The 57,671-nt window shown below is 37.5% G+C and carries 52 protein-coding genes, 1 tRNA gene and 1 pseudogene (1 of these 54 only partly in view); 36 read left to right on the top strand and 18 right to left on the bottom strand.

Annotated features, from left to right (window positions below; all coding sequences use genetic code 11):
- Together BUA60_RS06350 and BUA60_RS06345 are read left to right on the top strand one after the other, a co-directional pair.
- A protein-coding gene (locus BUA60_RS06350) for a SusD/RagB family nutrient-binding outer membrane lipoprotein (RefSeq protein ID WP_072860941.1) crosses the window boundary here: on the top strand, nt 1–1,119 show its 3' portion. The gene continues 483 nt to the left of window position 1, outside the view; 1,119 of the gene's 1,602 nt are visible here — the last part of the coding sequence; the start codon falls outside the window, past its left edge; it ends in the stop codon at nt 1,117–1,119.
- A gap of 91 nt (nt 1,120–1,210) precedes the next feature.
- On the top strand, nt 1,211–4,555 hold the full coding sequence (locus BUA60_RS06345; RefSeq protein ID WP_072860940.1) for a VCBS repeat-containing protein: 3,345 nt from the start codon (nt 1,211–1,213) through the stop codon (nt 4,553–4,555).
- 177 nt (nt 4,556–4,732) lie between these two features.
- Here the strand turns inward: BUA60_RS06345 and BUA60_RS06340 are convergent, their stop codons facing one another.
- On the bottom strand, nt 4,733–5,578 hold the full coding sequence (locus BUA60_RS06340; RefSeq protein ID WP_072860939.1) for a DUF2911 domain-containing protein: 846 nt from the start codon (nt 5,576–5,578) through the stop codon (nt 4,733–4,735).
- A 108-nt stretch (nt 5,579–5,686) separates the two neighbouring features.
- On the opposite strand from BUA60_RS06340, the gene BUA60_RS06335 reads away from it, so the two are divergent.
- The 11 genes from BUA60_RS06335 (at nt 5,687) to BUA60_RS06285 (ending at nt 11,937) form a co-directional block, all read left to right on the top strand.
- Nucleotides 5,687–6,172: a DUF1801 domain-containing protein gene (locus tag BUA60_RS06335; RefSeq protein WP_245802502.1), complete on the top strand. Its 486-nt coding sequence runs from the start codon at nt 5,687–5,689 to the stop codon at nt 6,170–6,172.
- Nucleotides 6,173–6,180: 8 nt separating this feature from the next.
- Nucleotides 6,181–6,771: a Crp/Fnr family transcriptional regulator gene (locus tag BUA60_RS06330; protein WP_072860937.1), complete on the top strand. Its 591-nt coding sequence runs from the start codon at nt 6,181–6,183 to the stop codon at nt 6,769–6,771.
- An 81-nt stretch (nt 6,772–6,852) separates the two neighbouring features.
- A complete protein-coding gene (locus BUA60_RS06325) occupies nt 6,853–7,731 on the top strand; it encodes a pirin family protein (protein WP_072860936.1) in 879 nt (292 codons plus the stop codon).
- A gap of 47 nt (nt 7,732–7,778) precedes the next feature.
- Nucleotides 7,779–8,072 carry a GNAT family N-acetyltransferase gene (locus BUA60_RS06320; RefSeq protein WP_072860935.1) on the top strand — a complete coding sequence of 98 codons (294 nt, stop codon included), beginning with the start codon at nt 7,779–7,781 and terminating at the stop codon, nt 8,070–8,072.
- 2 nt (nt 8,073–8,074) lie between these two features.
- Nucleotides 8,075–8,305, top strand: a complete 231-nt coding sequence (locus tag BUA60_RS06315; RefSeq protein WP_072860934.1) for a (4Fe-4S)-binding protein — start codon at nt 8,075–8,077, stop codon at nt 8,303–8,305.
- A gap of 135 nt (nt 8,306–8,440) precedes the next feature.
- Entirely contained in the window at nt 8,441–8,983 is a 543-nt protein-coding gene (locus BUA60_RS06310) for a DUF3124 domain-containing protein (protein WP_084532515.1), read from the top strand.
- Nucleotides 8,984–9,125: 142 nt separating this feature from the next.
- Nucleotides 9,126–9,785 (top strand): hydrolase, encoded by a 660-nt coding sequence (locus tag BUA60_RS06305; RefSeq protein ID WP_072860932.1) that lies wholly within the window; start codon nt 9,126–9,128, stop codon nt 9,783–9,785.
- Nucleotides 9,786–9,833: 48 nt separating this feature from the next.
- Complete coding sequence (locus tag BUA60_RS06300) at nt 9,834–10,133, top strand: hypothetical protein (RefSeq protein WP_072860931.1); 300 nt, start codon at nt 9,834–9,836, stop codon at nt 10,131–10,133.
- Between the two features lie 20 nt (nt 10,134–10,153).
- Complete coding sequence (locus BUA60_RS06295; protein ID WP_072860930.1) at nt 10,154–10,834, top strand: lysoplasmalogenase; 681 nt, start codon at nt 10,154–10,156, stop codon at nt 10,832–10,834.
- Between the two features lie 112 nt (nt 10,835–10,946).
- Complete coding sequence (locus BUA60_RS06290; RefSeq protein WP_072860929.1) at nt 10,947–11,393, top strand: VOC family protein; 447 nt, start codon at nt 10,947–10,949, stop codon at nt 11,391–11,393.
- 67 nt (nt 11,394–11,460) lie between these two features.
- Nucleotides 11,461–11,937: a GAF domain-containing protein gene (locus BUA60_RS06285; protein WP_072860928.1), complete on the top strand. Its 477-nt coding sequence runs from the start codon at nt 11,461–11,463 to the stop codon at nt 11,935–11,937.
- A gap of 121 nt (nt 11,938–12,058) precedes the next feature.
- Here the strand turns inward: BUA60_RS06285 and murA are convergent, their stop codons facing one another.
- The 3 genes from murA to BUA60_RS06270 form a co-directional block, all read right to left on the bottom strand.
- Nucleotides 12,059–13,366: a UDP-N-acetylglucosamine 1-carboxyvinyltransferase gene (gene murA / locus BUA60_RS06280; RefSeq protein WP_072860927.1), complete on the bottom strand. Its 1,308-nt coding sequence runs from the start codon at nt 13,364–13,366 to the stop codon at nt 12,059–12,061.
- 15 nt (nt 13,367–13,381) lie between these two features.
- Complete coding sequence (locus tag BUA60_RS06275; protein ID WP_072860926.1) at nt 13,382–14,035, bottom strand: DUF4290 domain-containing protein; 654 nt, start codon at nt 14,033–14,035, stop codon at nt 13,382–13,384.
- Nucleotides 14,036–14,122: 87 nt separating this feature from the next.
- Nucleotides 14,123–14,410, bottom strand: a complete 288-nt coding sequence (locus BUA60_RS06270) for a DUF493 family protein (RefSeq protein WP_072860925.1) — start codon at nt 14,408–14,410, stop codon at nt 14,123–14,125.
- A gap of 116 nt (nt 14,411–14,526) precedes the next feature.
- Here BUA60_RS06270 and BUA60_RS06265 point away from each other — a divergent pair, with 116 nt between their 5' ends.
- From BUA60_RS06265 to BUA60_RS06245, 5 genes are all read left to right on the top strand, one after another.
- Nucleotides 14,527–15,069 (top strand): AAA family ATPase, encoded by a 543-nt coding sequence (locus BUA60_RS06265; RefSeq protein WP_072861580.1) that lies wholly within the window; start codon nt 14,527–14,529, stop codon nt 15,067–15,069.
- A complete protein-coding gene (locus BUA60_RS06260; protein WP_072860924.1) occupies nt 15,069–16,973 on the top strand; it encodes a RecQ family ATP-dependent DNA helicase in 1,905 nt (634 codons plus the stop codon). Before BUA60_RS06265 ends, BUA60_RS06260 begins: the two co-directional genes overlap by 1 nt.
- Entirely contained in the window at nt 16,970–17,917 is a 948-nt protein-coding gene (gene fmt, locus BUA60_RS06255; protein ID WP_072860923.1) for a methionyl-tRNA formyltransferase, read from the top strand. Before BUA60_RS06260 ends, fmt begins: the two co-directional genes overlap by 4 nt.
- A 178-nt stretch (nt 17,918–18,095) precedes the next feature.
- Nucleotides 18,096–18,368, top strand: a complete 273-nt coding sequence (locus BUA60_RS06250) for an HU family DNA-binding protein (RefSeq protein WP_031443811.1) — start codon at nt 18,096–18,098, stop codon at nt 18,366–18,368.
- Between the two features lie 114 nt (nt 18,369–18,482).
- The gene (locus BUA60_RS06245; RefSeq protein ID WP_072860922.1) at nt 18,483–19,043 is read left to right on the top strand and encodes a YqgE/AlgH family protein; all 561 of its coding nucleotides are present in this window, start codon (nt 18,483–18,485) and stop codon (nt 19,041–19,043) included.
- 10 nt (nt 19,044–19,053) lie between these two features.
- Here BUA60_RS06245 and BUA60_RS06240 read toward each other — a convergent pair whose 3' ends face one another.
- Entirely contained in the window at nt 19,054–19,899 is an 846-nt protein-coding gene (locus BUA60_RS06240; protein ID WP_072860921.1) for an aminotransferase class IV, read from the bottom strand.
- Between the two features lie 54 nt (nt 19,900–19,953).
- A complete protein-coding gene (locus tag BUA60_RS06235; RefSeq protein WP_072860920.1) occupies nt 19,954–20,337 on the bottom strand; it encodes an START-like domain-containing protein in 384 nt (127 codons plus the stop codon).
- Nucleotides 20,338–20,472: 135 nt separating this feature from the next.
- Here BUA60_RS06235 and BUA60_RS06230 point away from each other — a divergent pair.
- The 7 genes and pseudogenes from BUA60_RS06230 to BUA60_RS23425 all read left to right on the top strand — a co-directional run.
- Nucleotides 20,473–20,546, top strand: a tRNA-Met gene (locus BUA60_RS06230).
- A 653-nt stretch (nt 20,547–21,199) separates the two neighbouring features.
- Nucleotides 21,200–22,069: a helix-turn-helix domain-containing protein gene (locus BUA60_RS06225; RefSeq protein WP_072860919.1), complete on the top strand. Its 870-nt coding sequence runs from the start codon at nt 21,200–21,202 to the stop codon at nt 22,067–22,069.
- Nucleotides 22,070–22,394: 325 nt separating this feature from the next.
- Nucleotides 22,395–22,952 carry an OsmC family protein gene (locus BUA60_RS06220; protein WP_072860918.1) on the top strand — a complete coding sequence of 186 codons (558 nt, stop codon included), beginning with the start codon at nt 22,395–22,397 and terminating at the stop codon, nt 22,950–22,952.
- Nucleotides 22,953–23,036: 84 nt separating this feature from the next.
- Nucleotides 23,037–26,426, top strand: a complete 3,390-nt coding sequence (locus BUA60_RS06215) for a thiamine pyrophosphate-dependent enzyme (RefSeq protein ID WP_072860917.1) — start codon at nt 23,037–23,039, stop codon at nt 26,424–26,426.
- A 1,022-nt stretch (nt 26,427–27,448) separates the two neighbouring features.
- A complete protein-coding gene (locus tag BUA60_RS06205; protein WP_072860915.1) occupies nt 27,449–29,443 on the top strand; it encodes a YjhG/YagF family D-xylonate dehydratase in 1,995 nt (664 codons plus the stop codon).
- A 603-nt stretch (nt 29,444–30,046) separates the two neighbouring features.
- Complete coding sequence (locus tag BUA60_RS06200; RefSeq protein WP_072860914.1) at nt 30,047–30,844, top strand: class I SAM-dependent methyltransferase; 798 nt, start codon at nt 30,047–30,049, stop codon at nt 30,842–30,844.
- Between the two features lie 124 nt (nt 30,845–30,968).
- A pseudogene (locus BUA60_RS23425) lies at nt 30,969–31,133 on the top strand (SCO family protein); the annotation flags it as partial.
- Nucleotides 31,134–31,358: 225 nt separating this feature from the next.
- Here BUA60_RS23425 and BUA60_RS06195 read toward each other — a convergent pair.
- The 4 genes from BUA60_RS06195 to BUA60_RS06180 form a co-directional block, all read right to left on the bottom strand.
- Complete coding sequence (locus tag BUA60_RS06195; RefSeq protein ID WP_072860913.1) at nt 31,359–32,075, bottom strand: 3-ketoacyl-ACP reductase; 717 nt, start codon at nt 32,073–32,075, stop codon at nt 31,359–31,361.
- 76 nt (nt 32,076–32,151) lie between these two features.
- The gene (locus BUA60_RS06190; protein ID WP_072860912.1) at nt 32,152–33,675 is read right to left on the bottom strand and encodes a Dabb family protein; all 1,524 of its coding nucleotides are present in this window, start codon (nt 33,673–33,675) and stop codon (nt 32,152–32,154) included.
- A 33-nt stretch (nt 33,676–33,708) separates the two neighbouring features.
- The gene (locus BUA60_RS06185) at nt 33,709–34,203 is read right to left on the bottom strand and encodes a GlcG/HbpS family heme-binding protein (RefSeq protein WP_072860911.1); all 495 of its coding nucleotides are present in this window, start codon (nt 34,201–34,203) and stop codon (nt 33,709–33,711) included.
- A gap of 77 nt (nt 34,204–34,280) precedes the next feature.
- On the bottom strand, nt 34,281–34,856 hold the full coding sequence (locus BUA60_RS06180; RefSeq protein ID WP_072860910.1) for a Crp/Fnr family transcriptional regulator: 576 nt from the start codon (nt 34,854–34,856) through the stop codon (nt 34,281–34,283).
- Between the two features lie 673 nt (nt 34,857–35,529).
- Between BUA60_RS06180 and BUA60_RS06175 the strand changes: the two genes are divergently transcribed.
- The 9 genes from BUA60_RS06175 (at nt 35,530) to BUA60_RS06130 (ending at nt 46,248) form a co-directional block, all read left to right on the top strand.
- Nucleotides 35,530–36,795 carry a WG repeat-containing protein gene (locus BUA60_RS06175; protein WP_072860909.1) on the top strand — a complete coding sequence of 422 codons (1,266 nt, stop codon included), beginning with the start codon at nt 35,530–35,532 and terminating at the stop codon, nt 36,793–36,795.
- Nucleotides 36,796–37,316: 521 nt separating this feature from the next.
- Complete coding sequence (locus tag BUA60_RS06170) at nt 37,317–38,381, top strand: nuclease-related domain-containing protein (protein WP_072860908.1); 1,065 nt, start codon at nt 37,317–37,319, stop codon at nt 38,379–38,381.
- Nucleotides 38,382–38,820: 439 nt separating this feature from the next.
- Nucleotides 38,821–39,633 (top strand): hypothetical protein, encoded by an 813-nt coding sequence (locus BUA60_RS06160; RefSeq protein WP_072860906.1) that lies wholly within the window; start codon nt 38,821–38,823, stop codon nt 39,631–39,633.
- 180 nt (nt 39,634–39,813) lie between these two features.
- Complete coding sequence (locus BUA60_RS06155; RefSeq protein ID WP_072860905.1) at nt 39,814–42,210, top strand: AAA family ATPase; 2,397 nt, start codon at nt 39,814–39,816, stop codon at nt 42,208–42,210.
- A 167-nt stretch (nt 42,211–42,377) separates the two neighbouring features.
- Complete coding sequence (locus BUA60_RS06150; RefSeq protein WP_072860904.1) at nt 42,378–42,758, top strand: hypothetical protein; 381 nt, start codon at nt 42,378–42,380, stop codon at nt 42,756–42,758.
- Nucleotides 42,759–42,973: 215 nt separating this feature from the next.
- Nucleotides 42,974–44,257: a DUF2130 domain-containing protein gene (locus BUA60_RS06145; protein ID WP_072860903.1), complete on the top strand. Its 1,284-nt coding sequence runs from the start codon at nt 42,974–42,976 to the stop codon at nt 44,255–44,257.
- Nucleotides 44,258–44,572: 315 nt separating this feature from the next.
- On the top strand, nt 44,573–45,085 hold the full coding sequence (locus BUA60_RS06140; RefSeq protein WP_143153137.1) for a hypothetical protein: 513 nt from the start codon (nt 44,573–44,575) through the stop codon (nt 45,083–45,085).
- A gap of 174 nt (nt 45,086–45,259) precedes the next feature.
- Entirely contained in the window at nt 45,260–45,838 is a 579-nt protein-coding gene (locus BUA60_RS06135; RefSeq protein WP_143153136.1) for a hypothetical protein, read from the top strand.
- 107 nt (nt 45,839–45,945) lie between these two features.
- Nucleotides 45,946–46,248, top strand: coding sequence for a DUF1330 domain-containing protein (locus tag BUA60_RS06130; RefSeq protein WP_072860900.1), 303 nt, complete (start codon nt 45,946–45,948; stop codon nt 46,246–46,248).
- Between the two features lie 7 nt (nt 46,249–46,255).
- On the opposite strand, the gene BUA60_RS06125 is transcribed toward BUA60_RS06130, so the two are convergent.
- On the bottom strand, nt 46,256–47,575 hold the full coding sequence (locus BUA60_RS06125) for a prolyl oligopeptidase family serine peptidase (protein ID WP_178346972.1): 1,320 nt from the start codon (nt 47,573–47,575) through the stop codon (nt 46,256–46,258).
- 360 nt (nt 47,576–47,935) lie between these two features.
- A complete protein-coding gene (locus tag BUA60_RS06120; RefSeq protein WP_072860899.1) occupies nt 47,936–48,370 on the bottom strand; it encodes a cupin domain-containing protein in 435 nt (144 codons plus the stop codon).
- A 71-nt stretch (nt 48,371–48,441) separates the two neighbouring features.
- On the opposite strand from BUA60_RS06120, the gene BUA60_RS06115 reads away from it, so the two are divergent.
- Together BUA60_RS06115 and BUA60_RS06110 are read left to right on the top strand one after the other, a co-directional pair.
- Nucleotides 48,442–49,038, top strand: a complete 597-nt coding sequence (locus tag BUA60_RS06115) for a TetR/AcrR family transcriptional regulator (protein WP_072860898.1) — start codon at nt 48,442–48,444, stop codon at nt 49,036–49,038.
- A gap of 348 nt (nt 49,039–49,386) precedes the next feature.
- The gene (locus BUA60_RS06110) at nt 49,387–50,727 is read left to right on the top strand and encodes a sensor histidine kinase (RefSeq protein ID WP_178346971.1); all 1,341 of its coding nucleotides are present in this window, start codon (nt 49,387–49,389) and stop codon (nt 50,725–50,727) included.
- Nucleotides 50,728–50,998: 271 nt separating this feature from the next.
- Here the strand turns inward: BUA60_RS06110 and BUA60_RS06105 are convergent, their stop codons facing one another.
- The 6 genes from BUA60_RS06105 to BUA60_RS23185 form a co-directional block, all read right to left on the bottom strand.
- Nucleotides 50,999–51,574 carry a helix-turn-helix domain-containing protein gene (locus BUA60_RS06105; RefSeq protein WP_072860896.1) on the bottom strand — a complete coding sequence of 192 codons (576 nt, stop codon included), beginning with the start codon at nt 51,572–51,574 and terminating at the stop codon, nt 50,999–51,001.
- A 41-nt stretch (nt 51,575–51,615) separates the two neighbouring features.
- On the bottom strand, nt 51,616–52,263 hold the full coding sequence (locus tag BUA60_RS06100; RefSeq protein ID WP_143153135.1) for an adenylate/guanylate cyclase domain-containing protein: 648 nt from the start codon (nt 52,261–52,263) through the stop codon (nt 51,616–51,618).
- A 375-nt stretch (nt 52,264–52,638) separates the two neighbouring features.
- On the bottom strand, nt 52,639–54,123 hold the full coding sequence (locus tag BUA60_RS06095) for a mannitol dehydrogenase family protein (RefSeq protein ID WP_072860894.1): 1,485 nt from the start codon (nt 54,121–54,123) through the stop codon (nt 52,639–52,641).
- Nucleotides 54,123–55,844, bottom strand: a complete 1,722-nt coding sequence (locus BUA60_RS06090) for a purine-cytosine permease family protein (protein WP_072860893.1) — start codon at nt 55,842–55,844, stop codon at nt 54,123–54,125. The genes BUA60_RS06095 and BUA60_RS06090 overlap by 1 nt, the downstream gene beginning before the upstream one ends.
- 281 nt (nt 55,845–56,125) lie before the next feature.
- Nucleotides 56,126–57,319, bottom strand: a complete 1,194-nt coding sequence (locus BUA60_RS06085; RefSeq protein WP_072860892.1) for a Tm-1-like ATP-binding domain-containing protein — start codon at nt 57,317–57,319, stop codon at nt 56,126–56,128.
- Nucleotides 57,320–57,352: 33 nt separating this feature from the next.
- The coding region (locus tag BUA60_RS23185) for a Dabb family protein (protein WP_218587907.1) at nt 57,353–57,671 on the bottom strand (319 nt) is incomplete at its 5' end.

Raw genomic sequence — 57,671 nt, 5'->3', positions numbered from 1 at the left:
GGTATTACACAACCGGTATATGATAAGCAGGAGGTACTATATCCGGCAATGCTTCAAGATTTGGAATCGGCTTTAAATGCTATGGACGCATCTCAAAGGTCACCTACCAATGATCCTCTTTATGCTGGTGACATAAGCAAATGGCGAAAATTTGGTTATTCATTGATGCTTAAACTTGCAATGAGAATGGTGAATTCCAATCCCACTGAGGCTCAGTCCTATTTGGCCAAAGCCTTGGCTGGCGGAATTTTCGCAAGTACAGCAGATGAAGCCGTGCTTCCAATGGATGCTGATAATTTTCCTAACACCAATGCTAATTCCTTAAGAACTGTTGATGATACTTATGAAGTTCGTTGGAGCAAACCACTGATAGATTACCTAGTTGCAAACGATGACCCCCGATTAAGTATATCTGCAGAAGTACCTCCTGCTGGGCTAGCAGCTAACTTTGACCCAAATTCTGTTGGAAATTCAGATCCAGCTATTCAAATAGGGTTGCCAAACGGTTACGACACCAGTGGTGGTGCTACGGATATAAGTAATCACCCTGATTTTCCTGGGCCATCTGGAACTGGAGATGACGAAGCCAAAATTGGTAACTATTCCAGACCCACAGGTATCTATAGGGAAAGAAGTGCACCTATTTTTATTCTCACCTATGGAGAAATTCAATTGCTATTGGCCGATGCTGCCGCGAGAGGTTATACTACTCCTGGAAGCGCCGCCCAACATTATAGCAATGGAATAGTAGGGGTTATGCTTTCAATGAATTCCTTTGGTTCAGCTACTCAATTAACCGAGGCAGATGCCCTTGCCTTTGCTGCTGCCAATCCTTTGGATGTAAGTTCCACTGAAGCATCTTTGCAGATGATTAATGAACAAATTTGGGCTTCAACTGGGCTTATGGGTAATTTTGTAGAAACCTGGAACAACTGGAAAAGAACAGGTTACCCTGTATTGACACCTGTTAATTTCTCAGGAAATTTCTCAAATGGTCAAATTCCTTTACGACAGGTTTATCCTTCTTCAGAAAGCAGTAACAACCCGGATAATTTTAATGCTGCTGTATCCAATATGGGTGGAGATACATGGACCACTAAAATGTGGTGGGCAAAATAACAGATTTGTATTGTTTTGAATCACAATTTTATTTAAGTTAGTAAGAAAAGGAGAGGAAACTCTCCTTTTCTATTCTAAATACTTTTACAATATGGAAAATAGAATATTAAAGTTCCTGCATTTTTGGTTCCTTTTCTTTATTTTATATTTGATCTCCTATGTTGCATCGGCCCAAGATTCAAATAGGTTTACCCTCATGAAATCTTCACAGACCAAGATAGATTTCAATAATAAAATTAAGGACAGAAAAGATGCCAATATCTTAATTTATTCCAATTTTTATGGAGGAGCTGGTGTCGGAGTAGGTGATTTTAATAATGATGGGTTACAAGATTTGTATTTCGCGGGCAATATGGTTCCCGACAAGTTATATTTTAATCAAGGAAATTTTGAATTTAAAGATGTAACTCAAAATTCAGGAATCAATGACGATGGCGGATGGTCCACAGGGGTAACCATCGCAGATGTGAACAATGATGGTTATTTGGATATATACGTTAGCAGGGAACTTTATGACGACAAGCCCGAGTGGAGAACCAATCTTTTATATATAAATAATGGGGACGGAAAATTTGTGGAGTCTGCCTCAAAATATGGGGTGGCTGATTCCCAAAGGACAAGGCACGCCACTTTTTTAGATTATGACAAAGATGGATTGTTAGATTTATTTTTATTGACCCAGCCACCAAACCCTGGAAGTTATTCCCAATTTTCTGGCACAACTTTGCTTAAAGAGGAATATCATATAAAACTATTTAATAACACAGGTAAGGATTTTTTTATTGAAACAACTAAGGAAGCCGGACTACTACTTACCGGATTCCCCAATGGGGTTTCTGCAAGTGATATCAATAACGATGGTTGGACAGATATCTACGTTGCAAATGATTTTAATGCACCGGATTTTCTTCTTTTGAACAATAAGGATGGTACATTCACCAATGTTGCCGACAAGGCACTCAACCACATGTCCTACTATAGTATGGGTGTGGATGTTGCTGATATTAACAATGACGCCCTCTTGGATATTTTTGTGGTAGACATGGTTGCCGAGGACAATTTCAGATTAAAATCGAACATGAGTGGAATGAATCCCGATTCGTTTTGGAAAGTTGTGGATGAAGGTGGTCATTATCAGTATATGTATAATGCCTTACAGTTAAATAATGGAAACGGAACCTTAAGTGATGTTGCACAAATTACTGGGATGGCTGCAACCGATTGGAGTTGGTCCAACCTAATTGCTGATTTTGATAATGATGGTTTAAAGGACACCTATATTACCAATGGCCTTCTTCATGATATTAGAAACACGGATGCAGATAAAAAAGTAGGAAGCCTAATTAACGAAGCAACTTTTAAGTATTTGGAAGAAAATCCGCAAGGTGGTAACATTACAAGTGTTTTCGATATTTTAGATCTAGATAAGATTCTATCCGTTCTTCCTTCACAGCCATTACAAAATTATGCTTATAAGAACATGGGAGATCTTAATTTTAAAAAGGTTATCGAGGATTGGGGACTAAAGGAAGAATCATTTTCCAATGGTTCCGCCTACGCCGATTTGGACAATGATGGAGATCTGGATCTAATAGTCAATAATATTAATGAAAAAGCCTACTTATATAAAAACAACTCGGAAAAATTTGACTCAACTAATTATTTACGGTTAAGATTAAATGATTCAAGTAATAGAGCTCTTTTTGGAACAAAAATTACATTATACGATAATGGGAACATGCAATTTTTGGAACATACTAATGTAAGGGGTATATATTCAACAAGTGAGCCCAATCTGCATTTTGGGTTAAATACGACCATGGTTATTGACAGTATTGTGGTTCAATGGCCTAACGATACTTATGAAGTTTTAAAGAACGTTAAAACCAATCAAATATTAGATTTAAACATGACCAATGGTATACATAAGTCTAACTCTGATATAAAGGTTACTCCATCAATATTCATAGAGGCACTAGATGATTTGCCATTTATTTATACCCATAAAGACAACGAATTCAACGATTATGATCATCAAGTTTTGTTACCACATAAAATGTCCCAGTTTGGACCTGCTATGGCAAAAGGAGATGTTAATAATGATGGTTTGGAAGATATTTTTATCGGCGGGGCATTTGGTATAGAGGCATCACTATATATCGCTGATAAAAATGGCGGCTTTTCAAAAATGCAAGATGAAATTTGGAAAAAGGACATAGATTACGAAGATGTAGACGCCTTGTTTGTTGATATTAATGGGGATGGATTTCAAGATTTATATGTGGTAAGTGGAGGAAATGAATATGGAGCTAATGACCCTCATTATTTAGATCGACTATATTTGAACACTGGTAAAGGTGGTTTCGCAAAAGATACCATCCTGAATATTTATGTTAATAGTGGTTCCAAAGTTATCGCAGAGGATTTTGACAATGATGGGGATTTGGATCTTTTTGTTGGAGGAAGACATGTACCCCATAATTACCCCAGACCGGCAACCAGTATGATCTTAAAAAATGAAAACGGACAATTAGTAAACCGTACCATGGAAATTGCTCCAGAATTAAAAAATTTGGGAATGGTAACGGATGCCGTGTGGAGTGATTATGACAATGACGGCCATATAGACCTTATTGTTGTCGGAGAATGGATGCCCATAACAATATTTAAAAATAGCCAAGGAATTTTGAATAAAATAACAAATCCGGTATTGGATGGAACATCGGGTTGGTGGTTCAGCCTCGATAAAGGGGATTTTGACCAAGATGGAGATATTGATTTTATAGCTGGAAACATCGGTTTAAATTATAAATATAAAACTTCTCCAGAAAAACCCTTTGATATTTACTATAATGATTTTGATAATAATGGCAGTTATGATATTGTGCTGGGGTATTACAATGGCGAAAAGCATTATCCATTAAGAGGGTTTTCGTGTTCGTCGGAACAAATACCAGGACTCAAAGACAAAATTAAAAAGTATGATCTATTCGCGTCTATGGAACTAGATCAAGTTTATGGCAAAGAAAATTTGGAAAGATCGCTACATTATAAAGCCGATACTTTTGCTTCATCCTATATAGAGAATTTGGGCAATGGTAATTTCAAGGTTTCCGCATTACCCAATATGGCTCAATTATCCAATATCAATGATATGTTATTGGAAGATTTTAATAACGATGGCAAACTTGATGTATTGGCCGTAGGGAATTTGTTTGTTTCAGAAATCGAAACGCCACGGAACGACGCCGGAACCGGAGTATTATTATTAGGAAATGGGAAAGGTGGTTTTGACCCACTGAGCGTTAAGGAAAGTGGTTTTTTTGCTAACAAGGATGCTAAAAGAATTATTTCAGTTTTTAACGGAGATAAAAAATGGGTTATTGTAGCAAACAATAACGAAAAGACCCATTTTTATGAGCAAATAAATAAATAATTGTTTTAAACCATAAAGGAAGTCCCATCAATAATAGAATTGTTATAGATTAATAAAACTGAAAAAGACAATAATTCTTATTTAGTATATTATTTAATAACCTAACAAATAATACCATCAAATTAACCAAAAAAAAAGCTCACTAATAAGTGAGCTTTTTAAATCGGTACAAAGATATTACTTAGCCCCCCACTCTTTTAGGGAGTCTTTGTTCATCTTAATATAGTCATCATTACCCGCAGCTTCAGCAGCGGCCAACGATTTTTTAGCAGTTTCAATGGCTTGTTTTTTGTCTCCGGCCTTAGCGTAGATCAAGGATTGTTGTCTCAACTGCCAAAAAGCGGGTTCGTAGGTCATACTCATAGCCTTTTCCATCCATTCCTTGGCCTTATTGATATCCTTATCAGCATTCATATAATATACGGCAGCGGCATAATAATCGTTGGCATCAGGACCTTTCATTACCTTTTCTATAGCACTGGTCACCGCTTTGTCCGTAGGAACATCAAACTTTACCCCTACATATACGTCTGACCAATACATGCCCAAGGTGGCACCGTTATCAGAAAGGCCGTCTATAGATATCGTAAATGTTTCAACCTGAAATGGCAGATTTTGAACTTGAGCCGTTGTTTTAGCGGCAACTTTGCTTTCGTCCCAAGTAGCGGGAGTTCCTCCTCCGTCGGCTTCGGTATAAAACATTACCTCCCAGGAAGTTGCTCCGGGCTTGGTATATATGGCGTAGGAACCAGCTTTAAGTTCTTGATTATCAATTTTTACATTTTCACTAAAGGTTATTTTGGTCCTGGCATTGGCCCCTGTTCTCCATAATTTATCATAAGGCACCAAATCCCCAAAAATGGTTCTTCCACGCATGGATGGCCTGGAATATTCCAACTTTACGTCGGTCAATCCAACCTTTTGGATCAAGGTAGAGGACGGGCTCGCGGCCGGTGTCGAAATCTGTGACTGTACTCCAAAGGATACAGCAATCATAAATACAAAAAGTGCTATTTTTTTCATGTTGATAAGTGTTTAGAATGTTTATGCTAAATTACATATTAAAAGCCTAATCTGGAAGTGGGTCTGTCGTATTATACCCAACTAATAATAATATCTTCAAAAGCGATAATGATATTTAAGCTGTACTGCATTACTCCTTTTTTAGTAAATTTATGGAACTCCAATGTTGAAGTGATGACCGAGAACAAAACCAAAGCGAACAATAAATCCGTTATAGCTTTTCTAGACTCCATGGAGGACGAAGAAAAGCGTAAGGACGCATATGTATTAATGGAATTGTTTAAAAACATTACCCATGAACCGGCAGTAATGTGGGGCGAAAGTATAGTCGGCTTTGGTAGTTATCATTATAAATACGATTCAGGTCGGGAAGGAGATATGTGCATCACGGGATTTTCCCCTAGAAAAGCCAATTTCTCCATCTACATTATGTCAGGATTTTCCAATCAACAAGAGCTTTTGAAACAATTGGGTCCCCACAAAACAGGCAAAGCCTGTCTGTATATAAAACGCCTATCGGATATTGATATGGACGTTCTTTCCGAAATGATAAGATCATCCTACCTTCATTATAAAATCGAACATTCCCAATAAATATTTACATGCAAAACTTCACTAAATACCTAAAGACCAAGGCGAATATAGCGGAACCTGAATTTGAACTGCTTATCAAAAAAGTAGAATTCAGAAATGTTGAAAAAGGCGAAGTACTCCTGCGTCCGGGAGAAGTGTGTAGACATTCCTTCTTTGTTGAAAACGGCCTCTTACGCTCCTATACGGTAGATGATGCTGGCAAGGAACATATAATACAATTCGGTTCCGAAAATTGGATCGTTTCCGATCGTAGCTCTGCATTTTTTAATGAACCTTCAGATTTGTTCATCGATGCCGTAGAGGATACCAGGGTAGTTTTAATAAGTTCGGACTTCATAAATGAAGCCAGTGAAATAAGTTCTTCCTTTAGGAACTACAATCAAATAGCCCTTCAAAACCATATTCGACACCAACAAAAACGAATAAACCTTTTATTGAGCGCCAGTGCGGAATTGAGATATATGAATTTTATAAAATTATACCCCGATCTAACGCTAAGGGTGCCACAATGGATGATCGCTTCCTATTTGGGTATTACCCCGGAAAGTCTGAGCAGGGTACGTAAGGAATTGGCACATAAGAACTTTAAACCCAACTAAGGTCTATATTACTTATCATACATCAATGCACAGGACCCTATATCCTTGTATTATTGCTATATAATTATTAAATAGATATTGATGAATACAAAGAATATAGAAATAGTAGTGGCTCCAAGAGAACCGCACTATGTGGGAGATGGGTTTAGGGTACATAATTTTATCCCCAGGGGATATAGGTTGGATATGGAAAGAATGGATCCCTTTATCCTTCTGGATTATAATTCACCGTTCTACTTCCCTCCTACCGATAAGCCTAGAGGAGTAAGTGTGCATCCTCACCGAGGTTTTGAAACGGTTACCATAGCCTATCAAGGGAAAGTGGCCCATCATGATAGTTCGGGCAACAGTGGCGTTATTGGCGAGGGGGACGTACAATGGATGACCGCAGCCTCTGGAATACTCCATAAAGAATATCACGAAGAGAAATTTAGTAAAGAAGGTGGTTATTTCCAAATGGCCCAACTTTGGGTAAACCTTCCTGCCAAGTACAAAATGTCCACTCCAAAATATCAGGGAATAACCAATGACCGGATAAATAAATATCAGTTGGAATATAATAAAGGGGTCATTGAAGTCATAGCCGGTAACTACAAAAATATTGAAGGTGCAGCCTCTACATTTTCCCCTGTCAACATGTACAATGCGAGGATTGAAGACGGCGGTAGAGCGGATTTTAGCTTTCCTGCAAACTATAACACTGCCATGTTGGTAGTTGCCGGGGAAATAAATGTGAACGGAACACAGACGGTATCCGAAAATCATTTTGTGCTCTTTGAAAATAAGGGGGAAGATTTTAGTGTAGAGGCCACGAAGAAGTCAGTTGTTTTAATTTTAAGTGGAGAACCCCTTAACGAACCTATCGCCGCACAAGGGCCTTTTGTAATGAATACCCGTGAGGAAATAGCCCAGGCCATCAGAGATTATAATCTGGGTAAATTTGGCTATTTGGAAGAATAAAATGTACCTTGAAATAGGATAATACAGAACGAATAAAAACAATAGGGATGGACTACAAACTAATAGATAATACGGAAGGAAAGCAATATGAGTACCATATTGATGGCGTTATTGCCAAAATTGAATATATACGGGCTAAGGATAAAATTTATCTAACCCATACAGAGGTTCCCAAGGAATTGGAAGGGCAAGGAGTAGCATCCGCACTAGTTAAAGATGTGCTGAACGATATAGAAAAAAAAGAATTGACCTTGATCCCCATGTGCCCATTTGTAGCTTCCTACATAAAGAGGCACCCTGATTGGAAAAAGTTAGTGCTAAAAGGAATTAATATAGCGTAAAAATGGAACAGAAAGAAAATTCAAAGGAATACACCAATGGTGAAATTACAGTCGTCTGGAAACCTTCAAAATGTATACATTCAGGTATTTGCGTCAGAACCTTGCCCGAAGTTTACGATCCAAAAGGGAAACCGTGGATAAAGCCGGAAATGGCCACGACCGAACAATTGAAATCGCAGATCATGAAATGTCCGTCCGGTGCCCTATCGTTTTACATGAACGGCAAAAGTTAAAAACTTACATCTATCCTTAATTTGCCATGCACGATTTTCCAATTAAAGAGTATCTTTATGCAGGACTAAGCGATCGTAAAGTGCGTGTTGGTTTCAAGTTTTAATGATGTAATGTTTAAAACGAAGTCTAAAAGAATGATTAATATATTTCTCAAAAATTTTCATTTAACAGGAATAAGAATATGTCTTGGCCTTTGTTTCTTGCTCATGATCCTTAGTTGTTCCGAGGAAAAGACAGTTAGTCATATAGATCCTGTTAATTGGGAAAAGAGATACATGGCCCTACCCGAACAGGACTCACTTATAAAAGGTAGTTCCTATTTGTCCATATACTCATCCATATACGATGGAACGGAAAGAACGCTGCATCATTTAACGGCTACGGCAAGTATGAGGAATGTAAGCAATACAGATTCCATTTATATTTTAAAAGCTGAATATTACAATACCCAGGGAGAACTTATCCGTACCTATTTCAACAAACCAATATTTCTTAAACCATTGGAAACCATTGAAATTGTTATTGATCAGGATGATGAATACGGGGGTACAGGCGCAAATTTTGTTTTCGATTGGGCAGTGGAATCACATAATCACGAGCCAATTTTTGAAGCTGTTATGATCTCCACTACTGGACAACAGGGAATTTCCTTTACTACTCGGGGTATAAAATTGTAGGGGTTGTCTCGGGCCTAAACTGATATTACACCAATTTTTCCTGTCTGTACCAATTAAAAAAAGACTATATTTAATAAGGTCAAGTTTAAGGCAAATTAACCATCCTTCTTGTTATTGCTATTAACCTAATTCATGCTGCATTATGATCAAGGTACCTTCTTTTGGTAGTAAACTGAGAAAAAATATCGTGGAGGTGCCGGAGATAATCAACTCCTGTTCCGGAATACGGGTTTTTGGACAATTGTTAAAATCGTTCCTGTTCAGTACAGATGTTGCCATTATTAGAAACACCAATGCCAATGCCATTATTGCGGTCTATCCCTTTACTCCCCAGCCCTTAATTAGCCATGCCTTGATTTTAGCTGCCGACAAGCCTATATTCTGTGGGGTTGGCGGTGGAATTACCACAGGTAAGAGATCTGTGGAACTGGCTATGCATGCAGAGTTTCAAGGTGCCTTAGGGGTTGTCCTGAACAAACCGACTCCCAATGAGCTCATAGAGAGATTAAAGCTTAAAATAGATATTCCGGTAACCATTACCATTGTTTCTGAAAAAGATGATATAAAGGGTAGAATAGCCGCTGGAGTGGATATTTTTAACGTATCAGGGGCCGGTAAAACTGCCGATATTGTTAAGCGAATTAGGGATATTGACAGCTATATAGCAATTTTGGCCACTGGAGGCCATATAGAAGAGGACATTATAAAAACAATAGAGGCCGGTGCCAATGCCATTAGCTATACCCCTCCTTCCACCAGTGAGTTGTTCAAGGACATCATGTTAAAATATAGAAGTGAATAATTACCAACCAATAAACAATCAATACTTAAAACCCTAAGCCCGCATTTTATGAATATCATTCACAGTATCCCAGAAAAAATTTTTGAAAGCATTGGTATTGCAGCTGGTCTAAGCGCCTGTCTGGTTATTGCCATACAGGTGTATAAAGAATACCGCTATAAGGGCCCCAGCAGCCTCTCCAACGGCTTTATTTTTGGCTGGGTATTTATATATCTATTTTGGTGTTTTTACGGTATTCGTTTTAATACCATTGCCCTTTGGCTAACCAACGCGGTTGCAGTGGTCCTTCAATTGGCCCTCTGTTTTATTGTGGTAAGAAAAAGAAAACTGTATACTTCAAAAACATAACATTACATTATTTTTTCATCATGAAGGTAAGGCAGAATGCCTTTTTAGGCCTATTTATTCTTGTGGTGCTTTTAGACCTGTTTACTGGATACTTTCACTTTCAGGGCATGAGGCAATTTACCAAGCCTTTTATTCTTCTAACGCTAATATTGTTTTTTTGGATATGCGGAAAGCGGTTGGACAAAAAGTTATACCGTTACACCTTATTGGCTCTATTATTTTCCTTAATGGGAGACATACTTTTGCTCTATGATCACCTCTCCCCTTTATATTTTATGCTTGGACTAATAGCTTTTCTCTTGGCCCATATAAGTTATTCCGTAGTATTTCTCATCCAGGGCAAAATCATTTTAAAGAAAAAAATGCGCACTGTGGCGGTATTGCTTCTGGTCTACGGCACTGCCCTTTTCATGATGCTAAAGGACAATTTGGGTACGTTAAAAGTCCCTGTAATTATATATATCCTAGGCATTTTGGCCATGGCCATTACGGCTTTTGGTAGAAAAGACTTGGTAGATCACACAAGTTTCAAATTGGTATTTATTGGGGCACTGTTCTTTATCTTGTCCGATAGTATCCTGGCCGTCAATAAGTTTCTTGTGGCAATACCAGGGTCACACTTTCTGGTAATGGGCACCTATGCCGCAGCACAATATTTAATTGTACGCGGATTATTGACTGGTGATCAAAAACTAAATTGAACATGGAATAAATAACAATTTCCTAAAAATTAGCATAAAAGTAAATTAGCCTCATTGAATTGATTCATTTTTATTTACCTTTCTTTCCTGCTAAAATTAATATCAAACACCTATGTACAAGCCCTTATTTCTTCTTCTCAGTTTTTTTATACTACAAACCAATGCGCAAGACTTTGATTTTAAGATAGACCATTCTTCCTTGATCGTCAACAATCTTGATACTACTGCGGATTTCTACTCCAATATTCTTAAGTTAAAGGAAATCCCACATCCGGACAAGGCACCGGGATTTCGTTGGTTTCAAGTCCAGGGCAATTCACAGTTACATCTCATTTATAAGGATACCGTGGTCATGAAAAAGCATAAGTCCATGCACCTCTGTTTATCAACGCCCAACTTGGAGACCTTTATTAAACATTTGGAAGATAACGATATTGAATATGAGGATTGGCCGGGGACAAAAGGAGCGGTTACCTTGCGCACCGATGGAGTTCGACAAATATACCTTACTGATCCGGAAGGCTATTGGATTGAAGTCAATAATGCCAAACACGATTAAAAAACCTAGGCAATAGTTTGGATGGAATTATTAAATTTGGGTACTAATGTAAAAATAAATTAAGTATATGAACAAGGACAATGCGCAAAGGAACACGGTCATAGATGCCCTACTTAAAAATGAAAACATAAATTGGCAGGAAGTCCTTTCCACTGTAATTTCCGCTTTTGACTGTACTACCGGTACCATACATTTTTTGGATGAAAATTCGGGATTGTTAAAGGTCCAGGCCCATCAAGGCATACCTCCCTTTCTAATTCCCAAACTTTCGGAGATTCCTATAGGTAAGGGAATGGCCGGAATAGCGGCAGAGCGTCGTGAAGCTGTGGAAATGTGCAATCTACAAACCGATGATTCCGGTGTGGCACGTCCTGCGGCCAAAGAAACAAAGGTAGAAGGGTCTATTGCGGCTCCTATGATGTTAAATGGAACCTTGTATGGAACTTTGGGAATTGCCAAGCCCGTTCCCTATGATTTTACCAAGGAAGAAGTGAGTGATCTTTTAACTATTGGCGAAAAAATTAGTGCTGTCATAAGTAGATAGGCAATATTTAAATAATATAGAGTATTCTTTGGTACCAATTAAGAACATTGAATGCTGTATATAATAAAACAAGGACTTTCAATTCGAAAGTCCTTGTTTTATTATAAAGTTATATTCTTGACTATACTCTAGTGATCTTGGCACCAATAGCCCTTAGTCTCGTATCTATATTCTCGTAACCCCTATCTATCTGCTCAATATTATGAATGGTAGAAGTGCCCTTGGCAGACAAGGCTGCTATCAGCAAAGAAACACCGGCCCTAATGTCCGGAGACACCATGGTGGTGGCTTTTAGACTGGATTCAAAGTTATGTCCAATAACGGTAGCCCTATGTGGATCGCAAAGAATAATCTTGGCTCCCATGTCTATTAATTTATCTACAAAGAATAAACGGCTTTCAAACATCTTTTGATGGATCAAGACCTCGCCTTTAGCTTGTGTAGCCATCACTAGAATAATGCTCAACAAATCTGGTGTAAGTCCAGGCCATGGTGCATCTGCCACCGTTAAAATGGAACCGTCTATATAGTTCTGGATCTCATAGCCATCTTTATGCTCAGGAATGATGATGTCGTCCCCTTTGCGCTCCAGCTGTATCCCCAACTTTCTAAAAACAGTGGGAATTTGTCCTAAGTCGTCCCAACTTACATCTTTAATGGTCAGGTTGCTCCTCGTCATAGCGGCCAAACCTATCCAACTACCGATCTCTATCATATCCGGTAGCATTCTGTGGTCTGTTCCTCCCAGGCTTTCTACACCTTCTATTTCCAATAGATTGGAGCCGATTCCCGTAATTTTAGCTCCCATCCTATTCAGCATTTTGCACAATTGCTGTAAATATGGTTCACAGGCTGCATTGTAAATGGTGGTTTTTCCATCCGCCAATACTGCGGCCATAACAATGTTAGCCGTTCCTGTTACCGAAGCCTCATCCAAGAGCATATAGGTGCCCTTTAGTTTTTTGGCTTCAACACCATAAAAGTGCTCTTCCTTGTTATATCTAAATTTGGCCCCCAATTTTATAAAACCTTCAAAGTGGGTATCCAATCGCCTACGTCCAATTTTATCACCCCCCGGTTTGGGAATATATCCCTTACCAAAACGTGCCAATAAAGGACCTACCAGCATAATGGATCCCCTAAGGCCCCTGCCGTCCTCTTTAAATTGGGAAGATTGCAGGTAGTCCAAATTAATATCATCAGCCATAAATGTATATGACCCCTGACCTTTCTTTTGGATCTTAACCCCCAAATCCTCCAACAAGGAAATTAGTTTGTTGACATCTACAATATCTGGGATATTGGTAATCGATACTTTTTCTGAGGTAAGCAATACGGCACATAGAATTTGTAATGCTTCATTCTTGGCCCCTTGCGGCGTAATTTCACCATGTAATTGATGACCGCCTTCTATTTTAAATGTTCCCATTAAGGTTTGAGAAGATTAATACCGCTTTTTTCCGCGGTTTTGATTTCTTTGCGTTTTTTTACCAGAACTGGTCCTTGGCGTTTTAGCCACACGATTTTTTAGGAATTGTCCACTTTCAGTCAAGTTCTCCCCTTCCTTGGCAAGATCTATCTTTCCATCGCTTAACTCGTAAAGATGCTTAAAAATAGCCTTGTCGTCCACAGTGTCCTTGTTCCAATTTAGATAACACTTTTTCATGTGGTTGGCTATGGCGTACTCCAATCCGTCTCGCATATCACCCTTTTCCCACTTTACGGCCACATCGATCATACGCTTTATGTTGTTTCCATAAAACCTATATTTTGGAAAATTTTGAGGATACTCCAATGGATCCGGACGCTTTTGCAAGGTCTCTTTAGAAGTTATTGGAAATGGCGATTCCACATTCAATTTAAAATCGGACATGATAAACAATTGGTCCCAAAGTTTATGTTGAAAATCGGGTACGTCCCTTAAATGAGGTTGAATATTGCCCATTACACTTATGATGGCCTGGGCCACTCGGTTACGTTCCGCATCGTCCTCAATGGAGATGGCATGGTCCACCATTTTCTGGAAATGGCGACCGTACTCCGGTATAATGAGCTTTGGTCGCTCAGTATTGTATTCTAAGTTTTCTACTAAATTCAAATTGAAATATTTATTGCTATTTATTTATGATAAGGAAGTGCTCTTATAACGTCTGCAAATTAACAAAATTATGCCACAAATACTATTTTAGAGTGATATTACCCCTTTTACCTCCCCTACTTCCTTATATTTTTGAATTACTTCATCGGGATTTTTAAGGTTCACGGTAATGCTCAAACTGGTATATTTTGCATTTTTGGATTGTTTGGATTCGATCACCGCACCGGTATTATCAAAAATATCTTGAATCTGTTTAATTTTTTCGGTATCGGTAGGTACTATAAACTTATAAAGATAATTGGACGGCCATTTACTACTTTCTGCCAATTGCTCCCTTAATCTACCATAAAATTCCTCTGATTTTTCCTGATCCATGCCAATGTTTTTGCAAATATATAAAGTATCATTGTCAATTTTTTAATCTTAGGGCTATTTCATTACTTTGCAACTCCATTTTATGCATGTGGTTGCAGAACTTTAAACACCGCTATTTGAATTTAGAAAGAATTGTCATTACGGGTGGACCCAGTACAGGAAAGACATCTATCATAGAAAAAATTGAAAGGGAAGGCTTCTTTTGTTTTAGTGAGATTTCACGCGAGATTACGCTGGAAGCTAGGAAGCAAGGTATTCCACAGTTATTCGTTTCCGATCCCTTACTGTTTAGCCAAAGAATTATGGAAGGCAGGATCAAGCAATTCCAGGCCGCCAGCGAGCTGGACAAACCCATTGTTTTTTATGATCGCGGTATTCCGGACGTAGTGGCCTATATGGATTGTTTCGGCCAGTCCTATGACGATCATTTTGTTGAGAGCTGTAAAAACTACCGATACGACCACGTTTTTTTACTACCGCCTTGGAAGGAAATACACGAATCCGACAATGAGCGTTATGAAAACTTTGAAGAGGCAGAGCGCATCCATACCTTTCTGGAAAAAGCCTACACCCACTACGGCTACAAAATTATAGATGTTCCCAAGGAAACCGTAGAAGGAAGAGTTACCTTTATACTTGATAAACTAAAGAGGCTATAGTGCAGCAACAGCCAAAGGATATATTGCAAAAATTTTGGGGGTTTCCGGATTTCAAAAATTCCCAGGAAGACATCATTAGTGCTGTTATGAACGGTCAGGATGTTTTGGCACTACTCCCAACGGGAGGAGGAAAATCCTTATGCTATCAGGTACCGGCATTGGCCAGCGAAGGTATCTGTATTGTGGTATCCCCCTTAATTGCCTTGATCCGAAACCAAGTGGATACCCTAAAAAAACTGGGCATTAAAGCCATTGCGCTTACAGGGGGAATTTCCTTTGATGAAGTGAACAACCTGTTGGACAATTGCCTCTACGGCAACTATAAATTCCTGTACCTGTCTCCGGAAAGGCTACAACAGGAATTGGTGCAGGAGCGCATTAGGCAAATGAACGTTAACCTTATTGCCATTGATGAAGCGCATTGCATTAGTCAATGGGGCAACGATTTTAGACCTGCCTACTTGGAATGCCATATTTTAAAGGAACTGGCACCCAATGTGCCCATGATAGCTTTGACCGCTACGGCAACGGACATGGTGGTCAAGGATATATGCCAAAATCTACATTTGGAACTACCATTGGTGGTGAAGGATTCCTTTTCCCGGAACAATATAACCTTTAGTGTATGCTGGGAAGAGGACAAGAAGTACCGTCTTAAGGAATTATGTGCCCAGACCAATACCAGCACCATAGTATATGTGCGCAGTAGAAAAATGACCATGGAACTGGCCTATTACCTAACCCAACAAGGACATACGGCCACTTTTTTTCATGGTGGTATTTCCAAAAAGGACAAGGATACCAGATTGAACCAGTGGTTGGAAAACAAGGTTAAGATTATGGTGGCCACCAATGCCTTTGGAATGGGGATAGACAAGCCCGATGTTGGCCTTGTTGTACATTACCAAATTCCGGACAGTATGGAAAACTACTTTCAAGAAGCAGGAAGGGCAGGTCGGGACGGTGAACCCGCAAATGCGGTATTAATCACCAACCCTATGGACGAGGCCCAGGTAAGGAAACAATTTTTAGGGGTCTTGCCAGATGTTGACTTCCTTAAATTATTGTATCGAAAATTGGCCAACTATTTTCAGATTCCTTTTGGGGAAGGTAGTGGCGAAACTTATCAATTACCCTTCAATTCCTTTTGTGAAACCTATAAACTAAACACTACATTAACGTACAATGGGTTAAGGTTGCTGGACCAGAACTCCGTAATATCCCTAACGGAAGCCTTTTCGCAAAGAACCAGTATACTCATGATAGCTTCCAAGCATCAAATATTTGATTACCTTGAAAAAAATAGGTCATCGGCAACTATAGTCCAAACCATTCTGAGAACCTACGGCGGTATTTTCGATTTTGAGACCAAAATCAATCCCCTATTGATTTCAAGGAAAGCCAACACAACCGAAAAGGAGGTGCTAGGGGTATTGGAACAAATGGAAAAGGATGAAATTATTGAATACCATGCCCAACATAGCGATCTGGAAATTACCTTTTTGGTACCCAGGGAGGATGAACGGACGATCAACATCTTCGCTAAAAAAATAAAACAGATACAACAGGTAAAAAAGGACAATGTAGAAAGTATGTTGACCTATATTAAGAATGCCAAGCTGTGCAGAAACCGTCAAATTCTCAACTACTTTGGTGAAACTTCCAAGGACAACTGTGGTAAATGTGATGTATGTATCCAAAAAAATCCTGTTAACAATGATATTATAAAAATCATAGAACAGGATATTTTACAAATATTAATGGTAAAAAAAGAAAGTTCCAGAGGGCTGATAAAATTATTGACCTATAAGGAAAGTTCCGTTATTTTGGCCTTGCAAAGATTATTGGAAGAGCAGAGAATTAGCGTGAATTCTATTAACCAGTACGAAATAATCAAAAGATGAGCAAACCACGAATAGTGTTTATGGGCACCCCGGATTTTGCCGTGGCCATTTTGGACAAGTTAGTAAAAAACGACTGTAATATTGTAGGGGTAATTACTGCGCCTGACAAGCCTGCGGGCCGAGGAAGAAAATTACATGAATCTGCTGTAAAGCTATATGCCGTGGAACATGGTCTAAAGGTAATGCAGCCTACCAACTTAAAGGATCCCAATTTTATTAAGGAATTGGAGGGGTTGTTGCCAGAACTTCAGATTGTAGTGGCTTTTAGAATGTTGCCCAAGGTGGTGTGGAGCATGCCAACGCTGGGCACTTTTAACCTTCATGCTTCCCTCCTGCCCCAATACCGTGGTGCGGCCCCTATTAATTGGGCCATCATAAACGGGGAGACGGAAACGGGGGTGACAACTTTCTTTATTGATGACAAAATTGATACCGGTGCCATATTGCTTCAAAGGAAAACCAATATTTCGGAGGAGGATACTGCAGGTACCTTGCACGATAAACTGATGTATCTGGGTGCGGACCTCGTATTGGAAACCATACATCAACTACAGAACAAAGCCATAGTGCCCTCCAAACAACAGGGGGATGGACCTTTAAAGGAGGCGCACAAAATACACAAAGAGACTTGTGAAATAGATTGGAAACAGGATATTGCTACTATATATAATTTTATTAGAGGATTAAGTCCCTACCCTACTGCCTGGACTACCATGTACAATGGGGAGGACGAACTTTTTTTAAAGATATACGCTGCCAAAATGGATTTGGAACCGCACCAATTAAAGTTAGGGACCCTTGTTGCCACCAAAAATGAACTAAAGGTGGCCGTAAAGGGAGGATTTATTAACTTATTGGAAATTCAGTTGCCCGGAAAAAGAAAAATGACCACCAAAGAGGTGTTAAACGGATTAAAATTGGCAAAAAACACCTATGTTGGGTAAACCCCCATGTTCATTGGGGGTATGGGAAATCGTAAAAAAAACCCTACTTTATCAACAAACGTTTCAAGTTATCAACAAAATTGCGGATTTCCCCCTATTTTACTTGCGTTAATGGCAAATCCGTATAAATTTGTTGAAGTATTTAATTATAATTAATAACACTTAATTTATCGAAATTATGAACAAAACAGAATTAATCGATGCAATGGCAGCTGATGCTGGCATTACTAAAGCAGCAGCCAAAAAGGCATTGGAATCTTTCTTAGGAAACGTTGAAGGTTCTCTAAAAAAAGGTGGTAGAGTATCTCTAGTAGGTTTCGGATCATGGTCTGTATCTAAAAGAAATGCAAGAGAAGGTAGAAATCCATCAACTGGAAAGACTATCCAAATTGCAGCTAAAAATGTAGTGAAGTTTAAAGCAGGTGCTGATTTAAGCGGTGCAGTAAACTAGTCATAATATTATTATACATCAAAAGCACTTCTTTAACCGGAAGTGCTTTTTTTGTACAAAAGACTTTTCAGATTAACGGATTTGTTTTATTTTAGGGATACTAGAACATACAATATGGTCGCTGAAAAGCCAAAAAAAGGTAAATTGCTCATTGCTGAGCCAACACTTTCAGGGGATGTTTCCTTTAACAGGTCTATAGTCCTGTTAGCGGAACATAACCATGAGGGATCTGTTGGTTTTATCTTGAACAAGCCTTTGGACTATAGTATAAACGATCTGGTTACCGAAATAGATCTGCCTTTTCAAGTGTACAATGGCGGTCCCGTGGAACAGGACAATCTTTATTTTATCCACAAGGTTCCTGAATTGATAGAGAATAGTATTGAGATTTCCGACGGAATCTATTGGGGCGGGGATTTCGGCTCTATTGTGGACCTTATCAACAATAAGGTCATTTCTGAAAACGATATCCGTTTCTTTCTAGGCTATTCCGGTTGGTCCTCCTTGCAATTGGACCAGGAATTGAATTCCAAATCATGGGTAGTAGTAAAAAATGTCTACGAAAGTGCCATTATCCAAAAATCCTCCAATGCTTTCTGGAAGGAAAAAATGATGGAACTGGGCGGCAATTACCTTATATGGTCCAATGCCCCTGAAAATCCTAACCTAAATTAAGTATAGATCTTTAGTTAAGCCTTGCGGCGGCATTAAGTTTACCCAATAAATCGGCAGCTACCTTAGTATCATACTCTTTCTTTCTATATTTTGTAATGGGCCGTATACCGCTAATGGCATTGGTTATAAACAGCTCATCGGCTTTTTGGAGCTCAAAGGGGGAAATAAAAGTTTCTTCAAATTGATACTTGTCCAAGGAGCCTAAAATAGAAATGAGTTTCTTACGCACAATACCGTTTAGACAACCGTCCTTTAGGGATGGGGTTTTAATATGTTGGTCCTTTACCAAAAAGAGATTGCCATTAAGGGCTTCCACCACCTTTTTTTCCTGGTTCAATAACAAACAGTTCTGATAGCCGTTCTCGGAAGCAAAAATACTGCCCACCACGTTGATTACCTTATTATTGGTCTTTAAGGTAGACAGCATGTCCGGATTAACATAAAAGTCCTTAAAGAGCTCTACTTCGTAGGCATCATTATTTAGGATAAAGAAAGGGGATTCCAATGCACTGGCCTCAATAATATAGGACACATCATTGGTTTCCGGCAGATATAATCCGCCATTATTTCTAAAAACGGTAAATCGTATCCTGGCCGGTTTCTCCAACATGCCATTGGCATCCACACAGGCCAAGATTTGTTCTTCCAGATATTCCATGGTAAAATTCATAGGGATTTCCATTCTCAAAATCCGCATGGAAGCCATAAGCCGAAGATAGTGGTCCTCCCAAAAGAATATTTTTCCGTTTACTACCCTAATGGCTTCGAACAGGGCATCGCCATAGCGCAGTCCCCTATTTTCGTGATTAAGGTAAGATGTGTTTTTAGAAAGTAGGTTTCCATTAAAATTAACCATAAAAAAAGCCTTGAAAAAATCAAGGCCAAAGATACGTTATATTCCATTAATGGTTTAGGCGGAACCCAATACCTGTTTTAAACTGGATACTTGGTTCTCCCATAGCATTTTAGCCTCGTCCACTTCATCGTCATAGGCAAAATCTGTAATAAAGAGGGACACGTCCTTGGTAATTTCGTCTACGATAATACGCATTTCGAAAAAACTATCATCTTCTTCGGCCACCCAGGTAAATTTCACAAATTCATCGCTCTTTCGTTTTAATAATTTTGCCTGCTCCTCGGAGCCATCCCAAATAAAATTGAACATTTCTCCTCGGGAATTAACGTTGTCGGCGAACCATTCGGACAGTCCGGAAGGGGTAGATATATATTGATATAGTAGTTGTGGTGAGGATTGAATTACAAATTCAACTTCAAATTTAATTTTATCGCTCATTCTGAATAGTGTTTATGGCGGACAATATATATATTTATAAATGATTAAAAAATAAAACCGAGATAATATTTTTAGCAATCTAATTTGGAAAGGACAGAAAATTAACTTTATATTTGCACCCGTTAAAAACGGCATGGCGAGGTAGCTCAGTTGGTTAGAGCGTCGGATTCATAACCCGGAGGTCACGAGTTCAACTCTCGTTCTCGCTACAAAACTTAAGTTTATATAAATCAACGGATTGGCAATAGCTGATCCGTTTTTTTATGCCCAGATTTGGCAGAAGGCTTTTTCTTGAACACGTTTTAGAACACATTTTCATAATCTAGCATCTGTAAAGCCTTGCAAATAGAAGGTTTTGAAAAACCAAGCAGGGATTCTCCACTCCACTATTTGAAAATGATGAATGTGAGTGCAACCTTGCTGAAGAACTATCACATGCTGCAGGATTTTTGCTTGGGACCATCAGAATTTATCCGAAATCTGGAATTGGCTATTTGCAGGTGGACATGCAATTGATAGATATATTCTAAAGAAAACAGTACACAACAGAGCCTAAAATTAATACGGGATTCTGGCTAAATCCAATGGTTTTTGTATATTTAAGAAGTCCGTCAAATTGAAAATTACGCGATAGCAAAATATTCAAAATTTGGCTTTTAAAATGAAAAGATAAAAATACACCCCCGAACGCCTGCCTGACTGCATTCGGGCGAAGGTAGGCAAAAAGCTTGGCAGGCGGAAACTGGCCAGCGCGCCAATGCGCCCGCTGGTATAGCAGACGGGGTACCTCTGCACTATGCTTAGCTCAACCGTTGTGTACAAGCGCAATGTTGTAATTTACAGTTTTTATTAATTTTGGAATATGGCACTTGACCTAAAGAAATTTTTCATTTCAAACCAGCATTGCAATAAAATTATAAGTGATGATTACATGTTTATTGAATTTAATTGCCCCATTGAAATGGAAAATTTTAAATTATGGACAGAAATTCCATTTTTAGCTTACATAGTTAGTGGCAGAAAAGATTGGACAACTTTAAATAAAACCTATTGTTTAAAAGAAGGGGATGCTGTTTTTGTTAGAAAAGGTGTTTTTAAAACCAAGCAATATTTTGAAGAGAATTATTGTAGCCTACTTTTTTTTATTACAGACGATTTTATCAGACGGTTTTGTAAAGAACATCATGAAGCTCTGCCTAAAACTTCAGCAGACTTTCTAGAAAATCAAATTTATAAAATCAATGTTAATGACCCTTTAAGCTCGCTTTTTTTAACAGTTTTCAATTATTTAAAAGCTGGGAAAGAAATACCAAAAGGTCTGGTAGAAATGAAATTTAAAGAGCTTTTATTTAATATAACAATAGATCCATTAAACAGAGAGTTAGTGGCACTCTTTAATTCTATTCAACAAGTTGAAAAAACTAATCTCAATGATGTGATGATTAAAAATTTTCAAAGTGATCTAACGCTGGAAGAGTATGCACGTTTATGCGGGAGAAGCTTGTCCACTTTTAAAAGAGATTTTCAAAATCATTTTAAAGAAACACCAGGTAAGTGGCTAAATAATAAACGTCTTGAGTATGCCAAAATGTTGCTACAAAACCAAGATTTAAATATCAATGATGTCTGTTGGGAAAGTGGTTTTAAGAATACTTCACACTTTAATAGTGCTTTTAAGAATAAATACAAATTGCCCCCTAATCAGTTCAGAAAAGAGCATTACAATCTTTAGATTTTATTTTTCTGATATTTTCTTTTCTTTTTAAACTTGAACTTTTTACCAAACAAATCGAATTTTAAAGTAAATCGAAGACTTTAAATACAGAATACATTTGTCATATTGAATCTGAAACACATAAAAAAGACCATAAAGAACTATCGGAAATCAAATGAAATCTTACATAAAAGCATCTCTAAGCCATGACCATCCATAAAAAGATGGTTTTTTTTTGCTTTGAACTTTTTACCAAATAATTTGAACTTTAGAGTAAATCCTACACTTCGCAATCGCAATACATTTGTATCAAACAAATATTAATAATTAAAATATTAAAAAAATGGAAGCAACAACAGTAAACATGAAAAACGGAGTAAACGTAGATCAATTAGTAGAAACAATTGGTCACATTCAAGATCAACCAGAATTGGCTAAATTCGAATTCAGAGCCAAAAACAATTGGATTGAAGGAGGACATTGTGTGTCTAGTGTTAAAGGATTCTATGGTGCAGGTCAAGAAGACTCAACACGTGAAGAAACTTTCACATTGGCATGTAGTCATCCACAAGTATTATTAGGAGCCGACGAAGGTGCTACACCACCAGAAGTAGTACTTCATGCTTTAAGTTCTTGTTTAACTGGAGCCATGGTTTATCATGCTGCAGCAAATGGAATTGATATTGATGGCGCAGAATCTAACATTAAAGGCACAGCAGACTTACATGGTTTTTTAGGATTGGATCCTGAAGTTCGTAAGGGATTTAACGGCATTCACTTTAAACTAAAAGTAAAATCGGATGCTACTGTTGAACAATTGGAAAATTTGGCAAAATTTTCGCCTGTATTCGACATGATTACTAATCCAACACCTGTTACAATCGAAATTGTAAAAGAGTAATTTCTTTAAAAAAGACTACTCTATAAAGTTAGAGTAGTCTTTTTTATTTCAATCAAAAAGTAGAAGAACTTACACTTCATTACAATGAAAACTAAAAAACACATAACCGTTTGTGGTAACACAGCAGTAGCACGAATAGCTTATAAAACCAACGAGGTTTGCGCTATTTATCCTATTACGCCATCTTCAAAAATGTCAGAATTAGTAGAACAATGGAGTGCAACAAAACAAGAAAATATATTTAATACTATACCTTCTGTCTTCGAAATGCAAAGTGAAGCAGGTGTTGCTGGTGCAATGCATGGTGCTTTACAAACGGGCTCTTTATCTACGACGTTTACATCATCACAAGGTTTATTATTAATGCTGCCCAACATGTATAAGATTGCTGGCGAATTAACGCCAAATGTCATTCATGTTGCAACAAGAAGTATTTCAACCCACGCCTTATCAGTTTTTGGAGACCATAGTGATATTGTGGCTGTTAGAAGTTCCGGTTACGCCATATTAGGATCAGCTTCAGTACAAGAAGCACAGGATTTTGCTTTAATATCCCAAGCGGCAACCTTACAATCTAGAATCCCATTTATACACTTTTTCGATGGTTTTAGAACATCACATGAAACTTCTAAAATTGAAGAAATTTCAGATTCAATCATCAATGAAATGATGGATTTCGAATGTATTCAAAATCATAGAAATAGAGCCTTAAATCCAAACAATCCCGTAATTAGGGGAACAGCGCAAGGCGCAGAGGTGTTTTTTCAAAGTAGAGAAGCAGTGAATCCATACTATAATTCGTGTCCTGATATTGTTCAAAATAAAATGGATGCTTTCGCGGAATTTACTGGAAGGCATTACAAAATATTCGATTATGTCGGAGCAAAAAATGCTGAATATATTATTATTTCAATGGCTTCATCAACTGAAACCGTTGAAGAAACTATTAATTATTTAAATGCCAATGGTGAAAAGTACGGATTGATAAAAGTACGATTGTTTAGACCTTTCAGTAAAAAACACATTATTAAAGCCTTACCGGAAACCGTAAAATCGATTGCTGTTTTAGACCGAACAAAAGAACCTGGTGCAACAGGAGAACCTTTATATTTGGATGTAGTTCAATCTATTTTCGAAGCCTTTCAAAATAAAGAAATCTCAATATTTCCCAAAATTGTTGGAGGTCGTTATGGTTTGTCATCAAAAGAGTTTACACCAAATATGGTGAAATCCGTATTTAATAATTTAAAATCCCTTCAACCAAAAAACAATTTCACAATTGGTATTTTCGATGACCTTACTAACTTAAGTTTATCGTACGCCGAAGAATTCAAAATCAATATAGGAACTTACCAAGCATTATTCTATCAACATCAATCATTAAATAATAAAAACAAGTTCAATTGTGTGTCAGAACTGATTGGAAACACAACAGACCAGTACGTTCAATCGTATTCAGAAGCTGATTATAAAAAATCAGAATCCAGAAATGTGATGCATTTACGACTAGATTCAAAACCCATTAAAGCACCTTATTTAATTAATAATGCCGATTTTATTGTTTGCCAAAATGTGTACTTCATTGTAAATGACAATGTGTTAAAAAACATAAGACAAAACGGAACACTTTTGGTTGCAACTTCACTTCGGACCAAAGCATTTTGGCAGACACTTCCAGTAGAAATACAGGAACAAATTATCCAAAAAGAGATAACGCTTATTATTGTGAATAGTAATAATTTAAAAGAAAGTTATAACATTGAAAATCATTCAATTTCTTCTCTTCAAGCTTGTTTTCTTGCTTTAATAAATGAACTTATTGAGAATTCTACTTTAGCAGAAATAAAAAAGCAATTCATAAAAGTTGATACTTCAATTCAAACGAATTTTGATACGATTTCAATTGAAGATGATAAAGATTTTGCAACGACACTTTTAGGTAAATTATTAGCAAATAATGGAAATAATGTTTCTGTAAGCGAATTGCCAGTTGATGGCACCTATCCAACGAATACTTCAATTTATAACCCAAATACAAACACGACGACGATACCTAAATGGAATCCAAATAGCTGTACCCAATGTGGTGCTTGTAGTATGGCATGTCCACAAAGTGCCATAAGAATGAAAGTATATGAAGATGAAAATTTAGAAGAAGTTCCGCAAGGTTTCAAATCTGTAATTTCAAACGATTTTGACTTAATGAATTTTACTATTCAAGTTAATTCTAACCAATGCAATGCATGTAATAATTGTATTGATGCCTGTTCGGAAAAGGCATTATTTATGGCAGATAAGTCGGATTTAAATAATGAATATTGGAGATATTTTGATACCCTTCCAAAATTGGATAGGACTATTATTGATACTTCTAAAGTTAGTCAGCAACAACTACAAGAACCATTATTTGAATATTCAAATGGAGATAATGGTTGTGGTGAAGCCCCATATTTTAAATTATTATCACAATTATTTGGAGACAGACTGTTAATTGCTAATGCCACAGGTTCAAGTTCAATTTTTGGTGCAGCATTACCAACAACACCTTGGGCAAAAAACAAAGCAGGAAAAGGTCCTGTATGGTCAAATTCATTATTTGAGGATAATGCGGAATTTGGTTTAGGGTTTAGATTATCATTAGACCAAAAAGAATACGAAGCAAGAACTTTGCTTAAAAAAATGATGCAATTCCTTGATTTTGATTTAGTACATGATATTATCACAGCAAAACAACATTCAGAAATTGAAATTATTAAACAACAAAATAGAGTAACGCAACTAAAAGAAATTCTTAATAAAATTAAAACTAGTGATGCCGATGAACTTAATCGTTGTGCAGATGCTTTAGTTAAGAAAAGTGTTTGGTGTGTTGGTGGTGATGGTTGGGCATACGATATTGGTTTTGGAGGTTTGGACCATGTTATTGCATCTGGTAAAAACGTAAATATTCTAATTTTGGACAACGAAGTGTATTCCAATACAGGTGGGCAAATGTCTAAGGCAACACCATTTGGAGCATCAGCTAAATTTGCCCATTTAGGCAAAGCAAAACAAAAAAAAGATTTAGGATTAATGGCAATGACTTATGAGGATGTTTATGTGGCTTCAGTTGCAATGGGCGCAAACCAAGAACAAACATTAAAGGCTTTTAAAGAAGCCGAAAGTTTTGATGGTCCATCAGTAATTATAGCCTATTGCCATAGTAATTCTCATGGTATTGACATGAGAAATCCAAGTCAGTATCATAAAGCAGCAGTTGCATCTGCCCAATGGTTGCTATATAGAAATGACCCAAGAAAATTGAAGTCATTTCAGCTCGATTCAAATCAACCAACACTAAAAATTGAAGATTATTTAAAAATGGAAAAACGATTTGATAGATTGCTCAAATCAACAAATAACCAATTAATAAATAAACTACAGATCAATATAGACAAGCGTTTTCAGAAATATAAATCCTTGTCATATTCATGAAAATAAAACCTAAATCCATAGAAATAGGTGATTAAACTTTAGAAAAAGCAATCGTTATTCCACTCTCAGAAGGAATTGTAGTAGAATATTTAGACACTTTGTTTGAAAATGATATAGAAGCTATCCTGTATAATTATACCCATAAATCATTAGTGATTACACTTGGAAAAATTTATAAAGGGCTTAATGAAATTAAAGAATTCATGTGTAAATTGATTAAGCATTTCTTTATAAAAAGTACTGTTTTAGTACTTGATAATATGTCTATTGAAAACGAAATAGTTTATATTGTTTAGCATGAGCGCGCAACAACATCAAGCTTATCAATGGCATCAGACACCTTTTTATAAAAGACGAATAAATCAGAAAACATACCTTTATATGCCAATTAAATAATACATAGAAATACTAAAAAAAATATTTTAGCTGAAGGGATTTTTTATTTACCTCTTCTCTTAATGCAAAATACTTTCGCAAACAACATTTCACTTCTTTTAAAATTTTGTGTAATTCATTTAAGAAGTAATTAAAACTAAACTTCCGCAAATAAATATGATGACCTATTGAAACAAATAAAATAAAAGCTAGTGGACAACAATGTGTATATTTAACCGGCCCGACAGAGTCGTTCACGTCCTTGCCAGCACGGGCGGACTGGTGGTTTGCTAGTTCTAACGTACTTACGAAAATCCTCCTACGGCCAAAAGCTTGGGAGGACGGATTTTCTATAGGTCTACTGGCTGGCAGGTTCGGTTTTTATTTGCTAATTTAAGTGCTTAAAACACTCATCTAACCATATACTAACACGCTATGTGCAATTAACAATACAGCAAATCGTTCTTGACAGATAATTGCTCACCTCCTAAGCTCCTTATTCCTGTTGCTTAAGCTGTCCCTCACTTTTGGCGTAGGTAAATGTGATGCAGTTTAAAATAAAAAGAACATATCCTTTGGAAAAATATTTTTATCCTTTTAATAGTATAGACTAACTTAAGACCTTCGTATCACGATTTTAAATATATATGAGCAATAACGATAAAGAGCACTTCCAAGAGAACAGTCCCTTTTATTTCCCTTTGGAAGTTACCCCAAGAAAAGGGCTATTACCGATATCACGGGAAGACTATGAAAACAAGCCCAGTGGTGACATCTTTGGCAAAATACAGGATGCTGGGATGAAGTGGAATCCAGATGATGTAAATCAGTCAGAATTCCTTATAATGAGTACTGCGGGTGGATTAAAGAACGGTGAAGAGACCCTGGCACTGGGCATGCATTCAGGACATTTTGAATTGGGGGATGCCGCAAAAGTTGCAGCAAGTGCTTTCAAAAACCTCTTTACCAAACCCTATTATGTATCTGTATCCGATCCGTGTGATGGACGTACCCAAGGCACTACAGGCATGATGAATTCATTGGCCTATCGCAATCATGCCGCCACAGTTTTAGGAGATTTAAGACGCTCTTTGCCCAATCGCAAAGGCGTAATGGGCATCGCTACTTGTGACAAAGGCCTACCTGCTATGATGATGTCATTGGCCAATGAATCCAATTTACCAACGATTATCATGCCCGGCGGAGTGACATTGATCGCCAAAGGAATCAAAGATTTGGGTTCGGTACAGTCTTTACCATCGCTTGTTTCCCATAAAGAAATATCATTGCAAGAGGCACAATCCCATGGATGTGCTTCTTGTGGGACACCAGGTGGAGGTTGTCATTTTTTGGGAACGGCAGCCACCTCCCAAGTCGTAGCGGAAGCATTGGGAATGGCATTGCCACATTCGGCACTTGCCCCCTCTGGAGGGAAGATTTGGTATGCCCTTGCTAAAGATTCGGCCATTGCTCTCGTAAATCTGGCAAAAAACAATATCTATACCAGTCAGATCCTCACTCAAGATGCCGTGTACAATGCTATGGTAGTGCATGCAGCTTTTGGTGGGTCTACCAACCTCTTACTACATATCCCGGCTATAGCCCATGCAGCGGGACTACCTATGCCTACTCGGGAAGAGTGGGAGAATATTAACCGAAAAACGCCACGATTGGTCAATGTGCTCCCAGCGGGGAAGTATTCCACAGCACACGTATATGCTGCCGGAGGAGTACCTGAGGTAATGTTACATTTGCGAAAATTAGGTCTACTTAAAGAAGATTGCCTCACCGTTACAGGCAAAACATTGGGCGAAAATTTGGATGTCTGGGAGCAGGGCGGTAAAATGTTCTCTTGGGAAGCGGAGAATAAAAGAAATAGACGCCAACAAGTACGATTTAACCTCCAAACATTTAATCCAGATGCACATCCTGATAACGTGATACTATCTCCGGAAGCGGCGAAGAAGGCGGACATGAAAAGCACCTTGACTTTCCCCACCGGAAATTTGGCACCAGAAGGAGCGCTGATCAAAAGCGGTGCCATCGCTCCAGAAATGATCGATGACAACGGTATATACTATAAAAAAGGAGTTGCCAAAGTATTTGTCTCTGAAGCAAATGCCATTAAGGCCATTAATCAAGGAGAGGTAAAGCCTGGTCATATTATCATATTGATGGGGACAGGACCAAGTGGCACCGGAATGGAGGAAACCTTCCAAATCACCGGCGCTCTAAAACAGTTATCCTTTGGAAAAGAGATAGCACTGATTACCGACGGACGTTTTTCTGGCGTTTCCACCGGCGCATGTATCGGACATGTTGGTCCAGAAGCACTAGTAGGAGGACCTATTGGTAAGGTTCAAGATGGAGATGTCATTGAAATTAAAATTGATTGCGATAATCTAAGTGGAAGCATAAATCTTATAGCCTCGCATAGCGATCCCAATGCCGAACTAAGTGAAGCCGAAATAGCACAATTGTTTTCAAGCAGATCACCACACCCAGAACTTCGACCACATCCAGAATTGCCCAATGATATTAAAATTTGGGCAGCGACGCAGAGCGGTATATGGGAAGGATGCGTACAGGATGCCGATCGGATCTTAAAAATTGTGAAAGCAGGAATTGATGCTTTAAAATAAGAATAAACACATAACAATACGAATGGACGCATATCTGCCCCTACCCTGCAGGGACGGCGACATACTATAATTCGTTGTGTTACCAGAAGTTAAAAAGTCAATCTGGAAAGCCCTCTAAATAAAGGGTTACAAAAATCCAAAAAGAAATTCACAACTCGGAGATTACGAGTTCTACTACGCCACGACAAATCTCCCAGCTTTGAGCCCTCCCCTACTTCACTACCTCAATGTCTGGCCAATTTTGCATCTGGTATGGCGCAGATGTGAACTTTAAAACTTTCAACATTATAACATTCAACTTATAGCATTATAACTTTCAACTCCACTTACCTTTCAACGGCTAATTCCGTACTTCACCGATATAGCCACTACCTGAAGTAATATTTGTTACCTTAGACAGTGAGTAACATACTTTTGGTTGTAGTACTCCCTCCGCTGCCCAACTCAGAAAATTATATTGGATCAATAAGAATTGTAGGATACAGCAATGTATTTAGGTAATGGCTTGTATGCTTGTAGTTTTTATAATTGATATATAGTTAATACCTATATCCAATTGTTACCAAAAATTTGAAACAAGGCTAATTTTATAAATTTAACATTATGGAACAATCAAACTACAAAGCTGTACGAGAATATGAATTAGAAACTTGGACGAGATGCTCACCAAGTTATAACGAAACTTGGGCAACTTTAACCAATGAAACACTACCTCTATTAATGAGTAAAACCAATGTAGGTTCCAATGTTAATGTATTAGACATAGGTTGTGGTGCTGGAAACTCAACAATTAAAATTAGTGGAGCTGGAGCAAAAGTTATTGGAATAGATTTTTCTCAAAAAATGATAGACCAAGCCAATTCAGCCTATCAGAGTATCACATTTAAACAATCCGATGCCGAAAATATCCCATTAGAAGATAGCTCAATGGATGTTGTAATAGCAAATTTTGTTGTACATCATTTTGCGGAACCAAATAAAGTTTTTAAAGAGATAAATAGAGTTTTAAAACCAAAAGGAAAATTTGCTTTTGCAGTTTGGGGGGCCAATGAAGAACAAAGTTCATTAGGAGCTTTTTTTCAAGCTTTCGCAAATCATCACGAATTGTCTGCCCTACCTCACGGACCACTATTTGGAGTTACAGATTTTGACACTTATAATGAAATCGTAACAAAAGCTAGTTTAAAAAATTTCGCATTAGAAAAACTAGATACAAGTTGGAATATGGATACTCTCGACCCTTTAATTACTGGGTGTTGGGATTGGGGCAATTTACACTTATTCCCTGAAGATAAGCAAGATGATATTAAGAACGACTTTGTTAAGAATTGTGATTCCTTTAAAAAAGGAAAAGGCTATTCATTTCCACATTCGGCAATAATAGGATATGGTGAAAAATAATAAGCTTTGGATGAAAAGTTGTCTAATTAACCCACCATACCGAACGGTCGTTTCGGTGGGTTACTTGTTTTTTGTGTACTCGATAAATCCTCAACGCTAAAAAGCTGACAGTCCGGATTTTTCGTTTACCTATCAAAACTGGGAAAACATTACCAATGAAACCTTTGAAGGAAAGATTTATGTAGTCCATTTCTTTTTTAAAATCTGCCTAGGTATCTGCCCAAAACCCCCCGCTAGTTCAAGCGTCAGCGGTGGGACATATAGCAACGCGCTTTGTTATAAAAGATAAAAGGGTTGTAATATTATTTGGAAATGTTTTATTTCCAAATAAGCTGGAAAGACATGTACATTGAGGGTTTCAAGAATCCATTTAGGAATCCATAACCTAGTGGTCACGAAAACAACTCTAGTTCTCGCTACAAAACATAAGATTATAAAATCTAGGCTACTTTAACATTTCAATACATCTATGCACTTTCCAAAGTCGCGCTGTCCAGACCGCTTTCAATTCTATTTAGGGATTGGTAGTCCATAAGGCGGCACTCTTAAGCATTGCCCTTCTTGGAAGTTTTAGACCCGCTAGGATCAATTCCGAAAAATCTTCCGGCTGCAATACATTATCAGAGCCTTTGCTTAACATGCCCAGTTCTATGGTCATTTCAGATTCTATGGTACTCGGCGTTAGGGTGATTACCCTAATATTGTTTTTGCGGACTTCCTTCATAAGCGATTCGGACATGCCTATTACAGCAAATTTTGATGCCGAGTAAGCCGACACGTTCGCATTTCCGTTTAAACCTGCCGTAGAAGATACATTAATAATATCTCCTTCATTCTTAGCAATTAGATGGGGCAATACTTCTTTGGTAACATAATACATCCCCATCAGATTGGTCTGGATAATTTTACTCCATGTGCCCACTTCCATTTCATTGAACGAGCCTATGGCCGCCATTCCCGCATTGTTGACCAAAATATCAACAGTCCCCAAGGTCTTTATTATGATTTTGATACTCTTTTGCACTTCCTCATAATTACCTACGTCAAATACGGAATAGATGGCCTTAATACCAAATGTTTCCAATTCGGCAACGGTTTCTTTTAGTACCTTTTCATTCCTACCCGTAATAGCCAAATCTACGCCTTCTTTGGCAAATGCCAAGGCAGTTGCTTTTCCCAATCCCCTACCGCCTCCGGTTATAATTGCCTTTTTATTTTGTAAACTTTTCATTTTTAATCTATTTATATATTGGTGTTCAAACTTCCGCTGCGGTTCACAGGAAATGAATTGACTATTTTTTTTACTACTACTCTTCTGTCCAATAATCCATCACCAAAACATCGGCTATTATGGGGCCTATTTTATTTACCAAGGCTATATGAGCCTCGTGAAAAAGGTAAATTTCCCTGGCGTGGTCGTCCTTGAAGGTGAGGATGAAAGTATGGGTCAAACCTTTGCTGGCCCCTTCTTTACTATCGTTCACCCCCCATTCTATTTTCTCAATTTCTGGGATTTCGTTTTTAAGATTTTCAAAAACGGTAACGGCTTCATCAATTTGTGATTTGGAGGCTTCTTCCTTATACTTTAGGTTTACTATATGCCTTAAAACTTTTTCGCCCCTATCAATTTTGGGCAAAACCTTGTAGGTGGCCACCTTCTTTAAATCGAACCTATTGGAGCCTGCAATGAGCAGGTTTACATCCTCTATTTGATGGGATCTTAGACCGTAGTAAATGGAGAACCCCGTTTCCAAATAATTTAAGGGCTTCAAAGTTCCGTTTTCGTCCAATTTTATAAGTTGAATACTGGCATCGTCCCTGGTACCCACTGCCAATACAGCTTCCTTGTCCTTAACGGAAACAACCTCAATTCTTGTTTGCCCTTGTAACTTGGTGTTTACATCATCTTTTAAAACAAAATGCGGTACTAAAGCTCCTTTTCTGTTTATTTTAAAAACACTTACCCCATCACCGTGGTATACAAAGTCGGTATTTTTAATAAAACCATTTCTTTCATAATATTTATGGTGTCTATGACCTACAATGACATAATAATTCTCTCCCAAATTTACCCCAGTTACGGGGTAGGCTCCCGTTAAGTATCTATCGGTGGTATTGTCCCCAATATTGTTGATATTTTTGAAGGAACCGTTTTCATACACTCTAAAACTACTTACACCATTGTCTTGAAATCCTCCGGTATATAAAAATGTTTTTCCCTTAATTTTATGGGTGTACATTCCAATGATACCGTCCGTGAAAATCTTATCATCATCTGCCATGGATTGTACATGGGTCAGTTTTCCATCGGGCTGAATTTTAAAACTACTTAGGCCGGGTGTTTCTTCCAGGCCTCCAATAAAGAGATAGGATGACTGTTGCATATGCACCAGCTGTAAGGTAATGGCAATACCTAGATGTGTCTTATCGGTATCCTTGGTTAGGGAAACCTGTTCCAGGGTTCCATTATCCAAGATTTTAAATGTCTCTATGGCGTTACCATATTTATTGGCTACAAATAAAAAGTCCGTACCCTTAATACTTCCGGCGACCATTCCCCTAGCAGGTCCATCTTGTTTATAGAGCTCTTGGGCACCTATGGGCATTAGTTTGCCTTCTTTGTCTAAGCTAAATATATCAATCCCCCCAAACCCACCTGCATACACATAATGGGCACCTTCTTTTTCATAACTGGTTATGGTAACCGTATTATTGGCGGATATGCTCTTAAAATCCTGCAAATAAGGCATTACATCGTCTGTGGACTGAGACCAGCTAATTTGGAATATTAGTAGTGAGATGAAAGCGACGGATATTTTTATGATCTTCATGATATTAAGCTTTTTTAAAATTTAATAGATTGTTTAATCCAAGATGGCCATTGCTCCAACAGTAGCAATGTCGTGATCCTGCTCAATAGTACCACCGCTAACCCCAATGGCACCAATGATTTTTCCAGCTTCATTTTTTATGGGAACTCCCCCTGGAAAGGTAACGAGTCCGTCATTGGAAAGTTCAATATTGTAGATAATGCCCCCAGGTTGGGTAAGCTTCCCCAGATCGCCCGTATTAATGTCAAAATAGCGCGATGTTTTCGCTTTTTTGATCGCTACGTCTATACTTCCCAAATAGGAACCGTCCATACGGACAAAAGCCTTTAGGTTAGCTCCTGCATCGACCACTGCAATATTTACCAGTACATCCAATTGTTCCGCTTTTTTCTTAGCGGCCAATACGGCCTTTAAGGCATCTTCGTGTGGAATATCGGTCGTGGATTGCCCAAAAGCCGGCCCTGTACCTACTAGAATTAATAGCATTAAAAAGGTAATACTTTTTGATAATGGAACTTTGTTTTTCATGGTTATTTACATTTTAAGCAATGCAAATATCTCGAATGAAGGTGGCAAAAGAGTTGAACAAGTTCAACTGGGGAATATTATTTTTTATTTTTTTTGATTTTGCTTAAAAACTCGTGACTAATCCCCAGATAGCTGGCAATTTGTTTATCCATAAGTTTGGAGGAGATGTCGGGATAGGTCTGTATAAAATGGAAATATCGTTCTTTTGAAGTAAAGCTATGATTGCGCACTAGCCGTCTTTGCCATGAAACCAGTCCCTTTTGAAATATTATACGAAAAAGTTTTTCAACAATGGGAAGCAATTCATAGAGCGCCATTTTATCCTGCCTGTCAATTAAAAGGACCTTGCTGTCTTCCAAGGCCTGTATGTTCAGGTCGGACGGGGTCTGATTCATAAAACTATCAATATCCATGAGCCACCAATCTTTGGTGGCAAAATATAGGGTGTTCTCATTTCCTTTTTTATCGAAGGTGAAAACTCTAAAGCAGCCATCCAATACAAAGCCTTCCATTTTACAGATACTGCCTTGGGTCAATAAAAATTCCTTTTTCTTTAAACTAGCAGGTTTAAAGTAGCTAGAAATAAGGTCTAGATCCGCAGTGGACAGATCTACATGTTTCTTTAAGTGTTGTTTTAGTATATCGTAAGACATAGATTTTAGATCACTTAAACGCGTTAAGGCTTCGTTCTATCATTTAAATATATAGCCCCTTCACTGGCCGATTTTTTAAAGATATTAAATTGAAAGTTAATTTGGGGCGGAATGGGCAAACGGACAAAAAATAGCAACCAATTGCCAAATACTTCTTAAAACCTTGAACTTTCAAACTTACTGCTTTAAACCTTGGACCTTGGACCTTGAACCTTAAACCTTAAACCTTGAACCTCGAACTCACCCCGCTATGCAAATACTCCCAGCTTTGAGCCCTCCTCTACCTCACTACCTCAATGTCTGGCCAATTTTGCATCTGGTATAGCGCAGATGTGAACTTTAAAACTTTCAACATTATAACATTCAACTTACATCATTATAACTTTCAGCTCCACTAACCATTCAACGGTTAATTCCGCTCTTTATCGATTTGCAAAATACCAAAACCAATATTTGCTAACTTAGAAGGTTAGAATCAAATTCCTGGTTGTAGTACTCCCCCCGCTGCCCAACACAGAACTTTTTATTTAATTTATTAGTATACTCAAACATATCGAGTTGCGGCCTAGTTGTTTTATAGCTTGCTATAAGTAGTATAGCATCAATGATGAAATGCAATTGTTGTGGCTAAGCTGAATGAAAAAGTAAATAATTAATTCAACCAATAATGATTATGAAAACAAAAGCAAAAACTTTGGTGTTGTCCTTATGCATTTTTACAAGTTTATTTTTTTATGGTCAAAATGATAGTTCAAGATTAAAACCAGGTTCAATATCTCAAAATGCTGTAATTCTGGATGCGGAACAACTTTTTCCAATGTATGAAGGTGCTGCGATTATTAAAAAAGGTAACTCTACAGCCCTCATTGATTCTAAAGGAATGTATTTAGCACCTTATAATAAATATGAATTTGATTATAGCAAATCAAAAAATGGCTTCTTTCTAATTAATAAAAATTATATGTTTTCGGGTTTTATGAATGGAAAAGGAGACTATTACGATGTACCATATAAAAGTGGGGTAACACCAGAAGTTATAGGTAATTACATTCGGATAAAAGATTTTAGTGACCGTTCAGGTTCAACATATCATTTTATTGACAAAAATGGAAAAAAACATATTATTACCGAACTTCAAAATGCCGATTTTTATGGTAAAATAACAGATGGACTCATTCCTTTTCAAAGTGGTTATAAACATGGATTTAAGAATTTAGAAAATAAAATTATAATAAATGCTATTTATGACGACGTTTTCAATTTCTCTGAAGGACTTGCAGCAGTTGGAAAAAAAGATGAATTTGGAAAAATCAAATATGGTTTTATTGATACTAATGGCAAATTGGTTATACCGCTTCAGTTTTCACAAAAACCTTCTGATTTTAATGAGGGTATGGCCACTGTTTTTTATAATGACTATAGAACCTACTCCTTTATTGACAAAACGGGTAAAGTGATTTATACCAATGATACAGAACAATATGGACCATTATATAATGGATATTCGATAAGACAGAATGGCAAAGTTTCAATTATGGACAGTCGAACAAATAAAATGATTACCCCAGATGAATTAATGAAAGAATATGGAATCAAGGAAAACATGAGAAGTATAAGTTTAGGATTACCTCAATATTATAATTCTCGTTCTGAAGCTAATAATCCATATTATTTTGATAAATCCTCAAAAATAAAATTTAGTTTTTTACCTGATAAAGGGATGAATGTTGTAGGCTATTTAGATGTAAAAAACAAGAGAGCTTTCTATGGGACATTTAGAATTGACGTTTTAAAACCAGAGAATAATAAATTTGATATTATATCAAATTTGGCTCATGCAATATATCAAAAGTCAAATACATACGGCGATGTAATTGAAGGCTACATTGATGATAATGGAATTTTTGTAATGGTAAAAGGTGAAAAATCTAAATGGTAAAAAAATAAAGTCTACGCACAATACCATGTATTATTTATTGCTAGTACTCGCCTACTTCTGAAAATCCTTCCACGCCCAAAAGTGTGCTAGGACGGATTATCCTCTCGTATGTTCTAATTTTAATACGTTAGGCACCTATATGCACGGCTGACGCTACACATAAACGCTAAATGTAATCTTCCTGGCATTCCATAATGATCTGCCACTTAATATACATCTTGGTATACCGCTGAGAATAGCCAATTGCCAGTTAAGCAAAAAACACCATACAACGGTTAATTCCGCTCTTTATCGATAAACCAAATGCCAAGACCAATATTTGCTAACTTAGAAGGTTAGAAACAAATTCCTGGTTGTAGTACTCCCCCCGCTGCCCAACACAGAAAATTTTATTGGATTAATATGAATTATAGGACACTAGCAAGTATTTAAGTGCTGTTTGGTTGACTTGTAGTTTTTAAAATAGGTTTATAGTTAATAGCTATATCCAATTGTTGACAATAATATCTAACCTAACCATCATGGCAAGAATAATCGGCCAAGTTGAGTCTCTAAAAACTTTAAAGGCTGAATTGAACAAAAGGAATATCACGAGATTCAGTTCTGTTGGAGATATTAATAGGTTTTGCAAAGAGTTCTCAAAGGAGAAACAAATAGTATTAGAGTCCCAAGAGAATTCCTTAATTGAAGAGATAAAACAAAAGTCCGAAAGAATAAGGGATAACGGAAATAGGCTTGAATTAGTAAGGAACAATGAGATTGGAAGATTAGATGCGAGCATTGAGAATTATAAGAAGAGTAAAGAGAATTTAGAAAAGAAGAGAAGCAGTGCTTTTTTTCTTATCAAGGTGATTTTGTTCTTTAAAATTAGGAAGCTTAATAAAAAGATTTTGTATTTAACAGATAACTATGAGTTGATCATTAATAGTTCTATTAGAGATATTCAGAAAGAAATATATCATGATTCCAATAGTCTTACTTACTTATCAGAAAACAAGCAAAAGGTAATATATGAACGAAGCAAACCCGAAATTAATCAGCTTGAACATGCTAGAAAGGCAATTGATGAACTAAGGCCCTTAATAGCTGGGGCAGTTGGAGAAAGCTTAGTTGAAAAAGAAATAGGAAAATTGTCAGATAATTATGCACTTATAAATGATTATAATCTAAAATTTAGGCATCCAGTCTATAACAGGAAAACTAACGATAGAATATACTCTATTCAGCTTGATCATCTACTTGTCTCGCAAGCAGGTATATTCATATTAGAGACGAAGAACTGGAGCAAGAAATCAATTAATTCCTTCGATCTAAGATCTCCTGTTGATCAAATTATAAGAACAAATTATGCGTTGTTTGTAGTGGCAAACAATAAAATCCGCTTGGATAAACACCACTGGGGAACTAAACAGATACCCATAAGAAGCATAATTGTTATGATTCACTCAAAACCCAAGGAAGAATTCAAATATGTTAAGATTAAGCTGTTGAAAGAACTTAACAGTTACTTAGAGTACTTTGACCCTATTCTTTCCAATAGCGAGGTAGAAAGTGTTGCAAACTCATTACTCAGAAAAGGAAACTAACAAAATATCTCCAACACAATCTAAAAACAATACGGCCCTCGTGCTTAATTCAAAGGGTTCTGTATTTTGGAAGTCTGCACAATCTTTTGAATCTTATAAGATACTGTAAACCTTATACCCAAAGATTGGATTTTTGTTACCGGTACCACCCCCACCCCAGGACCACCAAGAAATACCATACAACGGATATATTTGGACTTTATCGATTTGGTGAATACCAAAACCAATATTTGCTAACTTAGAAGGTTAGAAACAAATCCCTGGTTGTAGTACTCCCCCCGCTGCCCAACACAGAAAATTTTATTGGATTAATAAGAATTATAGGACATTAGGATGTATTTAGGTACTGTCTAGCGGTTCTATAGTTTGCTATAAGTAGTATATCATCAATGATGATATACAATTGTTGGCATTCATATAGACTCACTCATAATAAATCATGGAATTTAAAGGTATAAGTATAGAAGAACAATTAGGAAAAGAATACACTGAACATAAAGTTTTTGATGAACTAAAATCTTATTCAGAATTTTATAATTCTTTGTCATATTCCATAATGAATTGGACTTCACAAGGAACAAAAGCCATTCTGAATTTAGACACCTATACTTATTCGTCTACCAAAGGTACAATCGATTCAATTTCTGAAATTTTAAGTAAAGGAAGAATAAATGATGCTTATGCTTTATTAAGAAAGTATTTTGACTCTACACTAATAAATGTCTACACAAACTTATACCTTAATAATAATTTTAGCATTGACAACTTAATTGTTGAACAAATTGATAATTGGATAAACGGAACTGAGACAATTCCTGAATTTAGAATTATTTCACGCTACATTAAGGAATCTCCAAAACTAAAGCCAATCAGCGATTTATTAAAAAAAGACGATAGATATAAAAAAGTGAGAGAGAAATGTAATGACAATACTCATTATAATTTCTATCATAATGTAATGCTTAATGACAATGAGATTCATAATCCAGAAAGAATAAAACATTTGGATTTATTCTCGTACTTTTTAGAATCTTTATTCATTCAACATTTTGCATATATCTTTTATCTTAATGATCATTATTTTATGTCTAGCGATTATGTTGATTCATTAGATTTAGGATTGTCCCCAGAAGAGGAATCTCAATATTGGGTTGCTCCATTTATTCAAAAAATATTTGATGAAATTATTGTAAAAAAAAGACCCGACATAGCAGCAGAAATTAAAAACAATACTAATACGCAACTAAATTAAAAAATACGAAATGCCAACACCGTATAAAAATAATTGCGGTTTAGTGCTTAATCAAAGGTCGTTGCGTGTTTGTAACGTCTGATTTTCCTTCGGAAAATCCTCGCATACAAACCCGCAACTATTCTTATACATAAACGTTGTAGCTAATACAAAAAAAAGACATCCTACTAAATTGAACGTATGATAAAGAATATAGAACACATTGAAAAAATTAGTTGCTTTGATTCTTTTCAATGGAATGATATCCCTGAATTTCAAAAATACAACTTCATATTTGGCTTTAATGGTTCGGGAAAAACTTCTTTATCAAATATTTTCAACTTAGTAACTTCAAAATCTAACTACTCTGAGGACAAGAAAAAGGAATTATTTCAAGATTTAAAAAATCATGATTCTAGTAAAATAAAAATAGCTACTGGAAACAATCAAAAACTTACATATCCACCTACTGAAAGCCAAAATAATAGGAATGTATTTGTTTTTAATTCCAATTTTATTTCTGACCATGTTTATGATGGAACTAAAGGAAATCTGAAAAAATTCAATGTTTCTTCTACAGAACTTAATGACCCTGAAATAAAGAAAATTACCGATAATATTGAAACTAAGGAAGAAATAATAAAAGGAATTAATAAAAAAATTAAAAAAGCTGAAGAGGACTTCTCTCAAATAAAAAAGGATTATAACTCAGATTTCAGAAAGCATTTCGCAAACAAACAATTATCAATAGATAAAAAGTTACCTGATGCAAGTTCTGTTCCTACTGATTCTGTAGAACAGTTACAAGAGAAACTAAATCTTAAAATTAAAGAGCATAAACTTTCAAAAAATCAAAAAAGCCTTGAAGAAGATATTCAAAGCTTTTCTCAATTGACTTTTCCTCAGATTAAAATTCTTAAATCTGATATTAATAAAGTGTTTCAGGATTCTGTGTCTAAAATAGCAACAGATTCTTTGACAAAGAAAATATCAGATTACCAAGAAATTGTAGAAGAAGATGATGTTAGAAAAGTTGAACCATGGTATAAATTTGGTAATGAGTTGTTCAAAAAGATTAGCTCTATTCAAAACAAAAAATGCCCTCTTTGCGATTCAAATATAAATGATTCTTATATTGATTTAGTCAACTCATTTTCTGCGTATTTCGATAAAGAATATGAGGTTTTTATTACCAAAATTGACGAACAGATTTCTTTAATAGAACAGCAAATCAAAACAATTAAAGAAACCAATACGAATTACGAAAAGCTTTTAAAACTATATATTAAATATTCTGATTTTATCAATCATAGTCCAAGCGAGTTTACAACAATTGAACTTGAAAGATTGCTGAGTGAGATAAAAGACGGATTGAATAAAAAGAAAAACAATTCTAATAAAAACATAACTTTCGATTTCTCTGATATTAGAACTCGTCTAATGAATCACAATCAAGTGATGGAAGAATTAAGTTCATATGTTGAATCCTTAAAAGAAAATTTATTATCAAAGATTAAATCTCCAAGCGAGATAGAATCTACTATTAGAGGCATCTATAAATCATTAGTTTATAAGAGTCTAAACTCTAAATTAAACGGAGTTGAAAAGTACCATTCAAATTGTGAATTACGAATTAAAACAGAAAAAGAAATTGAAGTATTACAGGAAGAAAAAGTTCAAAGGCTCAAAGATTTAAAGCTTGAAGCTAAAAAGGTCGGTGAGTTTTTGATTAGACTTGGTATAAATCACTTTACAATTGATTTAAATGAAGAAAGTGAAGGAGATAATATTCTTGTAAAGTATAAATCTCAATCTCAGATTAAATCACGCTTAAGGAACACATTAAGCGAAGGAGAAAAAACAGCCCTAGCTTTTTCTTATTTTTTAAGTAAAGTTACAATTGAAACCAAGAATCCTAGTCAGACAATCATTGTAATAGACGACCCTATTTCAAGTCTCGATGATAATCGTATTTATAACACTGCATCTTTAATTTACGACACGTTTCATGATTATAAGCAATTATTCATACTAAGCCATAATTTCTTCTTTCTGAAATACATTTACCCATCATTTCGAAAAGGAAAAAGTTGTTATCTCATTTCTAATGGAAATATTGACATTTTACCTAAGAGTTTGCAAAACTTTCAGACTCCTTATTATTATATGATTGAAAGTATAAGTTCTTTTATAGAAGAGAATGATAAAAACTATGATGAAGCAAGGAAATATTTACCAAATTATATAAGAAGAGTTTTAGAAACTTTTTTCAGTTTCAAGTATGCTAAATTAACCAGAGCAAAAAACGTAAACCAATCTCCTGGATTGGATGATTTCATTAAAGATTATATTGACTTTAGCTCATTACCATTAATGACCGTGGATTCTATAACCAATGAAAACATAAAGGATAAGCTTCAAATGATTAACAATGTTTGCGATAATTTTTCACACGGGAATATGCAACAGCTTGAAAACACCAATTTTATAGCTAACCAGACATTAGATTCAATTTCAAAAGACTGCTTGTCAATAATTGATTTTTTTGATGGTATACATTTCCAAATGATAAACGAATTAAATACAGCGGAGGAATAAGTACTGGCTACAACAATGTATAAAAATAATAGCGGTTTAATCCCTAAAACGAAAGTAAGTAAATATAAAAAAGGTCTGTGTTTAACCGAAAAGTTAGTGCGTAAAAATCCGCTACTATTCTTATACTAGACCGTTAGGCACAAGCCTTTTACTACAACCCAACATTTATGAAATTTAAATTTCTAGCCTCCGTGCTATCACTAACATTTTTGTCATGCAATTATTCCCAAAAAGTATTCACATTTAGTGAATATACTATTGAAGATTGTCTCGGTAAATCGAAATCATTTAAACTACCGAGTGGATGGGTGAATACCGAGTCCCACAACGTCAATTATCATGGTTTTGTTGAGCTAATTCAATATCCCGACTCAAGTTATGTAACGATTCTTTGCGCACATCAAACCGAATTAAATCCGGATTTCAATATTGCTAAGGGGTTGCATTCCAGAAGTGAAAAAATTAATGGGACTACAATTATGTATCATAACGTGAACGGAGAACGAAAGGCGGAATTTGACTATGCCTTTGCATCAATGAAAAAATAATGCCAGGGCCCAACAAAACCTATGAAGTAATACGGGCCTGGTCTCCTATCCCTAGTTTTGCCTATATTTATAAAGTCGCAAAATCTTTCCGATTTTGCTTTTGAGATAAAAAAGAAAAAAGAAAACCTAGAGCTTTTGCTTGGTGCGTACAGGAAGGGACAGTGCCTCTCCCCTCCCGCACTACTCATAGCTCATGCCGTTTAAACAGTCAAAACATGAACGAAATAATATGTCCAAATTGTAAAAAGGCTTTTAAAGTCGATGAGGCCGGATTTGCCGATATACTTAAACAAGTTAGAGACCATCAATTTGAGGAAGAACTTAATAACCGACTAGCTCTTGCAGAGAAGGAAAAGGAAAGTGCCGTTAAGCTTGCAGAGGCTAACATTAGAAACTCATTACAAGAACAACTTGCCAAAAAAGATAATGAGCTAACACTCCTAAAAGCTAACAGTGATGCCGATCTAGCTGATAAGTTGGCAAAAAAAGAAGCGGAAATCGCTGAAATGAAATCCAGAATCCAAAATGCAGAAATGGATAAAAAACTGTCGGTCTCAGAGGCGGTTAAAATCATTGAAAAAGAACGTGATAATCTTGCTAATAATTTGAAGATTAAAGAAACCGAGACACAGTTACTTGAAAAGTCGATTAAGGAACAGTTTAGTAACAGACTTATCGCAAAGGATGAAACAATCAAAATGAAAGACGATGAAATTGCTCGTTTAAAAGACTTTAAACAGAAACTTTCAACGAAAATGGTTGGCGAAACCTTGGAACAACATTGTGAAACGGAATTCAACAAACTGAGAGCAACCGCTTTTCAAAACGCCTACTTTGAAAAAGACAATGATTCCAAAACTGGCAATAAGGGCGATTTTATCTATAAAGAAACTGATGATACCGGTAATGAAATCATTTCCATTATGTTCGAGATGAAAAATGAAAATGACGAAACTGCTACAAAAAAAAGAAACGAGGATTTCTTTGCCAAACTGGACAAGGACCGTAAGGATAAGAATTGCGAATATGCCGTTTTAGTATCGCTCTTGGAATCGGAAAATGAATTTTATAATACCGGAATAGTTGATGTTTCACATAGATTTGAAAAAATGTATGTAGTACGGCCTCAATTCTTCATACCAATAATAACACTGCTACGTAATGCAGCTATGAATTCCTTGAAGTACAAAGCAGAACTAAATTTGATGAGAAATCAAAATGTGGATATTACCAATTTTGAGGAGAAAATTGATGCCTTTAGAAAAGGTTTTGCATATAACTACGATTTGGCAAGTCGTAAATTCAAAACTGCCATTGATGAAATAGATAAAACAATTAGTCATCTTCAAAAAACAAAAGATGCACTGTTATCATCGGAGAACAACCTACGCCTGGCGAATAATAAAGCGGATGATCTAACCATAAAAAAATTGACCCACGGTAATCCCACCATGAAAGCAAAGTTTGATGCACTTTCGGATAGGTCTGAAATAGAATAATAAAAATCACCCACATTAAAAGCATAGTAGGCAAAAAACAAAGGCTCCAGCTAAGATTAAAGACCTACCTACCCTATTGGTCTTTGATTAAACCTAGGCCATAATGATACAAAATTGAGATTTACCGCATATAAATATAAGATATTAGGAAGTAGACTTTCCGTTACCAACCAGTTATTTTGGTCAGGTTTTTTAATTTTTGGTTTTGTATTTATTTTAATAATTCTAAACAAAGAATTGCCACTTTTTGAGAACATTCAAGATTTGTTATGGCCGTTTTTTTTGGTGGCGCTAATCCTATTAATAAGCTCAATCTTGTATCAATTTTACGATTTTGAACGAATTGAATCGAAAAAGGATGGCCATATAGAATTTAATGATGACGGGGTTATCATCGATTATTCAAAGAATTTTAACTACTCGGAACTCATCGAAATTCAATTTGGAATAGATGCTTATTATGGAGAAAGAATTAATTTGACTTATAGACATCCCATTGAAAGAAAAAGCCTAGGGATAAAAAATTATATTCTTTTGGTTACGAATTCAGATACTTATAAATTTAATTTTAAACTAGAGAATGAGCTTCACACCAAAGAACTGGAAAACACTATTTTTAAGTTGGTTAAAAGCGAAAAGTTAATAAATATTGATCCAAAAAAATTGATTAAACTGGTTCCATATCGTTTTAAAAAAACCAATGAATATAAAAGTTTTGTATTAAAACAAATTGTAGAAAAAAGAATAAATTGTACTGAGGGCCTTTTGTTACATGGCTATAGTACGGACAAAGAAGCTGCGGAATTAAGAAAAAAATACTGTGTCTAACTCATTTCACATAAAAAGTACTAGTCCTCCCCTTTTGCATTATTGTTATTTATAATTCACTCCAAAAACTACACTGAATAAATTCACTTATACTATGATCTACATAACACAACTTATTTACATGAAAGCGGTAATCATGGCCCCGTACTACTCACAACTAAAACACTGGGCGAAATGATAAAAATAATTTACTTAAAAAGTATACTTCTATGTTTAGCATTGTGCTCCCTGGGCTGTAAAGATCAGGCTTCGGAAAATCCCCTTCCCATTAACGAGGAAATAGCTGCATTAAAAACAATAGGTCAAAAGAATGACTATTTGAAAAAAATATTTCAGGCAGACCAAGATATAAGAGATAGTCAAAGCTCGGGTTTAGTTTTAAAATATGGGCTAGATTCCCCAGAGGTAAAGAGTTTTAATTCCAAAATGGAATCAATAGATGCGCTTAACTTAGAAAAAATTGAATTATACCTAAAGGAATTTGGATATCCAAGTTCGGATTCTGTCACCAGGGCGGCTGCCATGGCACCTTGGATTGTTATCCACCACTCTACGGATGTAGATAAAAGAAAAAGCTTTTTTACTGCTCTATTTCAAGCCTATAATGATGGCTATATAAATTTAGACCAGTTCGAATTATATTTGGGCAGGACATACAAATTGGAGTTCGGAACTTATCCTTTTGGCGAGGGAGCTTATGACCCCACAGAAAAAATAAACAGACTTATTAAAGAGCTAGGGCTGAAAAAATAAAATAGCAGAACATCAACGAAACCAATTAAAAGTACTGGTCCTCCCCTCTTGGTGTATTATTATTTCTAGCCACCCCAAAAACAACACTGAATAAATTCACTCATACTATGATCTACATAACACAACTTATTTACGTTATAGCCGGACAGGAAGAAATATTTCATCAGTTTGAGGATATAGCCATTCCCACCATTTTAAAATATAATGGTAGACTTACACTAAGAATAAGACCCACAGAGGAATCCATCATTGAAAAAAATATGGAGAAACCTTATGAAATTCATTTGGTGGAGTTTAATACCTTAGAAGATTTTGACAATTTTAAACAAGACGAGGAGCGTAAAAAGTTCCTGCACTTAAAAGAAAAGTCGATCCAATCTTCCATTTTAATCCAGGGAACTAAATTATAGTAGTTGCTTATTTCCCCAACCAGGCATCAAACCAATCAAAAGCATCGGTTTGCATCCGGACATCAAACTTATGTCCGCCATCATAAAATTTTCCTTTATACTTTTCCGCATGGCCAGCTTTTGAAAAGACCGTGGCGAGTATGCCATCGGCTTTTTTCATTTCGGGCAGGGTATACAATTGGTCATGGTTATTGCTCTGCACCATGGTAGGAAGGGGTACCCGCAGCCCCAAAATTTCAGGAAAATCCAGATAATTTGCCAAGCTCGGGGTATAGGTCATCCAGGTGTGGGTATAGGCCTTGTTCAATAAAAAATCTTTCCAAGTGCTCATAAATCCTACGCATACGGCACATTTTATCCGAGCATCCATACCTCCCAAATAAACAGTCCGCAGTCCCCCGCCCGAGAGTCCACCGCAACCAATACGCTCCGCATCCACGTCCTTTCTGGCACTGAGAATATCCAAGGCAATACGGTCTTCGGCCAATACCATCCCGGGGTAGGTGGTACCGGCGGACAATAGGGATTTTGCCATAAGGTGTTCATGGTGGCCGGCCCATTCGTTATAGGCTTCTATATTCCTGACATCTTCGGCATTTTCATCTGTACGGTCTTCCGCTTTCAACGCTCCCCATTCAATACCGGCCATATCTTCATAGTACACCCGCCGGCTTGCAAAGGAAAAGGCATCATGTACCAAAACGGCATAGCCCCTTTTGGCGATCTCGTTGGCCCATGCCCTACCCTCGTAATCTCTTTTTTGGTGGGCTTCTATAAGCGGGTGCTGGGTATCCGAAGTCTTGGTGATCTTTCTTTTGCCAAAGTATTTTTTGCCGGCATGGTCGTGCAGGGCCAAAATGGCGGGCAATTTGCCTGTACTGTTTTGGGGTTTTAAAAATATGGCTTCCACAGGTCTTCCATAGGGCAATTTCCAGGTAAGTTCCTCTATGTGAAGTCCGTCATAACTGTATGTCCTTTTAATGGTAACGGGTATGGCATCTTTTATCAAAGGCTCTGCAATCTGTTCCTGGGCCTTGGCATGGGCGCTCGGTTTCCAATCCTCTATTTTGGACCAAAGGTCGTTCCGGAAGGACAGCTTGGGAGGATCTTGCATTTGCGAAGCCAGCCATGGGCCGTATTGGCCAATAAGGCTTTTTGGGATATCTTTATTCATTGGGATATGATTTGTGGTTGGTACTATATTGTTGAATGTGGCGCTCATGGTGCCGGGCAAGAGTGGCAAGGCCACTGTAGCCAGTGCGGTCTTGGAAATAAAGGCTCTTCTGGAACCTTGGATTTCGGTATCCGTAGTGTTGGTTTTTTTCATTTTCTAAAATAATTCGTGGGACGTCTAAAGTTACCAATTATTTCCAATTATTTGATACCGTTAGTTCTGGAGTGTTGAGGGGTTGGCGGGCTGTTGTGCCGGAAAATCATTTTCCGGTATTGAATACTGTGGAGTACATCTTAAAAGTAAGTAGTAATGTCCATCCACTTCCGTAGTAGAGATGACATGGCCCTAACCTGCGGGGAGTCATAGGGTTGTACGCTTAGAAATCTAAAACGACTTGGGTAAAATGAAGGTATAATTTTACACTACCAAAGCTCCAAGCCTATTGCTTTGGGTGCTACCACTAATCATTTAAATAGTGGTGCTTCCAGCTGGTGGCAATAAGCTTTGAATCATTTACATTTTAATATGCATGTCAAAACTAGCTGCCGATTGAATTACCTTTTCTACCATCTCTGGGGCCACGGATTTCATTTGGGCATCCTTTTCTTCTTCCGATATTCCCATCTCTTCAAAGAATCCCCTAAATCCCTTGGGACTGTGAATGTTGATCAGCTTGGATGGTTTATTGCTCACATTTTCAAAGGTATGTAAGGTATTGGGCGGAATGTCTATGACTTCTCCAGCCCTTAAAGTCTTTATTTCCCCATCAATAAAAAATTGTACTTCGCCATCAATGACCATAAATGATTCATTGTAGGATTGGTGGGTATGTGGTGGTGGACCTTGTACCTTTGCAGGGGTTTCTATAACCGCTAAATCGTAATTTCCCGTAGTATCGTGAGTAGTTATCTTATGTCCTACTACCCATTTTGAATATCCATTTTTCATATATGAGATTTTTGTCTCATAAATATAAAATATAATTTTGACTTCAGCAAATTTTATAAGATATTTGTCTCATGAAAAAGGATTACATCCAAACCGGGAGAATTAACCAAAAGTTGGAAACAAGGCATAAAATCCTTGAAAGTGCCAAACAATTGGTCCGTAAGGGAATAGATTTTAATCTCGAAGATGTTGCCAATAATGCCGAAATTTCCAGGGCCACCATTTATAGATATTACCCCAATTTAGAAATCCTCTCCTATGAGGTAGGAATAGACATTGGTACCAAAACTCCTGAAGACATCATTGAAGATCTTAAGGACTGTTCGCTAAATGATATGCTAATGGGTATCCAAAATTATTACAATGAGCACGCGGTAAACAATGAAAATGCTTTTAGAAAATATTTGAGCGCGGTACTGACATCGGCTTCTGAAAAGAAACGTGGTGCAAGACGGAACAGGACACTACAGCTCGCTTTGATGAAATCCGACATAAGACCCAAGGAAAAAAAAGATTTAGTGCACCTTCTGGCCATCTTAATGGGAATAGAACCTCTTATTGTTGCCAAGGACGTCTCTGGATTGGATAACCAAGAATTTAAAGAACTAATGAATTGGGGAATGAAGTTAGTCTTAAAAGGTTTCTTTGATGGTAAAGAAACAAAGTAAATCGTTTGAACAATAATTAACCCATTCATTGGGTATCCTCCAAAAGTTGTAGGGAAGTGGGCCAAAAACAATGGATCCCTTAGGTCCAAGGGATGGACCCGTAAATACATCGCAACTTCACGAAAATCAATTGGATGTAAAGCATAATTCATAATCCACTACCCTACTTATACCCAGCCCACTATGAATTATTTTCAACATAAAACCATTTTAGTTTCCAAAAAACCTTAAAAAAGCAGAATATTGAGCGATTTTTTTTAATCTTTATCAAAATATAATGATGTAAGAGCAATGACATTAGACTACCCCTCGATATTGTTTTTTCTTGCCCTGAACAATTTATTTATCATGGCACTGTTCATCTATCAATATTTTTATCATCACAAACAATGGTATTTGTTGCTGGTTGCACTGGGTATTACGTTACAGACCAGTGCCATTATTCTCTATGGCAATAGGGATGTTTTACCACCCTTGCTTACCTTGCGTTTAAACAATTTCTTTTTAGTGGCCTGTTTTGCATTGACATCCTTTGGACTTATTTCTTTTGATGGAAAAGTCCGAAAAAAACTTTTGCGGTTATTTATTGTTTCCGGTCTTCTATTTTATGCCGCCATTTTGTTATTTGAAGATAACTTCACCATTATAAGTATTATAAGAATTGTTTCCTGTTCATTTTTCTATGCTATTGGTGCTTTTTATCTGTTCGTAAATAAAAGGAAATACAAATTTTCCATCCTTTTAAGTGGTGTTCTCTTGTTATATTCCTTATTCCAGCTTTTTCGTGCTTTTAAGGTATTCCAATTGGGCGAGTCCTATGTTTTCCTCCAAAATTCTACTTTCAATAACTGGTTTTTAATAATTTCTATTCTTGTAATTAGTTCTATTAGTATAGGTTTTATAATGCTTTTAAAGGAAATAGATCAAAAGACCATACTACGGAAGAATAAAATCATTGAACAGGATAAACGTAAGTTGGAAGCCTTACACCAAACCCAAAATAAATTATTCTCCATTATTGCGCATGACCTAAGGAGTCCGTTTATCAATATCCTAGGCCTTTCCGATATACTCATGGACAATGTAAAGAAGTCTGCCGATCCGGAATCTGAAAAATGTACCGAGCTGATAAATACCACTGCCAAAAACACCCTCAATTTACTCGACAATCTATTAAATTGGGCAAAATCACAGACCGGAGAACTGGGTTTCAGTCCAGAAAAAATTCAACTTTCTGAAGTAATACAAGAAATCATAGGCCTTAAAATGGCGAATGCAAAATCCAAAAACATTTCCTTAAAATATTCCCCCTCCAATGACATTGAATTAATTACCGACAAAAATATTTTGGGAACCATTTTACGAAACCTCATTGCCAATGCCATAAAGTTCACCAACTACGGAGGGCATATAGAAGTGGTTACCTCGGCCAATGGGCAGCAGGTGGAAATTTCCATTAACGACAATGGGGTTGGTATGACTGCAGAAACCATTCGTAAAATTTTCGACCTTTCCACCAATGTTACCTTACCTGGTACGGCCAACGAAAATGGCTCTGGTCTGGGCTTGGTACTTTGTAAGGAATTTGTGGAAAAATTGAATGGCAAACTTTGGGTGGAAAGTGAAGTAGGAAAAGGGAGTAATTTTAAATTTACCTTGCCTTTAGCCACCGTTGATCCACCAAAATAAATAAGCCGCCCAAGTCTTCCTGAGCGGCCTATTTGGTTAAAAAGGGAGAATGCTTAATTACATCCCTTGCAATTACAGGAACTGCCGCAATTACAGTTTTCGCATGTACAATTTGGCTTTCCGCAACTCTGTTTAATGTTTTGGGCAATGCTGTTTAATTTTAATTCTGATTTCATGATTTTAGTTTTTAAAAATTTTATAGGCCAAAGGTAGCATCAGGATGGCCTTTAAATTTTACATCACTTTGGGAAAGACTTACAGAATTTTGGGTTTATATCTGGTCGAGCAATTTTCGCTTGTTAGAACCCACGCGTTTGAAATGGGAAGGAGTTAGTCCACTAATTTTTTTAAACTGGTTGGAGAGATGGGCAACGCTGCTATACTCCATTTCAAAAGCTATTTCCGACAAGGTCATTTCTTTATATACCAGTAGTTCCTTAACTTTTTCAATGCGTTGATCAATGAAATAATTTTCAATAGTACGGCCTTCCACTGATGAAAAAAAACTGCTTAAATAAGTATATTCGTGATGCAGCTGTTCTGATAGAAAAACAGAGAGCTTCATTTTATGTTCATTTGGACCAACTTCCTTCCTCGCCTTCATTATTACCAATTGTTTTATTTTTTCAACCAACCCATTCATCCGATTATCAATCAATTGAAGCCCTATTTGATTGAGATTGGTGCTCAGCAGTTCATTTTGTTCCTTGGTAAGGCTTTCCGATAAGTGAATTTCTCCAATACTAACTTGATCGAACGATATGGATAAATCCAACAAAATATCCCTAACCGCAAGTATGCAGCGATGACATACCATGTTTTTTACAAACAATATATTAGTGGCCATAATTGTAAATTAAAATAAGATACTTTGATAAATAGTCTTCCTTAATTGACTTCCATATTGGACAATTGATTCCTTAAATAAATATCTAGACAGTTTGACGAACAAAAATATATATCGTTCCGCGTTGGATGCTTTATGGCTTGGTTCGTATCCAATATCAACATTCTACAAACGCTATCTATAAAAACCGAATTTATATTTTCGTTGCTTAATTCATACAATTCCACAAGGCCCGTTATATTTTTGAAGCTGTGTTTCCCCATTGATTTGAGATTACTTTGAGGCTTATCAGAAAGTGATTCGATAAACTCTACCGAACACCAATAAGTACCAGGGTTTGCTTTGGCTGCAATTCTAGAAGTAAGATTAATAGCAGAACCAAAATAGCTATCATGCCTTTTTAAAACCTTACCGTAATGTAGTCCACCATGAACCAGAAGAAAATTATGTTCTTTGGATGTAGTGTTAATTATATTCATCGCGGTGGCAAGTAAAAAATCGGCAGAGGTTGAAACAATCATCAATTCATCTCCTGTGCGCTCCTGGATATGGGTATCCCCCACAAGACAATCTTTCACAATTGCTATATACCTATCAATTAAATCTGCCGCCGAAACAGCACCATGCGTTTCTGTAAGAGCGGTATAACCAGACAAGTCGGAAATTAGAATGCAGATATCCTCTTCCATACCAATTAGTATATATAAAGTATTAACCCTCAGGGCAAGCCTGTCTGCCGACAAAGGCAGGCCCTGAACCCAATAATAGGAATCGACCCAAGGATCGAGCTATTGAACCTAGATCCCGCCGAAAAAGGCGGGATTAGTTCAACTTGCAATTTTAAGTGCGTCTTACCGACTTCTTAAAATAGAGTCTCACTAATAAAGTTACAATTATTTTAACTCCTTATTTTAAACTTAACAACTTAATTTTCAATAAATTATTTCTCGAAGATCTCCTAAATTCATCGGGTTTTTTTATTAAAATCCAAGCCCTGCACATTGCAATTGTGTTATAATTATTTCGGTTGATTCAATTTTCAGCCGTCACAGCAAAATCTTCTACTACAGCAGACTTTGCATCAGCTTTTTAATATCATTATCAGCATAGATTTTCTGTACCAAATCTACATAGAGGTCTGTGAATTGCTTGTTCTTAATAAGATCTCCAAACAGGGATTCCTGCCGAATAAAAGCCAGTGGGTCGGTTTGCGTCTTTTGGGCTGCCTGCTGTAGCTGCACACCCATAGCGTCTATTATTTCTAACGGTTGTCCATTTTTATCGAGTCCCTTATCACTATAGTAGCACCAAGCGGCAATTACCAAGGTGGCCAACTTAATGCTTCCTTTACCCGATAAATTTTCTTGGAGGGTCGGGATCAAAAATTTGGGCAATTTGGCAGAACTTTCCGAACAAATACGGCTAACACTGTCCTTGATGTTGGGATTGGCAAAGCGTTCTTGCAGACTGTTTTTGTATTCATGAAGATCTATCCCCTTCACTTCTTCCAAAACCGGACTTACCTCTTTATCCATAAATGCCCTGAGGTAGGTAACAAAAGTTTGGTCTTCCATACAGGCATTGATGGTTTTATGCCCGTGAATGGCACCTAGAATACCCAGAACGGAATGTCCAGCATTCAATAGGCGGAGTTTCATTTCTTCGTATGGTTTTACATCGGGTACGAACTGCACCCCTACCTTTTCGAAATCAGGACGACCATTCGAGAATTTATCCTCAATTACCCATTGTATAAAGGGCTCGCAAGTTACCGGCCACTCATCATTTATGCCGTGGGTTTTCTCCAAATATTCAATGTCCGATGGACTTGTAACCGGGGTTATACGGTCTACCATACTATTCGGAAAACATACTTCCTTTTCAATCCATTCGGCCAAGGCCATATCCTGGCTACGGGCAAAAGTTAACAACATCTTGCGTGCAACATCCCCATTGTGTTGAATATTGTCGCAAGACATAACGGTAAACGCTGATAGGCCCGCATCCCTTCGTTTTTTAAGAGCTGCCGTTAAATATCCATATACGGTTTTAGGACTATCGGGATGTTTTAATTCATGTTGGATGTCCGGATTGTCAAAATCAAATTCCCCAGTGGTGGGATTAAAATTATAACCTCCTTCGGTAATGGTCAGGGATACAATTTTTGTGTCGGGACTTGCCATGATATCCAGAACGGCCTCGGTCTTATCCACCCCCAGTTTAAAATCGCTTATGGAACCCATAATTTGTGGTTCTATCCTGCCATCGGGATGTTTTACGATAAGCGTATAAAGTTCGTCTTGTTTTTGAAGTACGTCATGTATTTTTCTATCCCCTTCGCGTAAACCTATGCCACAAATACTCCAGCCTTCGGCACCGAACCCTTCCATAAGCTTATGCGTGTAAAAAGCTTGATGTGCTCTATGAAACCCTCCTACCCCAATATGTACCAATCCTACTTTCTGTGCATCGCGATCATAAGTAGGAACTGGAATACGGTTGCCCAATTGAGCCAAATTTTTCTGGTTAAGTAGTAGCGTATTTTTCATTAGAGTTTAGCTTTTTTTGATTTTATACGTAGCAATGCCCAATAGGCCGTCACGAAATAAATGATGGTGCAAATAAATGCATATCTGTAAAATATTTCCCGATTTTCGAGGTACATTTTTTCATCGTCACTACCAAATAAAACTACAGCGGCAAGCACCAAGGTGATGACCAGGACTATGATCGCTGTGGTTTTAAGTACCTTGGAAAATAAGGATACAACTACAATGGGCTTGGCCTCTGTTTTGGCCTGTTGCTCTTGAAACTTGGCAATTTCCTGATTCCTAACTAGTTCCTGCTGTTCAGCCTCCGGATATTTCTTCTTGGCACCATAACGGCCCGCTAAAAACGTATATACCAAGATAGTGAAAATCCAAGTGGGAATAAATAGGTAAAAGAAGGACATTACATTAAGTGCATTAAGTCCAAAACCAAATACCAAGCCCAAGCCCCAAGAGGCAACTGCAGGGGTACTAAAGGTTAATTGGCGATAGGAAGACCAATAACGCGTATATCCTATCCTGGGGAAGATTTGATGTTCGGCAAATACAATGGCCCCTACCGGTACCACCAACAGACCGGCATAGGTAAGCAGTGGAAGTATTTGCGAAAATACAAACGGAAAGCAGGCTATGGCTATGGTTACCATTCCCACTACTATGGTCGTTTTTTTTCGGGAATGGTTATAGAAAATGGCCTGAGCGGCCAAGCCAGCCCTATAGAGGTTAGTTATGGCCGTGGTCCATCCCGCAACAATAACGATGACAAATCCTGACCAACCCAAGGCGTAATAGGCAACATCACCTGGATCCAGTTCTACAATTGCCTTACCTAGGATTACTGCTGTTCCCGCCCCCATAATACCGGCAGCGATCCAGGCCACGTAATGCCCGAACATCATGCCTGTACTGGTAGCCAGACCATAGGATTTTTTCTTGGCGAAACGCAATAGCGCCATATCTATAAGCCCGAAATGGGTAATGGTATTGGCGGCCCAAGCAAAGCCGATGACTTCTATCAACCCTATTCCCGGTTCCCCGTCACTATCCGTTCCTGTCCATATGGATTGATCGCCCAAACTTATAAAATCGTTCCAACCATTGGGTAAAGTTTTTTCCAAAACGTCCAAGGACAATGCTGGTAAAAGCACCATGGCACCACTGGTGAACATGACGAACAACCATGGGGCGCAGAGACCGGAAAATTCGGAAACAGCGTTAAAACCGTATAGCGCTATAGAAACCACCACGATACCCACACACAATACTATCAAAATAAACCACATATTGGTAGGGTACCAATTGAGTTGGGCAGGGATATCAAAGGCAAATCTAACTGCGGTAGCGGAAACCGTTACCATAGCTGCAGATATGACCGAAAAGATAATGACATTGGCCCAATTATAGAGTTTGGTCATGGAATCCCCGGCAATCTTGTTGAGATAGGTATATAAGCTTAAACGGGTATCCACTGCAATGGGAGAAGTAATGAATGTCCAACTAAGAACGGCCAATACATTCCCGATCAATAGGCCCAATAAAATATCCATTGTTTTTGCACCAAGGGCAACAAAGGTAGCTCCAATGACGAACTCTGTTGCCGCTACGTGCTCCGCGGCATATAGTCCGGCAAAATGGGTCCAATCATGTAACTTATGTTTGGCAACGGGTAATTGTTCCTCGTTTAAGTCTTTTAATTGTTTAAATTCTTTGGTCGTATCCATATTTTGTGGTGGTTATAGTAATGGTATTATGGTTATTTATTGTGAGAAGGTCAATACACAATTATGAACTTTTTGACGGTTTGCAATATAAGGTTACAATGTATAATAATTAAATTTAGAGGCTTAAGTTTTAAATAAATTAACAAAAAGGGCTCCAATATTGTGGAACCCTTAATAATTCACTCTAAAATGTTTTAATAGGAATCGGACGGACTCTAATGGTTAAGGTTGGAATCGATCTTATCCCAACTTTTCTGCAATACTATTGTCTGCATTGGTACTTACTCCATTAGTTTCAACAAACGCTCCACCAAGGCCTTGGCAAAGGCAGCGTCGTTGATATGGGCGTCTACTTCCATGACGGGCACATGCCCGTCGGCGCTTTCCTTGATGGCCCCGAACAGGGCCGAATCCGCTTCGGGATCATAGAAAATATCCCCTTCGCTGTCGATCTGCGATATGCCCTTTAGCGGCAGGAGGATCTCCACAGGGGCCTTGGCCCCTATTAGCTTGTCCACCAACTGTTTCCCTAGGGTTTCGTTCTCGCTGACATTGGTCCGCATCAGGGTCACGTCCGGTGCCCAACTATAGAGCTGTCGCGACCTGTACTTTTCGGGAAGCGTGTCCATTTGTGCAAAATTTACCATGTCCAGGCAGCCTGGTACCACGATCTGGGGGATCCCCATTTCCGTGGCTGCCGTCAATCGGTCAGGGCCCGCGCTCAAAATGCCCCCGCAAAGTTCATCGGCAAGTTCGGTGGTGGTAACGTCCAGCACCGCATCAAAGACCCCTTCACGGATCAGTGATTCCATGGTGGCCCCGCCCACTCCGGTGGCATGGAAGGCCATGACCTCGTAGCCCTTGGCCCTTAACAATTCGGTGCACTTGTCCACGCATTTGGTCGTGTTTCCGAACATACTGATGGCGATGCTCCTTTGGGTCTCCTCCGCGGCGTCTACCTTGGTGTCAGACATGGCTGTGATCGCCGATGCCGCCTGTCGTATCAACAGTCTACTGATACTGTTGAGGCCGGCCACGTCCACTACCGACGACATCAGGGTAATATCCTTGACCCCTATCTGCCGGGAAAGGTCCTTGGCCACTACCGTGCTAAGGCAGAATTTGGGGATGCCCAAGGGCACTGCCTGCATGGCCTCCAGGATGATATAGGTTCCACCGCCACCGCCCATGCCGATGACGCCCTTGATCCGGTCACTAGAAGCAAGGTCCGCCAGGATGGAAGCGGCACCTTTTCCCATCAGCTCCACTGCCCTGCCCCGGTCATTGGATTTTCGGATAGCCTCCAAGCTCGTGCCCGAGGCTTTCGCCACGGCGTCCTGATCCACATCGATGGGGAAATCAACGGAAGTCTCCATGACCCCGGTGTTTATAGTAATCACTTGCTGGCCCAACGCCTTGATACTTTTTAGGAGATAGGAAAAATCCTCCCCCTTGGTATCAAAGCAGCCCAACATTACTATGCTTTTATCGGAAATCGCCACAAGCTTTTATTTTGGTTGAACGTTGAAGTCGAACACCACTACCCGCTCCAATTTTGGTACTACCAATTCCTTGACCTTCTCGTGTATGGGGTGCGGAAGATAGGCCTCCCTGGATTCAGGGCTGTCGAAGCTCATGATAAAGCCATGGGTATAGCCATCGTTCAGCCCTTCCGTACTGTCATAGGGCCCGTGCTCCATCTCCAACAGTCCCGGTATCTTGCCTACCATGGCCTGCATGGTGGCAAAACAATTCTCGATCTCGGCCTCGCTTATCCCTTCCTTGAACTGGAACATTCCGTAATGTCTGGTCATAATTCTGTGTTTT

It is taken from the genome of Arenibacter palladensis, from assembly GCF_900129275.1.
GTDB lineage: Bacteria > Bacteroidota > Bacteroidia > Flavobacteriales > Flavobacteriaceae > Arenibacter > Arenibacter palladensis.
The sequence above is the reverse complement of the archived record's forward strand: the minus strand, read 5'-3'. Positions and strand labels throughout refer to the sequence as shown.

Bases quoted from the DNA above. Each gene is read 5' to 3' on its own strand.
- BUA60_RS06190 (WP_072860912.1), bottom strand. From the start codon at position 33,675: ATGAAGATCATAAAAATATCCGTCGCTTTCATCTCACTACTAATATTC.
- BUA60_RS06300 (WP_072860931.1), top strand. From the start codon at position 9,834: ATGAATATCATTCACAGTATCCCAGAAAAAATTTTTGAAAGCATTGGT.
- BUA60_RS06135 (WP_143153136.1), top strand. From the start codon at position 45,260: ATGATAAAAATAATTTACTTAAAAAGTATACTTCTATGTTTAGCATTG.
- BUA60_RS06215 (WP_072860917.1), top strand. From the start codon at position 23,037: ATGAAAACTAAAAAACACATAACCGTTTGTGGTAACACAGCAGTAGCA.
- BUA60_RS06145 (WP_072860903.1), top strand. From the start codon at position 42,974: ATGAACGAAATAATATGTCCAAATTGTAAAAAGGCTTTTAAAGTCGAT.
- BUA60_RS06325 (WP_072860936.1), top strand. From the start codon at position 6,853: ATGAATACAAAGAATATAGAAATAGTAGTGGCTCCAAGAGAACCGCAC.
- BUA60_RS06200 (WP_072860914.1), top strand. From the start codon at position 30,047: ATGGAACAATCAAACTACAAAGCTGTACGAGAATATGAATTAGAAACT.
- BUA60_RS06150 (WP_072860904.1), top strand. From the start codon at position 42,378: ATGAAATTTAAATTTCTAGCCTCCGTGCTATCACTAACATTTTTGTCA.
- BUA60_RS06125 (WP_178346972.1), bottom strand. From the start codon at position 47,575: ATGAAAAAAACCAACACTACGGATACCGAAATCCAAGGTTCCAGAAGA.
- BUA60_RS06315 (WP_072860934.1), top strand. From the start codon at position 8,075: ATGGAACAGAAAGAAAATTCAAAGGAATACACCAATGGTGAAATTACA.
- BUA60_RS06310 (WP_084532515.1), top strand. From the start codon at position 8,441: ATGATTAATATATTTCTCAAAAATTTTCATTTAACAGGAATAAGAATA.
- BUA60_RS06095 (WP_072860894.1), bottom strand. From the start codon at position 54,123: ATGAAAAATACGCTACTACTTAACCAGAAAAATTTGGCTCAATTGGGC.
- BUA60_RS06320 (WP_072860935.1), top strand. From the start codon at position 7,779: ATGGACTACAAACTAATAGATAATACGGAAGGAAAGCAATATGAGTAC.
- BUA60_RS06270 (WP_072860925.1), bottom strand. From the start codon at position 14,410: ATGGATCAGGAAAAATCAGAGGAATTTTATGGTAGATTAAGGGAGCAA.
- BUA60_RS06330 (WP_072860937.1), top strand. From the start codon at position 6,181: ATGCAAAACTTCACTAAATACCTAAAGACCAAGGCGAATATAGCGGAA.
- BUA60_RS06160 (WP_072860906.1), top strand. From the start codon at position 38,821: ATGGAATTTAAAGGTATAAGTATAGAAGAACAATTAGGAAAAGAATAC.
- BUA60_RS06170 (WP_072860908.1), top strand. From the start codon at position 37,317: ATGGCAAGAATAATCGGCCAAGTTGAGTCTCTAAAAACTTTAAAGGCT.
- BUA60_RS06345 (WP_072860940.1), top strand. From the start codon at position 1,211: ATGGAAAATAGAATATTAAAGTTCCTGCATTTTTGGTTCCTTTTCTTT.
- BUA60_RS06205 (WP_072860915.1), top strand. From the start codon at position 27,449: ATGAGCAATAACGATAAAGAGCACTTCCAAGAGAACAGTCCCTTTTAT.
- BUA60_RS06085 (WP_072860892.1), bottom strand. From the start codon at position 57,319: ATGTTGGGCTGCTTTGATACCAAGGGGGAGGATTTTTCCTATCTCCTA.
- BUA60_RS06245 (WP_072860922.1), top strand. From the start codon at position 18,483: ATGGTCGCTGAAAAGCCAAAAAAAGGTAAATTGCTCATTGCTGAGCCA.
- BUA60_RS06235 (WP_072860920.1), bottom strand. From the start codon at position 20,337: ATGAGCGATAAAATTAAATTTGAAGTTGAATTTGTAATTCAATCCTCA.
- BUA60_RS06175 (WP_072860909.1), top strand. From the start codon at position 35,530: ATGAAAACAAAAGCAAAAACTTTGGTGTTGTCCTTATGCATTTTTACA.
- BUA60_RS06305 (WP_072860932.1), top strand. From the start codon at position 9,126: ATGATCAAGGTACCTTCTTTTGGTAGTAAACTGAGAAAAAATATCGTG.
- BUA60_RS06240 (WP_072860921.1), bottom strand. From the start codon at position 19,899: ATGGTTAATTTTAATGGAAACCTACTTTCTAAAAACACATCTTACCTT.
- BUA60_RS06285 (WP_072860928.1), top strand. From the start codon at position 11,461: ATGAACAAGGACAATGCGCAAAGGAACACGGTCATAGATGCCCTACTT.
- BUA60_RS06090 (WP_072860893.1), bottom strand. From the start codon at position 55,844: ATGGATACGACCAAAGAATTTAAACAATTAAAAGACTTAAACGAGGAA.
- BUA60_RS06110 (WP_178346971.1), top strand. From the start codon at position 49,387: ATGGCACTGTTCATCTATCAATATTTTTATCATCACAAACAATGGTAT.
- BUA60_RS06155 (WP_072860905.1), top strand. From the start codon at position 39,814: ATGATAAAGAATATAGAACACATTGAAAAAATTAGTTGCTTTGATTCT.
- BUA60_RS06195 (WP_072860913.1), bottom strand. From the start codon at position 32,075: ATGAAAAGTTTACAAAATAAAAAGGCAATTATAACCGGAGGCGGTAGG.
- BUA60_RS06290 (WP_072860929.1), top strand. From the start codon at position 10,947: ATGTACAAGCCCTTATTTCTTCTTCTCAGTTTTTTTATACTACAAACC.
- fmt (WP_072860923.1), top strand. From the start codon at position 16,970: ATGAGCAAACCACGAATAGTGTTTATGGGCACCCCGGATTTTGCCGTG.
- murA (WP_072860927.1), bottom strand. From the start codon at position 13,366: ATGGGAACATTTAAAATAGAAGGCGGTCATCAATTACATGGTGAAATT.
- BUA60_RS06105 (WP_072860896.1), bottom strand. From the start codon at position 51,574: ATGGCCACTAATATATTGTTTGTAAAAAACATGGTATGTCATCGCTGC.
- BUA60_RS06220 (WP_072860918.1), top strand. From the start codon at position 22,395: ATGGAAGCAACAACAGTAAACATGAAAAACGGAGTAAACGTAGATCAA.
- BUA60_RS06180 (WP_072860910.1), bottom strand. From the start codon at position 34,856: ATGTCTTACGATATACTAAAACAACACTTAAAGAAACATGTAGATCTG.
- BUA60_RS06130 (WP_072860900.1), top strand. From the start codon at position 45,946: ATGATCTACATAACACAACTTATTTACGTTATAGCCGGACAGGAAGAA.
- BUA60_RS06250 (WP_031443811.1), top strand. From the start codon at position 18,096: ATGAACAAAACAGAATTAATCGATGCAATGGCAGCTGATGCTGGCATT.
- BUA60_RS06185 (WP_072860911.1), bottom strand. From the start codon at position 34,203: ATGAAAAACAAAGTTCCATTATCAAAAAGTATTACCTTTTTAATGCTA.
- BUA60_RS06340 (WP_072860939.1), bottom strand. From the start codon at position 5,578: ATGAAAAAAATAGCACTTTTTGTATTTATGATTGCTGTATCCTTTGGA.
- BUA60_RS06120 (WP_072860899.1), bottom strand. From the start codon at position 48,370: ATGAAAAATGGATATTCAAAATGGGTAGTAGGACATAAGATAACTACT.
- BUA60_RS06335 (WP_245802502.1), top strand. From the start codon at position 5,687: ATGATATTTAAGCTGTACTGCATTACTCCTTTTTTAGTAAATTTATGG.
- BUA60_RS06295 (WP_072860930.1), top strand. From the start codon at position 10,154: ATGAAGGTAAGGCAGAATGCCTTTTTAGGCCTATTTATTCTTGTGGTG.
- BUA60_RS06225 (WP_072860919.1), top strand. From the start codon at position 21,200: ATGGCACTTGACCTAAAGAAATTTTTCATTTCAAACCAGCATTGCAAT.
- BUA60_RS06100 (WP_143153135.1), bottom strand. From the start codon at position 52,263: ATGGAAGAGGATATCTGCATTCTAATTTCCGACTTGTCTGGTTATACC.
- BUA60_RS06115 (WP_072860898.1), top strand. From the start codon at position 48,442: ATGAAAAAGGATTACATCCAAACCGGGAGAATTAACCAAAAGTTGGAA.